The 56,834-nt window shown below is 39.0% G+C and carries 60 protein-coding genes (1 of these 60 running past the window's edge); 22 read left to right on the top strand and 38 right to left on the bottom strand.

The window, feature by feature from the left end; translation table 11 throughout:
* The 6 genes from WAO84_RS15615 to WAO84_RS15590 all read right to left on the bottom strand — a co-directional run.
* Positions 1-1,318, bottom strand: partial view of an OstA-like protein gene (locus tag WAO84_RS15615; protein ID WP_340066979.1) — the 5' portion only. 416 nt of this gene lie to the left of the window's left edge; the window shows 1,318 of its 1,734 coding nt (coding positions 1-1,318); it begins with the start codon at positions 1,316-1,318; its stop codon lies off the left edge, out of view.
* A 124-nt stretch (positions 1,319-1,442) separates the two neighbouring features.
* Positions 1,443-2,714: an adenylosuccinate synthase gene (locus WAO84_RS15610; protein ID WP_340066977.1), complete on the bottom strand. Its 1,272-nt coding sequence runs from the start codon at positions 2,712-2,714 to the stop codon at positions 1,443-1,445.
* 21 nt (positions 2,715-2,735) lie between these two features.
* A complete protein-coding gene (locus tag WAO84_RS15605) occupies positions 2,736-3,182 on the bottom strand; it encodes a Fur family transcriptional regulator (RefSeq protein WP_340066976.1) in 447 nt (148 codons plus the stop codon).
* A 40-nt stretch (positions 3,183-3,222) separates the two neighbouring features.
* The gene (locus WAO84_RS15600; RefSeq protein WP_340066975.1) at positions 3,223-5,427 is read right to left on the bottom strand and encodes a RelA/SpoT family protein; all 2,205 of its coding nucleotides are present in this window, start codon (positions 5,425-5,427) and stop codon (positions 3,223-3,225) included.
* Positions 5,428-5,468: 41 nt separating this feature from the next.
* Entirely contained in the window at positions 5,469-6,701 is a 1,233-nt protein-coding gene (locus WAO84_RS15595; RefSeq protein ID WP_340066974.1) for a M48 family metallopeptidase, read from the bottom strand.
* 23 nt (positions 6,702-6,724) lie between these two features.
* Positions 6,725-7,540 (bottom strand): TrmH family RNA methyltransferase, encoded by an 816-nt coding sequence (locus tag WAO84_RS15590; RefSeq protein ID WP_340066973.1) that lies wholly within the window; start codon positions 7,538-7,540, stop codon positions 6,725-6,727.
* 86 nt (positions 7,541-7,626) lie between these two features.
* Between WAO84_RS15590 and WAO84_RS15585 the strand changes: the two genes are divergently transcribed.
* Entirely contained in the window at positions 7,627-8,427 is an 801-nt protein-coding gene (locus WAO84_RS15585) for a DUF6503 family protein (RefSeq protein ID WP_340066972.1), read from the top strand.
* Between the two features lie 43 nt (positions 8,428-8,470).
* Here the strand turns inward: WAO84_RS15585 and WAO84_RS15580 are convergent, their stop codons facing one another.
* The 3 genes from WAO84_RS15580 to WAO84_RS15570 form a co-directional block, all read right to left on the bottom strand.
* On the bottom strand, positions 8,471-9,775 hold the full coding sequence (locus WAO84_RS15580) for an amidohydrolase family protein (RefSeq protein WP_340066970.1): 1,305 nt from the start codon (positions 9,773-9,775) through the stop codon (positions 8,471-8,473).
* Positions 9,776-9,787: 12 nt separating this feature from the next.
* Complete coding sequence (locus WAO84_RS15575; RefSeq protein WP_340066969.1) at positions 9,788-12,784, bottom strand: amidohydrolase family protein; 2,997 nt, start codon at positions 12,782-12,784, stop codon at positions 9,788-9,790.
* Positions 12,785-12,889: 105 nt separating this feature from the next.
* Entirely contained in the window at positions 12,890-13,957 is a 1,068-nt protein-coding gene (locus WAO84_RS15570; protein ID WP_340066967.1) for a DUF3810 domain-containing protein, read from the bottom strand.
* A 72-nt stretch (positions 13,958-14,029) separates the two neighbouring features.
* Here WAO84_RS15570 and WAO84_RS15565 point away from each other — a divergent pair, with 72 nt between their 5' ends.
* A complete protein-coding gene (locus WAO84_RS15565; protein ID WP_340066966.1) occupies positions 14,030-15,490 on the top strand; it encodes an aminoacyl-histidine dipeptidase in 1,461 nt (486 codons plus the stop codon).
* A 31-nt stretch (positions 15,491-15,521) separates the two neighbouring features.
* On the opposite strand, the gene WAO84_RS15560 is transcribed toward WAO84_RS15565, so the two are convergent.
* The 3 genes from WAO84_RS15560 to WAO84_RS15550 are packed head-to-tail and all read right to left on the bottom strand — an operon-like array spanning position 15,522 to position 18,238.
* On the bottom strand, positions 15,522-16,643 hold the full coding sequence (locus tag WAO84_RS15560; protein WP_340066964.1) for a peptidylprolyl isomerase: 1,122 nt from the start codon (positions 16,641-16,643) through the stop codon (positions 15,522-15,524).
* 24 nt (positions 16,644-16,667) lie between these two features.
* Entirely contained in the window at positions 16,668-17,222 is a 555-nt protein-coding gene (gene gldI / locus WAO84_RS15555; protein WP_340066963.1) for a gliding motility-associated peptidyl-prolyl isomerase GldI, read from the bottom strand.
* Entirely contained in the window at positions 17,219-18,238 is a 1,020-nt protein-coding gene (locus WAO84_RS15550; protein WP_340066962.1) for a DHH family phosphoesterase, read from the bottom strand. Before WAO84_RS15550 ends, gldI begins: the two co-directional genes overlap by 4 nt.
* Before the next feature lie 72 nt (positions 18,239-18,310).
* On the opposite strand from WAO84_RS15550, the gene WAO84_RS15545 reads away from it, so the two are divergent.
* Entirely contained in the window at positions 18,311-19,348 is a 1,038-nt protein-coding gene (locus WAO84_RS15545; protein WP_340066961.1) for an alkaline phosphatase D family protein, read from the top strand.
* A gap of 52 nt (positions 19,349-19,400) precedes the next feature.
* Positions 19,401-19,820 (top strand): nucleoside-diphosphate kinase, encoded by a 420-nt coding sequence (locus WAO84_RS15540; RefSeq protein WP_340066959.1) that lies wholly within the window; start codon positions 19,401-19,403, stop codon positions 19,818-19,820.
* A gap of 78 nt (positions 19,821-19,898) precedes the next feature.
* On the opposite strand, the gene WAO84_RS15535 is transcribed toward WAO84_RS15540, so the two are convergent.
* From WAO84_RS15535 to recF, 3 genes are read right to left on the bottom strand one after another with little or no spacing between them, the layout of a single operon-like run.
* Positions 19,899-20,195: a DciA family protein gene (locus WAO84_RS15535; protein ID WP_340066958.1), complete on the bottom strand. Its 297-nt coding sequence runs from the start codon at positions 20,193-20,195 to the stop codon at positions 19,899-19,901.
* Complete coding sequence (locus tag WAO84_RS15530) at positions 20,195-20,620, bottom strand: hypothetical protein (RefSeq protein WP_340066957.1); 426 nt, start codon at positions 20,618-20,620, stop codon at positions 20,195-20,197. The genes WAO84_RS15535 and WAO84_RS15530 overlap by 1 nt, the downstream gene beginning before the upstream one ends.
* Positions 20,617-21,696, bottom strand: a complete 1,080-nt coding sequence (gene recF, locus WAO84_RS15525; RefSeq protein WP_340066956.1) for a DNA replication/repair protein RecF — start codon at positions 21,694-21,696, stop codon at positions 20,617-20,619. The genes WAO84_RS15530 and recF overlap by 4 nt, the downstream gene beginning before the upstream one ends.
* Before the next feature lie 133 nt (positions 21,697-21,829).
* Between recF and WAO84_RS15520 the strand changes: the two genes are divergently transcribed.
* The 7 genes from WAO84_RS15520 (at position 21,830) to WAO84_RS15490 (ending at position 28,091) form a co-directional block, all read left to right on the top strand.
* The gene (locus tag WAO84_RS15520; protein ID WP_340066954.1) at positions 21,830-22,594 is read left to right on the top strand and encodes a tetratricopeptide repeat protein; all 765 of its coding nucleotides are present in this window, start codon (positions 21,830-21,832) and stop codon (positions 22,592-22,594) included.
* Positions 22,594-23,079 carry a 6,7-dimethyl-8-ribityllumazine synthase gene (gene ribH / locus WAO84_RS15515; protein ID WP_340066953.1) on the top strand — a complete coding sequence of 162 codons (486 nt, stop codon included), beginning with the start codon at positions 22,594-22,596 and terminating at the stop codon, positions 23,077-23,079. Before WAO84_RS15520 ends, ribH begins: the two co-directional genes overlap by 1 nt.
* A gap of 214 nt (positions 23,080-23,293) precedes the next feature.
* Positions 23,294-23,587 (top strand): hypothetical protein, encoded by a 294-nt coding sequence (locus tag WAO84_RS15510; protein ID WP_340066951.1) that lies wholly within the window; start codon positions 23,294-23,296, stop codon positions 23,585-23,587.
* Positions 23,587-25,455: a DNA mismatch repair endonuclease MutL gene (mutL, locus tag WAO84_RS15505; RefSeq protein WP_340066950.1), complete on the top strand. Its 1,869-nt coding sequence runs from the start codon at positions 23,587-23,589 to the stop codon at positions 25,453-25,455. Before WAO84_RS15510 ends, mutL begins: the two co-directional genes overlap by 1 nt.
* The gene (locus WAO84_RS15500; protein ID WP_340066949.1) at positions 25,456-26,181 is read left to right on the top strand and encodes a rhomboid family intramembrane serine protease; all 726 of its coding nucleotides are present in this window, start codon (positions 25,456-25,458) and stop codon (positions 26,179-26,181) included.
* Complete coding sequence (locus WAO84_RS15495) at positions 26,178-27,062, top strand: rhomboid family intramembrane serine protease (RefSeq protein ID WP_340066948.1); 885 nt, start codon at positions 26,178-26,180, stop codon at positions 27,060-27,062. Before WAO84_RS15500 ends, WAO84_RS15495 begins: the two co-directional genes overlap by 4 nt.
* A gap of 3 nt (positions 27,063-27,065) precedes the next feature.
* Positions 27,066-28,091 carry an endonuclease/exonuclease/phosphatase family protein gene (locus tag WAO84_RS15490; protein WP_340066947.1) on the top strand — a complete coding sequence of 342 codons (1,026 nt, stop codon included), beginning with the start codon at positions 27,066-27,068 and terminating at the stop codon, positions 28,089-28,091.
* On the opposite strand, the gene WAO84_RS15485 is transcribed toward WAO84_RS15490, so the two are convergent.
* The 12 genes from WAO84_RS15485 to WAO84_RS15430 form a co-directional block, all read right to left on the bottom strand.
* Positions 28,055-28,399 (bottom strand): DUF6122 family protein, encoded by a 345-nt coding sequence (locus WAO84_RS15485; protein ID WP_340066946.1) that lies wholly within the window; start codon positions 28,397-28,399, stop codon positions 28,055-28,057. The genes WAO84_RS15490 and WAO84_RS15485 overlap by 37 nt on opposite strands.
* Complete coding sequence (locus WAO84_RS15480) at positions 28,400-29,029, bottom strand: WbqC family protein (RefSeq protein WP_340066945.1); 630 nt, start codon at positions 29,027-29,029, stop codon at positions 28,400-28,402.
* Positions 29,030-29,032: 3 nt separating this feature from the next.
* Positions 29,033-30,589 carry a signal peptidase I gene (gene lepB, locus WAO84_RS15475; RefSeq protein WP_340066943.1) on the bottom strand — a complete coding sequence of 519 codons (1,557 nt, stop codon included), beginning with the start codon at positions 30,587-30,589 and terminating at the stop codon, positions 29,033-29,035.
* A gap of 71 nt (positions 30,590-30,660) precedes the next feature.
* Complete coding sequence (gene dapB / locus WAO84_RS15470) at positions 30,661-31,365, bottom strand: 4-hydroxy-tetrahydrodipicolinate reductase (RefSeq protein WP_340066942.1); 705 nt, start codon at positions 31,363-31,365, stop codon at positions 30,661-30,663.
* Between the two features lie 9 nt (positions 31,366-31,374).
* Positions 31,375-31,965 carry a DUF5683 domain-containing protein gene (locus WAO84_RS15465; protein ID WP_340066940.1) on the bottom strand — a complete coding sequence of 197 codons (591 nt, stop codon included), beginning with the start codon at positions 31,963-31,965 and terminating at the stop codon, positions 31,375-31,377.
* On the bottom strand, positions 31,965-32,867 hold the full coding sequence (locus WAO84_RS15460; RefSeq protein WP_340066939.1) for a ParB/RepB/Spo0J family partition protein: 903 nt from the start codon (positions 32,865-32,867) through the stop codon (positions 31,965-31,967). Before WAO84_RS15460 ends, WAO84_RS15465 begins: the two co-directional genes overlap by 1 nt.
* Positions 32,868-33,641 carry a ParA family protein gene (locus WAO84_RS15455; RefSeq protein WP_340066938.1) on the bottom strand — a complete coding sequence of 258 codons (774 nt, stop codon included), beginning with the start codon at positions 33,639-33,641 and terminating at the stop codon, positions 32,868-32,870. It lies immediately after the preceding gene.
* Between the two features lie 122 nt (positions 33,642-33,763).
* On the bottom strand, positions 33,764-34,645 hold the full coding sequence (locus WAO84_RS15450; RefSeq protein ID WP_340066937.1) for an SDR family oxidoreductase: 882 nt from the start codon (positions 34,643-34,645) through the stop codon (positions 33,764-33,766).
* A 52-nt stretch (positions 34,646-34,697) separates the two neighbouring features.
* Positions 34,698-36,347 carry an alpha-amylase family glycosyl hydrolase gene (locus tag WAO84_RS15445; protein WP_340066934.1) on the bottom strand — a complete coding sequence of 550 codons (1,650 nt, stop codon included), beginning with the start codon at positions 36,345-36,347 and terminating at the stop codon, positions 34,698-34,700.
* A gap of 92 nt (positions 36,348-36,439) precedes the next feature.
* Positions 36,440-37,216, bottom strand: a complete 777-nt coding sequence (locus tag WAO84_RS15440; protein WP_340066932.1) for a carboxypeptidase-like regulatory domain-containing protein — start codon at positions 37,214-37,216, stop codon at positions 36,440-36,442.
* An 86-nt stretch (positions 37,217-37,302) separates the two neighbouring features.
* On the bottom strand, positions 37,303-39,057 hold the full coding sequence (locus WAO84_RS15435) for a DEAD/DEAH box helicase (RefSeq protein ID WP_340066930.1): 1,755 nt from the start codon (positions 39,055-39,057) through the stop codon (positions 37,303-37,305).
* 158 nt (positions 39,058-39,215) lie between these two features.
* Complete coding sequence (locus tag WAO84_RS15430; protein WP_340066929.1) at positions 39,216-39,791, bottom strand: non-canonical purine NTP diphosphatase; 576 nt, start codon at positions 39,789-39,791, stop codon at positions 39,216-39,218.
* Positions 39,792-39,927: 136 nt separating this feature from the next.
* Between WAO84_RS15430 and WAO84_RS15425 the strand changes: the two genes are divergently transcribed.
* Positions 39,928-40,515, top strand: a complete 588-nt coding sequence (locus WAO84_RS15425; RefSeq protein WP_340066928.1) for an HD domain-containing protein — start codon at positions 39,928-39,930, stop codon at positions 40,513-40,515.
* Between the two features lie 4 nt (positions 40,516-40,519).
* Here WAO84_RS15425 and rlmH read toward each other — a convergent pair whose 3' ends face one another.
* The gene (gene rlmH, locus WAO84_RS15420) at positions 40,520-40,993 is read right to left on the bottom strand and encodes a 23S rRNA (pseudouridine(1915)-N(3))-methyltransferase RlmH (protein WP_340066926.1); all 474 of its coding nucleotides are present in this window, start codon (positions 40,991-40,993) and stop codon (positions 40,520-40,522) included.
* Between the two features lie 132 nt (positions 40,994-41,125).
* Here rlmH and nadC point away from each other — a divergent pair, with 132 nt between their 5' ends.
* The 4 genes from nadC (at position 41,126) to priA (ending at position 45,889) form a co-directional block, all read left to right on the top strand.
* Positions 41,126-41,983: a carboxylating nicotinate-nucleotide diphosphorylase gene (nadC, locus tag WAO84_RS15415; RefSeq protein ID WP_340066925.1), complete on the top strand. Its 858-nt coding sequence runs from the start codon at positions 41,126-41,128 to the stop codon at positions 41,981-41,983.
* 1 nt (position 41,984) lies between these two features.
* Complete coding sequence (locus tag WAO84_RS15410; RefSeq protein ID WP_340066923.1) at positions 41,985-42,905, top strand: YihY/virulence factor BrkB family protein; 921 nt, start codon at positions 41,985-41,987, stop codon at positions 42,903-42,905.
* Between the two features lie 41 nt (positions 42,906-42,946).
* Positions 42,947-43,363, top strand: coding sequence for a DUF2147 domain-containing protein (locus WAO84_RS15405; protein ID WP_340066920.1), 417 nt, complete (start codon positions 42,947-42,949; stop codon positions 43,361-43,363).
* A gap of 72 nt (positions 43,364-43,435) precedes the next feature.
* A complete protein-coding gene (gene priA, locus WAO84_RS15400) occupies positions 43,436-45,889 on the top strand; it encodes a replication restart helicase PriA (RefSeq protein WP_340066919.1) in 2,454 nt (817 codons plus the stop codon).
* Positions 45,890-45,892: 3 nt separating this feature from the next.
* Here the strand turns inward: priA and WAO84_RS15395 are convergent, their stop codons facing one another.
* Positions 45,893-46,585: a LytR/AlgR family response regulator transcription factor gene (locus WAO84_RS15395; protein ID WP_340066918.1), complete on the bottom strand. Its 693-nt coding sequence runs from the start codon at positions 46,583-46,585 to the stop codon at positions 45,893-45,895.
* A gap of 181 nt (positions 46,586-46,766) precedes the next feature.
* Here WAO84_RS15395 and rpsF point away from each other — a divergent pair, with 181 nt between their 5' ends.
* The 5 genes from rpsF (at position 46,767) to hisS (ending at position 49,881) form a co-directional block, all read left to right on the top strand.
* Positions 46,767-47,105 carry a 30S ribosomal protein S6 gene (rpsF, locus tag WAO84_RS15390; protein ID WP_340066917.1) on the top strand — a complete coding sequence of 113 codons (339 nt, stop codon included), beginning with the start codon at positions 46,767-46,769 and terminating at the stop codon, positions 47,103-47,105.
* 3 nt (positions 47,106-47,108) lie between these two features.
* Positions 47,109-47,408, top strand: coding sequence for a 30S ribosomal protein S18 (gene rpsR, locus WAO84_RS15385; RefSeq protein WP_340067031.1), 300 nt, complete (start codon positions 47,109-47,111; stop codon positions 47,406-47,408).
* A gap of 16 nt (positions 47,409-47,424) precedes the next feature.
* Positions 47,425-47,880, top strand: a complete 456-nt coding sequence (rplI, locus tag WAO84_RS15380) for a 50S ribosomal protein L9 (protein ID WP_340066916.1) — start codon at positions 47,425-47,427, stop codon at positions 47,878-47,880.
* An 85-nt stretch (positions 47,881-47,965) separates the two neighbouring features.
* A complete protein-coding gene (locus WAO84_RS15375) occupies positions 47,966-48,442 on the top strand; it encodes a DUF6495 family protein (protein ID WP_340066915.1) in 477 nt (158 codons plus the stop codon).
* 50 nt (positions 48,443-48,492) lie between these two features.
* On the top strand, positions 48,493-49,881 hold the full coding sequence (hisS, locus tag WAO84_RS15370; protein ID WP_340066914.1) for a histidine--tRNA ligase: 1,389 nt from the start codon (positions 48,493-48,495) through the stop codon (positions 49,879-49,881).
* A 63-nt stretch (positions 49,882-49,944) separates the two neighbouring features.
* Here hisS and WAO84_RS15365 read toward each other — a convergent pair whose 3' ends face one another.
* The 8 genes from WAO84_RS15365 to WAO84_RS15330 form a co-directional block, all read right to left on the bottom strand.
* Positions 49,945-50,388 (bottom strand): hypothetical protein, encoded by a 444-nt coding sequence (locus WAO84_RS15365; RefSeq protein WP_340066913.1) that lies wholly within the window; start codon positions 50,386-50,388, stop codon positions 49,945-49,947.
* Between the two features lie 60 nt (positions 50,389-50,448).
* Complete coding sequence (locus WAO84_RS15360; protein ID WP_340066912.1) at positions 50,449-50,916, bottom strand: FUSC family protein; 468 nt, start codon at positions 50,914-50,916, stop codon at positions 50,449-50,451.
* Positions 50,917-51,055: 139 nt separating this feature from the next.
* Positions 51,056-51,763 carry a hypothetical protein gene (locus WAO84_RS15355; RefSeq protein WP_340066911.1) on the bottom strand — a complete coding sequence of 236 codons (708 nt, stop codon included), beginning with the start codon at positions 51,761-51,763 and terminating at the stop codon, positions 51,056-51,058.
* A gap of 177 nt (positions 51,764-51,940) precedes the next feature.
* Entirely contained in the window at positions 51,941-52,654 is a 714-nt protein-coding gene (locus WAO84_RS15350) for a membrane or secreted protein (RefSeq protein ID WP_340066910.1), read from the bottom strand.
* Between the two features lie 318 nt (positions 52,655-52,972).
* Positions 52,973-53,953, bottom strand: coding sequence for a hypothetical protein (locus WAO84_RS15345; protein ID WP_340066908.1), 981 nt, complete (start codon positions 53,951-53,953; stop codon positions 52,973-52,975).
* Entirely contained in the window at positions 53,950-54,309 is a 360-nt protein-coding gene (locus tag WAO84_RS15340; RefSeq protein ID WP_340066907.1) for a DUF2147 domain-containing protein, read from the bottom strand. The genes WAO84_RS15345 and WAO84_RS15340 overlap by 4 nt, the downstream gene beginning before the upstream one ends.
* Positions 54,310-54,375: 66 nt before the next feature.
* Complete coding sequence (locus tag WAO84_RS15335) at positions 54,376-54,990, bottom strand: TetR/AcrR family transcriptional regulator (protein ID WP_340066906.1); 615 nt, start codon at positions 54,988-54,990, stop codon at positions 54,376-54,378.
* A gap of 141 nt (positions 54,991-55,131) precedes the next feature.
* Positions 55,132-55,710, bottom strand: a complete 579-nt coding sequence (locus WAO84_RS15330) for a type 1 glutamine amidotransferase family protein (RefSeq protein ID WP_340066905.1) — start codon at positions 55,708-55,710, stop codon at positions 55,132-55,134.
* Between the two features lie 59 nt (positions 55,711-55,769).
* Between WAO84_RS15330 and WAO84_RS15325 the strand changes: the two genes are divergently transcribed.
* Positions 55,770-55,952, top strand: coding sequence for a hypothetical protein (locus tag WAO84_RS15325; protein ID WP_340066904.1), 183 nt, complete (start codon positions 55,770-55,772; stop codon positions 55,950-55,952).
* A gap of 145 nt (positions 55,953-56,097) precedes the next feature.
* On the opposite strand, the gene WAO84_RS15320 is transcribed toward WAO84_RS15325, so the two are convergent.
* The gene (locus WAO84_RS15320) at positions 56,098-56,592 is read right to left on the bottom strand and encodes a hypothetical protein (protein ID WP_340066903.1); all 495 of its coding nucleotides are present in this window, start codon (positions 56,590-56,592) and stop codon (positions 56,098-56,100) included.
* Positions 56,593-56,834 lie beyond the last annotated feature (242 nt).

Below are 56,834 nucleotides of genomic sequence, written 5' to 3'. Positions count from 1 at the left end.
TCAATGCATTTTCTTCGAATTTGCCAAAGAGATCTTTCCCTTTTACCTGATTATACCCTGATTCACTCAAAGAATCTTTTTCTACTATAAACGCATTGTTAAGCACTTTGAGAGAGTCCAGTTTTTCAGTTTTTACGTTTGAGATTAGGTGAATACTGTCACCTGTCATCTGATTTCTTCCGGACCACAGTACGGGTCCTTTCATTTTTCGTTCTAAAAGGGGTAGCTCATCTCCCTGGGGGCCTAAAGGTTCACCTATGAGTTGTGTGAGCCCTGTTTTTTGGTTTACGTGTATGGAGTCGCATTTGCCACTCAGGTCTTTTTTAAAGAGTTTGGCATTGCGAAAACCTCTTATAATTCTATTATCGGGAGGGCCGGTTACCATAAGGGTATCTGCATGTATATATAAAGAGTCCTGTTCTACAAGATTAACAGCCAATGCTCTTTTGGTGATAAATACAGAATCTTTTTCTTTAAACACTTCTGCATAGTGACCTTTCACTATACCTTTATTTACTGTATCAATTACTTTAATATTATTAGTTGCCGAAGCAAAATTTTCAAACTTATTAAAATAAAGACTGTCGCCGTAAATGGTACGGTTGTTATAATCTATTCTGGAATTTTTTACAAAATAGCCATTTTCATCGGTGGTGTCGTAAAAACCGCGTTCGCAATAGGTTACGTATTCTTCGCCGGTAATGGTAGATGGCCCGTACATATAGGCATGCTTACTGGTAGTATAATAATCTAATCGGGTAGATTCCAGCGTATATTCAGGATTGGTAATAGTTACATCACTGAGGAACTGATATTTTTTGCGCTCTACAAAATAGCGGCCTTTGTCGCTGGTTAATACATTGGCCGAATCTTTTACGGTACCAAACGAATCATAATAGGCCTGTTGAATACTACGGTCAAAATAAAGCGTATCGGTTTCAAGCGTCATTTGTGCATTTTGGAGTATAACGGACTCACTGGCAACAGCCATTTTTATATTTCCGTCGTAAGCGAGTTTTTCGCTGGTTAGCTGTAAAGAATCTCCCTGGTTAAAGCGTACATTACCAAAGGCCCTTACTTTATTTTCTTTTTGATTGTAAATGGCCAGGTCACACCATAACTCCCCGCCCTGATGTTCAAATTGTACTTGCCGGTCTTCATCACGTGAGAAAATGGAAGCTCCCGGATATTTGGCTTCATCTTTATCAAAGTTCCCTCCGTAAACAACGGTAATTGTTTTCTTTTTTTCCTGAGCATATGCGCAAAAAGAAAATAAACTTATCAGTATAGTAACCAGTATGTAATAGGATAGTCTCAACCCTTTAGATTTTGGTTCAAAAATAAGATTTTTAACAGAAGCGGCCTTGCCGTTAAGAGGATTTTAATATACTAAGGTGGTGTACAAAATGTATTATAAAGCCTCTCGTGGGAGAGGCTTTTACTTATCGGTGTATGGTTTGTGTTCTGTCTGGCCCAACGGAGACTATTTTAATAGGCACCTCGAGCTCTTTTTCCAGAAATTTTATATAGCTGTTAAGGGCTTTGGGAAGTTGATCTGCCGATCGTAATCCGGTAAGGTCGGTGTCCCAGCCTGGCAGTTCGGTATAAACCGGGGTTACATTTTCGGCATCAATGGTAAATGGCAGGTGGGTAATGGTTTTTCCGTTGTATTTATAAGCGGTACATACTTTTAGGCTTTTAAGACCGCTCAGTACATCTGCTTTCATCATCATTAAACGGGTAACACCATTTACGCGAACGGCATATTTTAATGCCACAAGATCAAGCCAGCCACATCTTCTGGGTCTTCCGGTTGTGGCACCGAATTCGTTCCCCACTTTGGCCATGAGTTTTCCTGTTTCGTCAAAAAGCTCGGTGGGGAAGGGGCCACTGCCAACACGGGTTGTGTACGCTTTAAAAATACCCAGTACTTCTTTTATTCTGGTAGGGGCTACACCCAGGCCTGTACAGGCTCCCGCCGCTGTAGTATTGGAAGAGGTTACAAAAGGGTATGTGCCAAAGTCAATATCGAGAAGGGAACCCTGGGCACCTTCTGCAAGAATGGTTTTTCCGTCTTTTTGAGCCTGATAGAAAAATTCTTCACTATCAATGAAAGTCAGGGATTTAAGGGTTTCCACACCTTCACAAAACTCTGCTTCCAGTTCGGCAAGATCGTACTGAACGTCAACATCATAAAACTTTATCATGGCCTCATGCTTGTTCGCCAGTGCTCTGTAGCGCTCTTTCCAGTCATCCAGTTCCAGGTCACCCACGCGTATGCCGTTACGGCCGGTTTTATCCATGTATGCCGGGCCTATCCCTTTTAAGGTAGAACCTATTTTAGCTTTTCCTTTAGAAGCTTCTGAGGCCGCATCCAGTAATCGGTGTGTGGGTAATATAAGATGTGCTTTTCTTGATATAAACAGCTTTGAAGGGAGGTCGATGTTAAAACCGGAAAGATTATCGAGTTCTTTCTTAAAAATAACGGGGTCAATAACTACTCCGTTCCCAACAATGTTGATTGCATTTTTATGAAAAATTCCTGATGGAATGGTATGTAAAACGTGCTTTATTCCATCAAATTCGAGAGTGTGCCCTGCATTGGGCCCTCCCTGAAAACGGGCAATGATATCATAATCTTTTGTGAGAACATCAACAATTTTTCCTTTTCCTTCATCCCCCCATTGCAGCCCCAGTAGTAAATCTACAGCCATTATAATTAAGTACTTTGTAAGTTAGTGATTTGTTTCGTTTTTGGTTCCGTAAAAATAAAGTGAATGGTTGTGAATTTTAATATTGAAAACCTCTTCGATGGTTTTCTTTATGGTTTGTATCCTGGGGTCGCAGAACTCCATTACCTCGCCTGTATCTGTAAGAATAACATGATCGTGCTGCTTGTCAAAATACGATTTTTCGTAATGGGCCTGGTTTTGCCCGAACTGGTGCTTTCTTACCAGGTTGCATTCCAACAGAAGCTCTATGGTGTTATAGAGTGTGGCGCGACTCACTCTATAATTTTTATTTTTCATTTTAATGTATAGTGACTCAATGTCAAAATGATCGTCATTATCATAGATTTCCTGTAAAATAGCATACCTTTCCGGAGTTTTCCGGTGGCCGTTTTCTTCCAGAAAATTAGTGAAAACATTTTTTACGATTTCCTGATTCTTTTCGTTCGCCATATGTTGCCTTCCAAATATTGTACAAAGGTACAGTTAAAAATTAAATTCGGGTTACTTTATCAATACCGTTTAATTTACGGAGATTGTCTATGAGCTTTTTAAGAATGGTTTTATTTTTCACTTCAACGGTTATTTTTCCTGTAAACACTCCATCATTAGTATCAAAACTCAAATTTTTCATATTCACATGCATGTTTTGGGAGATAATTTTGGTGACATGGCTTACCAGTCCTATGTTATCAATACCGGTAAGATTAATGACTGCTGTAAACTCCTGTTGCGAGGAGTCTATCCACTTGGCAGACATAATGCGATACGCATAATTAGATTGTAATGAAATGGCATTAGGACAATCTTTTTTATGAACCTTGATCCCGTCATTAATAGTAACAAAACCAAATACATCGTCTCCGGGAATGGCGTTACAGCAATTGGAAAACTTATAATCTAGTTTTTCTTCTTCTTTGCCAAATACTAACAGGTCATACCGGGAGGTGATCTCTTCTTTATTAATATCTTCAGGAACAGGACTTTTACGCATTCTGTTTTTGAAGAAGTTGATAAAGGTATTGTTTCTGGCAGCGGCAAAATCTTTTAATTTCTGATTCTCAATGGTGCCGATACCTACTCTGTAAAAAAGATCGAGACTGGTTTTAAGCTTAAAATAAATTACCAGTTCGTTTACTATTCTTTCATTGAGAGTTATCTTGAGTTGTTTGAGTTTACGCCTAAGCAGCTCTTTACCTTCTTCTGCGATTTCCTTTTTCTCTTCCCGCAGGGAAGATTTGATCTTGGTGCGTGCACGTGCGGTAGTAGCATAATCTAACCAGTTGGCATTGGGTTTAGATTGCTCGGAAGTAATGATCTCTACCTGATCTCCACTTTTAAGAGGATAGCTTAGTGGTACCAGTTTGCTGTTTACTTTTGCACCTCTGGTACGCATGCCTACTTCGGTGTGAATATGGAAAGCAAAGTCAAGTGGAGTGGCTCCTTTAGGGAGAGATTTCAGGTCTCCGGTTGGAGTAAATACAAAGATCTCCTTAGCGTACAGGTTGAGTTTAAATTCCTCTACAAAATCTACTGCGCTTCCTTCAGAGTTTTCCAGAGCATCCTGTAAACGGTTGAGCCAGATATCGATCCCCATTTCCTGTTGCTCGCCGTGTTTGTATTTAAAATGAGCAGCATACCCTTTTTCGGCGATTTCATGCATTCGCTCACTGCGTATCTGTACTTCTACCCAACGTCCTTTAGGGCCCATAACGGTAATATGAAGTGCTTCATAACCGGTTGATTTCGGAGAGGATATCCAATCGCGAAGGCGTACGGGATTGGGTTTAAAATGGTCGGTTACTACCGAGTAAATTTTCCAGGCCAGGAATTTTTCATTTCGGCTATCAGATTTATAAATGATACGAATGGCAAATTTATCATACACCTCATCGTAGCTCACATTCTGCGCCTGCATTTTCCTTCTTATGGAGAAAATGGATTTGGTACGTCCCTTTATTTGGTAATTGAGCCCTTCTTTATCAAGAGTTTCTTCAATAACACTTGAGAAATCTTTTATATACCTCTGTTGGTCTTCTTTACTTTCTTCAATTTTGCTCAGAATATCGTTGTACACCTCTGGTTCGGTATATTTTAACCCGAGGTCTTCCAGTTCGGTCTTGATGTTGTATAAACCTATTCTATGAGCCATAGGCGCATAAATATACAAGGTCTCAGAGGCGATCTTTACCTGTTTGTGCTCAGGCATCGTTTCCATGGTTTGCATATTGTGAAGCCGGTCTGCTATTTTAATAATAATAACCCGTATGTCATCATTAAGGGTCAATAGCATTTTCCGAAAATTCTCTGCTTGCAATGAAACGTCCTTTTCAACACTTAAATGTGAAATTTTCGTTAGTCCGTCCACAATACGGGCTACGGTTTCACCAAAAAGCCTTTCGATATCCTCTAGGGTATATTCGGTATCTTCTACCACATCGTGTAAAAGTGCAGCAGCAATAGAGGTGGCATCCATACCGATTTCGGAGGCAACTGTTTTGGCTACGGCTATAGGGTGAAAAATATATGCCTCTCCGCTTTTTCTTCGTTGATCTTTATGGGCATCAACAGCCGTATCAAACGCTCTTCTTATCAGCTTTTTATCATCTTCGCTGAGCGTCTGATAGCTTATACGCAACAGTTCTTTATACTGCTTCGCAATGGCTTTGTTTTCCTCTTCCAGATCAATTAATGTCATAAATTAAAAGTAATGTAAACTTTCTTATTACACAACAAAATCTATGCCTTAAGCTGTTTTATACGTTGAATAAGTGACGGATGTGAATAATGCATAAAAACGTAGGCAGGATGCGGAGTAAGGTTACTCAGGCTGTGTTTTGAAAGCTTTTTAAGGGCACTGATTAAATGGGCAGCCTCATAGGTATCTTTGGCAAAAGCGTCGGCCTGATATTCAAATTTTCGGGAGAAGTAATTCATCAAAAGCCCTGTAACCTCAGAAATAGGGCTGTACAGAATACCAAAAGTAAGTAGTGCTGCATGAAACCCCGGAGTCTCTACACCAATAGCCAGCGATAGTTCCTGATAGTTAATAAAAACAGAAAGGATATAAAAAGTAACCCCGGTGAGTAAAAGAGAAACCAATAGATTGAACAAAATATGATTTTTTTTATAATGCCCTACCTCATGTGCAAGCACTGACACAATTTCAGGTGTTTCCAGATCATTGATAAGTGTGTCATACAAAGCTATTCGTTTTTGTTTTCCAAAACCGGAAAAATGTGCATTGGCTTTGGTGGATCTTTTTGACCCGTCGATAACAAAGATCTTATCCAGTTCAAAATTGTTCCGGGAAGCGTAGGCTTCAATAGCTGTTTTTAAAGAACCCTCTTCTAAAGGGGTTTGCTTGTTAAAGAGAGGCACGATCAACCTGCTGTAGAACATATTTGCCAGAATACTAAAGAGTGCCAACAATGCCCACGCATATAGCCAGAAGGAGGTTCCTGCCCACTCGTAGAATTTCATGATCAGTGCGAGCATTCCTCCTCCCAAAATAGCCATGAGTATCCATCCCTTTATCTTGTCAGCTATAAATGTTTTGCGCGTGGTGGTGTTAAAACCGTATTTGTTTTCAATTACAAAAGTATGATACCATGAAAAAGGAAGGGTAAGCAGGCTGCTTCCCATGATGAGTATTCCAAAAAACAATAAAGCAATAATAATAGGGTCAGGACTTATAGATCTGGCAAGGTTGTCAACATACCCAAACCCTCCGAAAATTAGGAACCCTAACATGAGAGCAAAGCTAACCCCTGAGCTTACCAGACCGAAACGGTACTGTTCCCGTTGGTACTGCTGTGACTTCCTGTATTCTTTTGCATCATACAGATCTTTCAGTTCTTCGGGTACGGGAGCATTAAAACGGCGCGCATTGAGATATCCCAGCCATTGATCTGCTATAAATTCAATAACCAGTATGGCGATCACTATATAAAAAAGAGTATCTGGGGTCATTTTAGTTTCTGGTTTAGATTAGGTTAAAGGTTTTTGTTTTTCAAAATGCGCTGCCTCTTTGCCTCAAAAACAGGAATGGCAGCCGCTACGGATACATTTATGGAATCTATTTTTCCCTGCATGGGAATAATAATATTGGTTTTTGCACTATTGATCCAGGAAGCACTTAAACCGGTTGCTTCTGTTCCCACAACGATAGCTGCAGAATTGGTAAAATCTACTGAATAATAGGGTATGGAAGCTGTAAGAGCCATAGCGTAAATAGCAATATTTTGCCTGTTTAAAAAGGCAATTATTTCTTCGGTGGTTCCTGTGGCAATAGGGACTGTAAATAACCCTCCAACGGAAGAGCGGATAATATTGGGGTTGTAGAGGTCTGTTTTAGGATTGGCAATAATTACTGCATCCAGCGCTGCTGCATCGGCTGTTCGTAACAGGGCGCCAATATTTCCCGGTTTTTCAGGAGCCTCGGCAACTAATACTAAAGTGTTTTTTTTAGACAGTTTCAGGTCTTGTAATTTATGATCCTTACTTTTAGCAATAGCAATAATACCTTCTGTAGATTCACGGTAAGCGAGTTTTCTGTAAATGTCTGGTGTGATCTTTACCAGCTTGGCCCCATTGCGTTGGGACAACCATTGATCGAGCATATGCGGAGTTATGAATTCTTCCCAAAAGAGAAGGGTATCCAGTTCATAACCAGCCTGTAAGGCGAGGGTAACCTCTCTTTTACCTTCTATGATGAAAAGCGCATGTTTTTTTCTTTCCCGGGACTTTTCACGTAAAGAGATAACTTTTTTTATAAGCGGGTTTTGTAAACTTTCTATTTCTTTGATCATACGGTAGAATTCGCAGTAAAAATACATTTATTCGTGTAATTATTTCGCAGGGATACCGACCAAGTACCTAAACTAAAAAACCGGGAATGAAAAAAATAAGTGTTTTAGGAATGATCCTTATAGGGCTGGCGTCCTGTCAGCCAAAAGCAAAACAGCCGGAAACAGTGGTAAGTGAAATAAAAACAGAGGCTCTGTCTGCGTACCCTGAGGCATTGGCAAAAGTGTTTACCAGGCATGGAGGCGTTGATACGTGGAAAGCTATGAAAACCCTTACGTTTGAGATCAAGAAGCCTAACGGAAATGAAAAACAAACCATTGATCTCCTGTCTCGTAATGACTTGGTTGAGACAGATCTGTACCGCATTGGTTTTGATGGCCGGGATTCATGGATACTGCAGGAAGAAGATTCTTTTAAAGGGAACGCCCGCTTTTATCATAACCTTATGTTCTACTTTTATGCCATGCCTTTTGTGTTGTCAGACTCAGGGGTCATATATGAGAAAACTGATGATCTGCAATACGAAGGAAAATCATATCCGGGATTCAAAATATCTTTTGAAGCGAATGTAGGAGATGCTCCTGATGACAATTATTTTGTGTATTACGATGCAGAAGACCATTCTATGCAATGGTTGGGTTATACGGTAACTTTTGGAAAAGGCGAAGCTAACAATAATGTGAAATTTATTCGATATGATGACTGGAAAGAGGTAAACGGACTCGTGGTACCTAATTCGATTACATGGTACAAAAATGAGGGGCACCACATAATAGAACCGGCCAGAACGATATCATTTGAGAATATAAACTTTTCTGAAGAACGTGTTTCTGCTTCTATTTTTGAGAAACCTGATGCTGCTGTCTATGTCTCAGAAGGTACAGAGTAAGCAGTGCTTTTATATAAAAAAGGCCGGTTTTACCGGCCTTTTTTTATTCTTGTCCGTACTTGCCGGAATAGCGTTTCCAAAGTTGGGTTTGATGTGTTTCAAGGCTTATTTCTCTCCCCTGAATAAAAGCATGTGATAGCTGGTTGGTACGCATATCCAAAGCATCTCCCTGTGATATGAACAGGGTAGCGTCTTTACCTACTTCCAGTGAACCAGCAAAACTATCAATGCCCAGTATTTTAGCGGCATTTAAGGTAATGAGTTTAAGGGCCTCTTCTTTTGGAAGTCCGTACGCCGCAAATGTTCCTGCGTAAAAGGGAAGGTTACGGGTATTCATACGTTCCATTTGTCCGCTCATTTCTATTCCGGTAACAATACCTTTATCCATGAGTAGTGAAGCTAGCATAAAAGGGTGTTTTACGTGATCGTCTTCTTTTGCCGGTAAGCGGTGTGGCCTGCTCAGGAGTACTGCTACATTTTCGCGAGACAGAAGATCGGTTACTTTGTGGGCCTCATCTCCTCCAATGATCACTATTTGTTCTATTCCGGTTTCTTTGGCAAAAAGAACTGCATCGGTAATTTGTTTTTGATCATTGGCCCGGATAAATACTTTCTGAGTACCGTTAAAAAGGCCTTCCATGGCTTCAAAAGGAATATTTTTGGGAGCTCTTTCGCCTTTTAGGTAAGCCTGGGCTTCTTTGGTGAATTGTTTAAGTTCGTCAACTTCCTGCTGATACTTTTCATTGGGTTTCATGCCGGGGTCTTCACCGGTCCACCAACGTCCTCTTCTAAAAGTTGCGGGCCAGGTTATATGAATGCCGTCATCTGTTTTTACTGCGGCATCTTCCCAGTTCCATGCGTCCAGTTGCACAATAGAAGAGGTCCCTGAGATGCGTCCGCCCCGGGGCGATATCTGAGCCATTAATATGCCGTTGGGCCGTACACTCTCTACTACTTTTGATTCGGCATTATAGGCAATTATACTTCGTACATGAGGAATAAGGCCTCCAATTTCAGAATCATCGTCTGAAGCTCGTACAGCGTCGATCTCAACCAGTCCCAAAGTAGTATTGGTACCTATAAATCCTGGATAAATATGTTGTCCGCCGGCATCAATAACGGTATTGAAATCTGAAGTATTGACCCCTGAATCGGAGCCAACGTATGTTATTTTACCATTTTCAAAGCCTACAGCACTGTTTTTTAAAACCTCGCCATTGCCTATATGCACGGTTGCACCGGTAATTACGATAGAAACGCTTTGTTTAGCAGCAGGGGTTTGCTGGGCATGACTGGTAAGGGGTATCAAACCGCAAACAACCAGAAATATATAATTGAAAATTTTCATTTTTTTTAATTTTTAAAGTGAGTCACAGTGCAGATGTCTTTTTTCCTTTTTCTCGGGTGTTCGGGTTTTCATACCTTTATTTTTGGCCCGTATCATCATATTCACAAGTGTATTGCGTTCTTCTTCGATCCTGGCAAGCTGATTATCTATTTGTGAAGAATCGTAGTAAATAACGCCTTCTATCATGGTTTTTTCAGCAACGGCATAAACAGACAGGGGGTGATCGCTCCACAATACCAGATCTGCATCTTTGCCGGTTTTTATACTCCCGGTCCTATCGTCCAGGTGAAGCATTTTTGCAGGATTAAGGGTGACAAATTTCCAGGCTTCTTCTTCAGGAACACCTCCATACTTAACGGCTTTGGCAGCTTCCTGGTTCAATCTTCTGGACATTTCGGCATCATCTGAGTTAATGGCTACGAGTACCCCTTCACGGTGCATGATAGCGGCATTGTAAGGAATGGCATCATTCACTTCGTATTTGTAAGCCCACCAGTCTGAAAAGGTGGAACCTGCCACACCATGAGCTGCCATTTTATCGGCTACTTTATACCCTTCGAGAATATGGGTAAATGTATTTACGTTAAAATTAAATTTTTCTGCCACTTTCATAAGCATATTGATCTCACTTTGTACATATGAGTGGCAGGAAATAAAGCGTTCTTTGTTTATAATCTCTGCGATGGTGTGTAGTTCTTCGTCATACCGGGGAGCTTTTGTTCTTGCTTTTTGTCGTGTGGAAAGGGCTTCATAGGCATCCCATTTTTCGTTGTATTCTTTTGCTCTTTGAAAATAGTCTATAAAAACCTGCTCAACACCCATACGGCTTTGCGGAAAACGGTTATAACTGGACCAGTTAGATTGTTTAACATTCTCTCCCAATGCAAATTTTATAAATCCGAGAGCATTATCTATAAGCATTTCATCAGCATTTTCTCCCCATTTTAGTTTTATAAGGGCCGATCTTCCACCGATAGGATTTGCAGAGCCGTGCAGGATCTGTATGGTGGTTACACCACCTGAAAGATTGCGATAAATATCGATATCATCGGGTTCTACCACATCTTCTATGGTAACTTCGGCAGTTGAATTGTGTCCGGCTTCGTTTATACTGGCGGCTGCAATATGAGAATGCTCATCAATAATTCCCGAAGTGAGATGCTTTCCGGAAGCATCTATGATACGGGCATCACTGGCCTCAAGATCTTTCCCGACAGCTTTTATCTTTCCGTTTACAACCCACACGTCTGCATTTTTAAGAATCCCTTCATTTTCATTGGTCCACACGGTGGCATTTTTGAAAAGGATATTTTGTTTTTCGGGCTTTTGGGAAAAACCGAAAGCTTTGTTTGGAAACGTAACCGGCATTACTTTGGGTACGGCAACGGCTTTTTCCTCATCACTCTTTTCGTTTTTCTCAGCGGCATCCTCTTTTCTTATAGCTTCCCAGGTAATTTCTTTTCCGTTGGTAAGGATGCCTTTTCCCAAAATTTTCTGGATATTGGTTACAGGTGCTGATAAACGAACAAAAGAAGCCTCTTTATCTGATGCCGGTGTAAAGAAAAGGTTAACCCATCCGTTGTTATAAGTGATCCCTGATTCAATCTTTACAGAGTCCTGCATTACTTTTACGGTGGGCTTTGAAAGTTTCCCGTTTATGGTAAGTTCATATGAGGTGCCTGCTACCGTAAGTTGATAGGTGCCTCTAATGTCTTTTACTGAAAAGTCATTGATTTGATGTTTTTGTCCCTGTACCCAGTTTTCATATAGAATGGTTTTTTCCTCAAAAATATCTCCCGAAGCGATAAGGAAATTAGCATTATATCCTACAGCCAGTTTCCCGAGTTGGTTTTCTCTTCCCATAAAAGCAGCCGGAATGGTAGTTAATGCGGCCAATGCTTGTTTTTTACTTAGACCGTATGCAATAGCCTTCTGCAAATGCGTATGAAAAGTGTTTAATTTTTTAAGACCGTCTGTAGTGAGTGCAAATTGTATATTACGCTCTTCCAGCAGTGCAGGATTGGAAGGCGCCTGGTTCCAGAATCGCATATCGGCCAGAGTAACTTTTGAAGCGTTATAAGGATCAGTAACATCATACGGCTTCGGGAAATTGATGGGTATGATATACCGTGCCCCGGTGTTTTCGATTTCCGTAATGCGTTCAAATTCGTCTCCGCCGCCTTTTATGATATAGTTAATTCCAAATTCATCACCTATCTTATCTGCCCGCAGGTTGTTGTATTTGCTTCCTGCATCAAATATTTGGGGGAGCTCGCGGTTTTTTAATACATTTTCAATGGCGAGATCTTTGGTGTTAGCATTGCCTTTTTCGTACCATGCGGCATCGTGATAGAACTGACGAAGCAGTGCCATAGCTCCCATGAGAGAAGTAGGGTATCTTTGGGGAGAAGTAACACTTTTTTTAAAAGAAAGGTGCTGTGCAGCGTTTTGGTCCAAAATTCTCTTTCCGTTATCTGCTTCGGTATTGAGAGCAACCAGAACGCTGGTACCTCTTATAATACCGTCGTGTATATGTGTATTCACTACACCAAAACCTGCTTTGAGAAATTCTTCAGCTTTCTTTTCGTTAAAACTAAATTTTTCAATGGCCTTTTTTTCGGGCATAATGTGGTCATTCCAATAATACCCTTCGCGGGTAGCATCGTATTGAACCGTGTTATTCCGGCTCCTTTTTTCAGAAGGCTTGGCTACCCCAAAATCAGTGTACAGGTCTATAAAAGAAGGGTATATATATTTACCCTTAAGGTCAATGACCACACAATTTTCTGGTAATGAAACATTAGCACCTACTGCTTCTATCGTATTCTTTTTGATAAGAAGGGTCGCATTATCAAGGGTTTCCCCGGGAGCGGTATATATTTTTGCGTTGATGAAGGCAGTATAATGATGATCTTCTGTTTTAACACCATCATTTTTAGGAAAATAATCCTGGGCGGCACCCAGGTAAAAGCACCATATTATGGTGAGAAAGGATAATTTTCTTTTCATTTCTTCTGGAAGGGTTAGTTAAAAAGTCCTAAAGTTAATAGAAAATCAAAACCCTGCGCAGGAATAAATGTTAATTGTGAATTGAATTGGTCATGGAAAACGTAGCTATAGCACATGCTTTTTATGGTAATTTATCAATAAGGCTACCACATAATTATAGCTTTTAATTCCGTCTTTTTGATTATTGGCTTTAAGAAATGTATTAAATGAACTTTTAAATGCAGGTTCTGCGGGATTTTCATATTTCTTCCAGAAACGGGCCACTTCAATATAATTCTTTATGATGCCGGGGTTAATAAGTGTATTCATTTCCCTGAATAAATTCTCATCACGGTGACGTAACTCTCCCAGGCAATACCGAAGACTGTACACATAACCGGAATATTGAAAATAAATATCCTGATTGTTCACTGCAGCCAGATATCCTATAAAATTGGCTTCATTTTCAGCCGAGTATCCAATTTGATGTGCCTGTTCATGACAACTTACCGTAGGATATTTATAACTAAATGCGAGGCTGTTTACCTGTGCTTCATTAGTAAAAGGGTTTAAATACCCGCCATATCCCATATATGTTAATGCTTTACTGTATAGAGAAGACTTTATACTTTTATGTTTGTATGAAAATCCCGGAATTTTGTTACCCAGAACAGCAAAACCATCCATCGTTTTATCGTAGATCTGCCTGTGCGTATAGGGGATGGTTACCATAAGTGTGTCATTATCCGTAATTTTAAGATGTAACTCATTGCTTTTTTCAATAAGACGCTTTGTAAAAGATACCAGATCTTCTGTTGTATAGTCTTCGCTAATGTTTAAAGTATTGCTTATGGGTAACCGGTAGTAGTTCATTCCCCAAAAGAGGTGAAATACAAAATATACGATAGATAATACTACAAATACTTCCCGGAAAAAGTTACGTGTTTCGAAGAAAAACATACGGCCCTTTAGAATAAGAAAACGTATAATAAGCAGAGCTGCAATGGTATAAAAGATATCACCCACCGAGAAGGGTATCCACCCAAACATAATTCTGAAAACACCTGATATCCAGGGATATATCCCGTTGCTGTAATAGGTTTCAATAAGATCCGGATATCTCGCAAGTATCTTTACCACAACTATTTGTGGCAAAATGGAAAGAGCGATCAGGGTTTTCATCCGCTTGGTCATTCGCCAAAAATAATTAAATAAATGGTATTGTAAGGTTCTATATGTACATTTGTAACGTTTAATACATGTAATATGAATAAAGAAATACGCTTGCTTGCGCCTGCAGAGATCTGGAGCAATTTTGCAGACCTGAATGCGGTGCCCAGGCCTTCAAAAAAAGAAGAGAGAGTCATCGAGTTTATAATGAATTTTGGTAAGAAACTTCAACTGGAAACCATTCGCGATACTGTTGGGAACGTGATTATACGAAAACCGGCAACACCCGGTATGGAAAATCGTAAAAAAGTAGTTTTACAATCACATTTGGATATGGTGCATCAAAAAAATGCAGATACTGAATTTGATTTCGAAAACCAGGGAATAGAAATGTATGTAGAAAAAGGATGGGTAAAAGCAAAAGGTACTACTCTGGGAGCCGATAACGGATTGGGAGTAGCTACCATTATGGCTGTTTTGGAAAGCAATGATCTTCCTCATCCCGCTATCGAAGCATTATTTACTATAGATGAGGAAACCGGTATGACAGGAGCCATGCACTTAGAAGGCGGTTTGCTGGAAGGTGAGATATTACTCAATCTGGACACGGAAGAAGATGATGAGATTGATATAGGTTGTGCAGGCGGGGTTGACATTACCGCTATTAGAACATATCGCGAAGAAGAGGTACCCGAGGGAACAATAGCCTATGCTATCACCGTAAAAGGACTTCGTGGCGGACACAGCGGTATGGATATTCATCTGGGACTGGGAAATGCCAATAAAATTATGAACCGGCTCTTGTTTGAAGGTTTCGAGCAGTTTGGCCTTCGCATTGCGCAAATAGACGGCGGAGGGCTGCGAAATGCCATACCCAGAGAAAGTTTTGCAGTAGTTGTGGTAGATACACCACAAAAAGATGCTTTTGTTTATGAATTTACAGAACTTGCCGAAATTATTAAGAAAGAACTGGCCTCTACCGAGCCTTCACTTGCAATTGAAGTAAAGGAAACAAATGCTCCGAAAGCGATCATGGAACTTGGTGTTCAGGAGGGGTTAACCAGAGCTTTATACGCTGCCTTAAATGGCGTATATGCTATGAGTGCGACAATGGATGGGTTGGTTGAAACTTCTAATAATATAGCCAGGGTATATGCAGATAGTGGAAAAATACAGGTTAGTTGTCTTACCCGCTCTTCAGTAGAATCGGCTAAGGCAGACCTGGCGAACAGTTTAAGAGCAGCCTTTGAACTGGCAGGGTTTGAGGTAACCTATAGTGGAGATTACCCGGGATGGACCCCCAATATCAAATCGCCTATTCTACAGGTACTCAAACAAAAGTACGTACAGTTGTTTGAGAGTGAACCTCGTGTAGTAGCGTGTCATGCCGGACTGGAATGTGGTATTTTAGGACAGCATTATCCTGAAATGGACATGATAAGTTTTGGGCCTAATATAAAAGGAGCACATTCTCCTGATGAGCGGGCAGAAATTGCATCGGTAGAGAAATTCTGGACTTTTACCAAAGCTATTTTGGAGAGCATACCTGAAAAATAAAAAAGAGCCCGATCGGGCTCTTTTTTATTTGTTATTTAGTACTTATAATTTCCAGTATCTCAATATCGAAGAAAAGATTGGCTGACGGAGGGATGGGGCCATAGCCACTGGGGCCGTAGCCCAGGTGTGATGGAATAAATATACGGACTTTATCACCTACCCGCATTTCAGAAAGCCCTTCTTTAAAACCGGCAACAAGAGGTGATTCCGGTCCATAAAGCATCTTTGCGGGCTCAAAGTTACCTCTGCGCATTTTAGCAAATTCCTGATACTTATTATACCTTTTCGCTACCTCTTCCCAACTGGTATCAAACAAAGTACCATCTTTTTCCAGGAACCCTGCATAATTTACAGCAACAAACTGACCATTTACAGGCTTTTCTCCTTCTCCCTTTTTAAAGTAATACATCTTTAAGCCACTGGGCAATTCTTTTGCCTGTTCTTTCTGGTTTTTCACTTCAGCGAGTAAATCGTCAATCGCTTTTTTAGCTTTTTCTTCTCTTTTGGCTACTCCGTCAAAATAAGATTTGAGTATTTCCGGAGCGTCAAAAGCCTTTGCATCCTTTCCATTCTGAATACAAACTACATTGTCAATAGTCACTTTTTCTATCGGTCTGTCTGCGTTCCCTGTTTCTACATTGGCTATAGAATCTACCACTTCCATACCTTTCACTACTTCACCAAACACTGTATGCCTTCCGTTAAGATGAGGAGTAGGAGCATGGGTAATAAAGAACTGACTTCCGTTGGTGTTGGGTCCGGCATTTGCCATAGAGAGTATTCCGGGTTTATCGTGAGTAAGGCTGTCAACTATTTCATCTTCAAACCGGTACCCGGGATTTCCCCTGCCATTACCGGCACGATCGCCTCCCTGAATCATGAAGTCTTTAATAACTCTGTGAAACGTGACACCGTTATAGTATTTCACTTTCTTGAGGCTATCTGCCACATAAGCATTGGTTCCTTCTGCAAGGGTTATAAAATTTGCTACAGTTACGGGCGTTTCTTTATAGGTCAGCTTTACAATAATATCTCCTTTGTTGGTCTGGATATCTGCAAAAACTCCTTCTCCCAATACTTTGTAGTCTTTGTTTCCGCAGCCCAAGACTATAAAAAGCAAGCCAATAAATGCTAAAAACTTGAGGTTTTTCATAATATTAGTAATAGTTAAATTAGTTTAGTTTATACTGTCTTTATAACGATCGATAATTTCATGTAATGTTACTGTAGAAATGAGCGGAAAATTAGTGCCTATTTTATTTTCGTCACCATGATATCCATATCCCATGGCAGAAGGTAATAAAAAAGTAACAGTTTCTCCTTCTTTCATAAGCTTTACACCCGTTCGCAATCCCGGAAAGAGTGCTTCTTTATCAATTTTAAACACAATTTCACCTATTTCCTGATGGGTGTATAAGGTGTCTTGGTTAAATGTTCTAATATCATAAGTTATTTTTACTATGTCGTTCTCTACAGGAGTATGGGTAGCTTCAGTTACCTGACTATTGTAATAGTACCAGTACCCGTTTGATGAATTATGATAGGTATGCTCCGGATGGGCATCCATGTATTTTTTGATGAGGTTTTCTTCAAATGCCAGTAATTGTTTATTGCGTTCTACAGATTCTTTAAAAAAGGTTCCGGATCTTGAAGAGACAGGATGTCTGGGTTCGGGTTCTTTACAGGAAACGAAACAAATGATCGTAAGAAGCAGGATAACCTTTTTTTTCATGAATTGTGTAATTTGGTTACATATTCAGGCAATATGCTTTTAAAATAGTCTGTAGTCTGTTTGATAGGGAGGTCACTTCGTCCTCCGGCTGCATTAACATGCCCCCCTCCGTTAAAATGCTTTCTGGCAAATTCATTCACATCAAAACTTCCTTTGGAGCGAAGAGAGATCTTTATATATCCTTCTTCTGCATTTTCAATGAAAATTACAGAGAAAACAATATTTTTAAGGGATAGGCCGTAGTTTACAAAGCCCTCGGTATCTCCTTTTTTAAATTGATGTTGTTCCAGTTCACGGCTGGAAAGCGTAATAAACACCGTTCTGTAATTCTCCAGAAATATAAGGTTGCTGAGCGCACACCCTAATAGTTGCAATTTATTAACAGAATTGGTATCATACACCTGATTGTGTATATAGGCATTACGTGCTCCTTTATCAATAAGCGTTGCAATGACCCGGTGTGTGGTGCTTGTGGTAGAAGGAAACCTGAAGGAACCGGTATCGGTCATAATACCCATGTAAAGGCAGGTAGCAATGTTCTCTTCTATTAATGGCAACGCCCCCCATTCTTCTAAAAAGTTAAATACCATTTCACAGGTAGAACTCATAGAGGTGTCAGAATACATAAATTTTGCATAGCTGTCTGGCTGCTGATGGTGATCTATCATCACAAAAGTTGCATCGCAGTTTTCAAGTACCGGTTTCATCTCTTCAATCCGCGAGAAAGAATTAAAATCTACGGTAAAGATATAATGGGCCTCTGTAAGAAGCTCTGTAGCTTTTTGTTTATTACTGTCAAATTTAACAATGGTTTCTTCACCCGGTACCCACTTCAAAAAATCAGGATAGTCGTTTGGGCTTACTACCGTCGCCTTATGTCCGGAATTGGTAAAGAAATGCCATAATGCCAGAGAAGAACCAACAGCATCCCCATCTGGATTTCTATGAGGAACAATAACTATTTTTCTGGGGGTTTCCAGCTCCTTTTTCAGGATGTCTGAATCATTCATTTTCATAGGCGGCTAAGATACAATTTTATAATATAGAATTAATGTAGGAATCGCTACATTTACCGAAAACTTAAAAGAATGAAGTATTTTTTATATGGAGCCCTCTATCTCCTGGTTTCATGCGGTTCCCAAAAGAAAGGAGAAATCAAAACCTCTGAAAAAACACCTAAAACCACAGCAGATTTTACCATCGCTTTTGGATCTTGCAATAAGGCTGAGGTACCTAACCTCTTATGGGATGATATTTTGTCGCAAAACCCGGATATTTGGATATGGGGAGGTGACAATGTGTATGCAGATACAGACAATATGCAAAAAATGAAAGCACATTACGATGCGCAAAAGGCAGTTGAAAATTACAAAAAACTTACTGAAACCGTAGCAATTCACGGTACCTGGGATGATCATGATTACGGACTGAATGATGGAGGTGTAGAATTTCATGCTAAAAAGGAAAGCCAAAAAGAACTTCTGGACTTTTTAGAAGTACCTGAAAATGATATTCGAAGAACCCGGGAAGGTGTATATTACCATAAAGATTTTAAGCATACAAACGGAAGCCTTCGGCTTATTGTATTGGATACCCGCTATTTTAGGACTCCCCTTACCGAGGATAACGAAACAAAAAAACGCTATAAACCCAATGCTTATGGGAAAGGGACCTTGCTGGGTAAGGCACAGTGGGAATGGTTAGAGCAAGTATTACAATCATCTAAAGCAGATTTCAATATCATTGTAAGTAGTGTACAAGTGCTTTCTCATGAGCATGGTTATGAAACCTGGGGTAATTTTCCACACGAAGTGGATAAGCTTATGAGGATTATTGAGAACAGTGACGCCAAAGGTGTAATAGCTCTGTCTGGGGACAGACATATATCTGATTTTTCAAAAATGCCTTTAAAAAAGAAAAAATATCCTTTTATCGATTTTACTTCCAGCGGGCTTACTCATGCGGCAACCAATAATAAAGGAGAACCTAACAAGTACCGTGTGGGGGCATTGGTTAACCAGATTTCGTATGGCTTATTGCGCTTTTATTATGAGAGTGGTGAAGTGGTTATGGAAATGCGGGGTGACAACGGAGTATTACAGCAGTCGTTAAAGCAGCACTATTAACCCTTGTTTTTATCAGTAAAAGCCTTACTTTTGCGCAAATTTTAAAAGACTAATGGCAACAAACAGAACATTTACCATGATCAAGCCGGATGCTGTTGAAAACGGACATATCGGTGCAATACTTGAAAAAATAACATCTGCCGGTTTCAAGATCGTAGCTATGAAATACACACAGTTAAGCAAAAGAGATGCAGAAGCGTTTTATGCAATTCATAAAGAACGCCCTTTCTTTGGTGAATTAGTGACCTTTATGACACGAGGCCCTATTGTGGCTGCTATTCTTGAGAAAGAAAATGCAGTAGAAGATTTTAGGACCCTGATAGGTGCTACCAACCCTGCTGAAGCTGCCGAAGGTACTATACGTAAATTATATGCTACCTCTATTGGTGAGAACGCAGTACATGGTTCGGATAGTGATGAGAATGCCGCTATTGAAGGTGCTTTTCATTTTTCGGGAAGAGAAATATATTAAAGTCAAGCTTTAGAAAAAGTATCAGGGAGCGTATTACGCTCCCTTTTTGTTTTCCATTTTCCTGAAAATAAAACGATTTTATAAAAAGACAATTTTCCTGATGAGATCCCTTCCCAGTTCTTCGTTTACCATTTTTATAATTTTTTCCTTTCCGTAACTCAACTCTTCCCTTAATACCGATGAGGTAAGTGTAACGTACAGCGTTTCATTTCTAAAAGTAAGGTCCTTTACATAATTGTGAACCGTATTGCCCATAAGTTGTTTCCACGCTTCTTTCACGTCAATTTGGTCCATGCCTTTTTGAAGGCCGTTTTCCTTAATGAAACTTTGAAGCGCTTCTCCAAGAGACATATGTTCGCTTTTTCTAATGGGCATTATGGAGTTATATTAATTTTTTCAAAACGTTGGTAATAGTAAGTAATACCGGCTGCATTTACAACTACCAGTTCTTTCTCGTTAAGTTTTATTATAGTTTCGGTCCATTTATCTAACAGGGTTTTATAATGAATCTGTAAACCGTTTTCAGCATCTGAGGTCAATTTAAAATTTTCAGTATCATCTGTAGTATAGAAGTTTCCGGTAAGTGTAGGCTGCATTTTTTTTCGATAGCCCACACTGTCATTTAGCAGTTCAAAATAATCTATATTCGTGTTCACGGTATATTCTTTTACAGAGCCGTCAGGGAGCTGAACTTTTTGGATCTCCCAGTAGCCTGATAACTCCCTGATGTGCTCCTTTGGGTTATTCCGGCATCCGGCAAGTATTATGCTTACCAATGCAATGACAAAGACTTTTTTCATAAGTGAAATATGGTATAGGTTTGATGTATTTTTTTTACTACTGCTTCCGTACGGTCTGCATGGGTGTCACTTATAAACAACTGCCCGTAATTTGAATCATCTACCAGTTTAATGATCTGCGCTACCCGGTTTTCATCAAGTTTATCAAAAATATCATCGAGCAAAAGGATAGGGGCAAATCCTGCTTTTTCTTTTACAAAATCAAACTGCGCAAGTTTTAAAGCAATAAGATACGATTTTTGTTGTCCCTGGCTGCCAAACTTTTTTATTGGATACCCGTTAATGGTAAAAAGAAGGTCGTCCTTGTGAATACCCTGACTGGTGTATTGCAGAGCCCTGTCTTTAGAGAGGGATTGTACTAAAAGTTCTGATAACGGAGCGGTCTTTAACTGACTTTCATATGACACCGAGACCGTTTCATGTTCGCCTGAAATAGCGCTGTAGCGTTCCTGAAAAACCGGTGCAAAACTCTCTAAAAATGCTTTTCTGGTATTATATATCTGGTTTCCCAGGGCATCCATCTGCTCATTATACACTCCAAGAGTAGTAGCATCAAAAGTATTATTTAAAGCAAAATACTTGAGAAGTGAATTGCGTTGCGATAGAACCTTATGGTAGCGCACCAGATCGTTTAGATACGCTTTGTCTGATTGTGAAATAACACTATCGATAAAACGCCTGCGGGTCTCACTGCCGTCAATAATCAGATCGCGATCGGCCGGTGAAACAATGACCACCGGAATAAAACCTACATGTTCAGATAACTTTTCATAAGCTTTCCCATTACGCTTTATTATTTTTTTCTGGCCTTTTTTCAGGCTGCATATAATGCGTTCTTCCTGTCCGGACCTTTCAAATGCCCCATCAATCACATAAAAAGGCTCTCCGTGTTTGATATTTTGTGAGGAAACAGGATTAAAGTAACTTTTCCCAAAAGAAAGAGTATAAATAGCATCCAGTATGTTTGTTTTCCCTACGCCGTTGTTTCCCACCAGACAGTTGATCTTCTTGTCAAAATCAAATGATTTTGAAGCAAAGCTTTTATAATTGACCAGTGAGAGTTTTTTTAAAAACATTACTTGAAAAAACAGATGAAACGGTTTATAGAAACTATATATGAAAATTATCGCAAATTATTGAAATTTATCAAAAGAATAGCCTTTTCCTTTTCAAATAATATTTTATTTTTGCGGGCACAAACAGACAACTATGGCAACGTATAAAAGAAGAGGTAATAAACCCGTCGGAAAGCAGGAAAGAGAGCAGCAGGAGCAAAAGGAAAGTACCACTGCTGAAGTATTTAGCACGCTAGACGAAAGCGCCTCTAAAACAGAAGAGTGGGTAGCCAGAAACCAAAAATATATTATTGGCTTCATTGCCGTTATAGCTGTTGGTGTACTAGGATATTTGGGATATAATGAATTTATAGTAAAACCTAAAGAAGTAGAGGCTTCCAATGAGCTGTACTTCGCACAGCAATATTTTGAAAAAGCACTTAATACGGCAGATAGTGATTCTCTTTACAACCTGGCACTTACCGGGGCAGAAGGCAAATACGGTTTGCTTGATATAATTGATATTTATGGAGGTACCGATGCTGCGAATCTGGCACATTACAGTGCAGGTATGGCTTATCTCAATACAGGAAAATATGATAAAGCTATTGAGCACCTTCAAGAGTTTTCTTCAGATGATGCTATGCTGGGCCCCATTGCAAAAGGCGGTATAGGAGATGCGTTTAATCAACTGAACCAGCCGGAAGAGGCCCTTAGTTATTACGAGCAGGCTTTTAAAAGAGGAACAAATGATTTCGTGATTCCCAGATATTTAATGAAAGCCGCCCTTACGGCTATGAGCCTTTCAGATTATAAAAAGGCACATACCTACTTCACCCGTATTAAAGAAGAGTTTCCTTCCAGCCCGCAGGCAAACGGTATAGATACCTATATCGGTAAAGTGGAAAACATGAAATAATGGCCACCGAAAACAAAAATCTCTCGGCATACGATAAATCTACCATTCCCAGTGCGCGCGGTTTGCGTTTTGGGATCGTGGTATCTGAATGGAACTCGAATATTACTGAAGCATTGTGTAAAGGTGCCATAGATACCTTAACAGATTGTGGAGCCGAAGCAAATACAATTATCCGGTGGGACGTTCCCGGAAGTTTTGAACTCGTTTTCGGGTGTAGAAAAATAATTGAGAAGCACCAACCAGATGCCGTTATTGCCATTGGAAGTGTAATACAGGGAGAAACCCGCCATTTTGACTTTGTTTGTGAGGCCGTTGCACAGGGTATTAAAGACGTAAATGTTACAGGAAAAGTACCTGTAATTTTCTGTGTACTAACCGATAATACGTTACAACAAGCCATTGATAGAAGTGGCGGAAAGCATGGTAACAAAGGTACCGAAGCAGCTATCGCAGCCATAAAAATGGCCGTTTTAGGCAAAAAATAACTCTGATAAGTGTATTACAAGGCTTCTGATTAGCTCGTGGCATTGTTTTTGATAATTTTTGCAAATAAAGAGATATAGTAAGCTTTGCTACAGGAAAACCTTTAAGTTCCTACCTCAAAAAACTACTTAATTACTGTTTTGTTAACATTTTTTAAGGCATGTAAAACGGCTATATCTGCTATTTTAAGTAATTTTGAATTAATATCAGAGCGTCATGAAACTTCCAACTCTTTTTAGACAACAAGGCAATAAAACGTTTAATTATACTCCTCGTTATTATAACGAAAGAAAAGAACGGTTGGAAAATCTCATGCAGAAAAAAGATATAAGGCAGGATGAGGACTATTTTAGAGGGTATCGTAAAAAGAGTTATCGAGAAGACTGGAAATCTGCCCGAAATTCAAAAGCAGATAAAGACAGCCGTATTCGTTTTTACGTCATATTGGCTTTCCTGCTTATGTTTGCTCTTGCCGCACTTAAATACATTAACTTAGACAAACTTTTTTAATGTCAGATATCATTCAGCTTTTACCCGACCATGTGGCAAACCAAATTGCCGCAGGAGAGGTAGTACAGCGGCCTGCGTCAGTTGTGAAAGAATTGCTTGAGAATGCCATAGATGCCAACGCTACCGCTATCAAACTTATCGTAAAAGATGGTGGAAAAACGCTGGTACAGGTAATTGATAATGGCTTGGGTATGAGTGTTACAGATGCCCGGCTTAGTTTTGAAAGGCATGCCACTTCCAAAATACGTTTGGCTGAAGATCTTTTTCAAATACATACCAAAGGGTTCAGAGGAGAAGCATTGGCTTCCATAGCGGCCATAGCCCATGTAGAAATGAATACCCGGCAACCAGATTCTCAGGATCTGGGTACACGCTTGCGAATAGAAGGCAGTAAAGTAATTGCTCAGGAACCGGTAGTAACACCGGTAGGCACCTCAGTTGCGGTAAAAAACCTTTTTTTTAACATCCCTGCTCGTAGAAATTTTTTAAAATCAGATACAGTAGAGTTGCGTCATATCATCGATGAATTTCAAAGAGTAGCCCTGGCACACCCTTCAACACATTTTGAAATGTACCATAACGGAAATGAGCTGTTTGATCTCCCTATTTCCAATTTGCGCCAACGTATTGTACATGTTTTCGGGAGTAAGACCAATGAAAAACTGGTGCCTGTAAATGAAGAAACCGAAGTGGTCACCATACAAGGCTTTATAGGAAAACCGCAATTTGCAAGAAAGAGCAGAGGTGAGCAATTTTTCTTTGTAAACAACCGCTTCATTAAAAGCCCGTATCTTCACCACGCACTCATGGCAGCTTATGAAGGGCTTATTAAAGACCAGAACTATCCGCCCTATTATTTATACCTGGAGGTAGATCCTAAATCAGTTGATATTAACATTCATCCTACAAAAACCGAGATTAAATTTGATGATGAGCATACTATTTATGCTATTTTAAAAGCTACGGTCAAACATAGCCTGGGGCAGTTTAACGTGACACCCGTACTTGATTTTGAAAGAGATGCCAACCTCGATACGCCTTATAGATACAAAGATAAAGAGGCCAGTGTACCTTCCATAGAGGTTGATAGGAATTTTAATCCTTTTGCAGAGGGTGAAGACCGTAAAGAAAGGCGCTCTTCCATACCCTCGGGAAGAAGTTTTAAAAAAGAGTCAGCAGGTAACTGGGAGAGTCTTTATGTAACCCTCAATACAGATACAGCAGGAGCATCCGGTTTTAGCTCAGTAGAATTTGAATCAGAAGAGGTCTCGGGAGACCTGTTTGATGAAAGTACTACATCGGTTCAAATAACACCCACCTTTCAGTTACATCGCAAATATATTATCACTACCATTAAATCGGGAATAGTAGCTATTGATCAAAATCGTGCGCATCAACGTGTATTGTATGAACAATACCTTAAAAATATAACTGTAAAAGAAGCCTTGAGCCAACAGTTGCTTTTTCCACTTACCGTATCGTTCTCCAAAACCGATATGACCTTGCTAAAAGAAGTAAAACAGAGCCTGGAATATACCGGTTTTGCTTTTTCAATAATAAATGAAGAATCTGTTGAAATAACAGGGATACCCACGAATATTAATGAAAGTGATGTATCTGTTATTCTGGAAGGGTTATTGACAGATCTAAAAAACGAAGTACCTGATGGTGGTTTTTCCCAGATAGATACCCTCGCTAAAACACTTAGCAAATCAATGGCCGTAAAAACAGGAGAGCTTTTAGAGCAGGCCTCTCAGGAGGCATTAGTAAACAATCTTTTTGCCTGTAAAGAACCGGGTTTGTCGCCTTTTAAAAAACCAGTTTATACAACCATTACCATAGATGAACTGGATAAAAAATTTATGTAGATGCTTAAATTAACAGATGCTGTAAAGCACATACTTATCATAAATATACTTTTTTTCATAGCCACTCAGATCTATGGAGAGTACATGTATCAATTATTCTCGCTTTGGTTTCCCAAAAATGAGAATTTTGCCTTATGGCAAATAGCTTCGCACATGTTTATGCACGGTGGTTTTATGCATATTCTTTTCAATATGTATGCTTTATGGGCCTTTGGTGCTCCGCTCGAACAAATGTGGGGGCGTAACAAGTTCCTTTTCTTTTATCTTTCGGCAGGATTAGGGGCAGCACTTATTCATACCGGGGTAAATTATTATTATTTTAATGAGGGCTATCAGCAACTTATAAATTCGGGAGTTTCAGACGCTGCTATTAATGAGTTTTTAAATACTCCTACCAGGTATATGCGGGCCGATCTCGTTTCTATGTATGAAGCGTATAATGTACCGGCAGTAGGAGCTTCGGGAGCCATATATGGTATATTGGTAGCATTTGCCATGATGTTTCCCAATTCAGAACTCTTTCTTATTTTTATACCGTTCCCTATCAAAGCTAAGTACTTTATACCGGTATTGATAGGTTTAGATCTGTTTTCCGGAGTAACAGGATATTCTATTTTCGGGTCCGGGATAGCGCATTTTGCGCATGTAGGGGGTGCCCTTTTTGGATTTATTATGATGTGGTACTGGAAAAAGAGCCAGTTTAAAAATAACCGTTGGGATCTATGAGTGTGAGAAATGATTTAAGATATCGGTTTGCAATGCTTTCGGTTGCCGAAAAGCTAATTTTCATCAACGCATTGGTGTATATACTAAGCGGGCTCATTGTGTTTTTGTTTAAACTCTCCAATTACACAGTATCACAATGGTTCCATCTGCCTACCAACTTTATGGAATTCCTGGTAAAACCGTGGACACTGATTACGTATTCTTTTTTTCACGGAGGATTCTTTCATGTGCTCTTCAATATGATTCTCCTGTATTTTTCCGGGAGGATCTTTTTAAATCTTTATGGTAACCGCAGGTTTTTAAATGTATATTTTTTAGGAGCTATGGCCGGCGGGCTGGTTTTCCTGATAAGTTATAACCTTTTCCCTGTTTTTCTGGAGACCAATACCTACCTTATAGGCGCTTCGGCCGCTGTTATGGCTGTGCTCATTTTTGTATGTACCTATATCCCCAACCAGGAAGTACGTATTATTTTCTTCAACGTAAAGCTATGGTACATAGGGGTGTTTTTTGTTCTGCTAGATCTCATCCAGATCCCCATAAGTAACCCGGGGGGGCACCTGGCCCATTTGGGAGGAGCTTTTTTGGGATATATTTATGCCAGAAAACTAGGTGAAGGTAAAGATATTGGTGCCTGGTTTGGTAATGCAGTAGCCTCATTTGGCAGGTGGTTTAAACCATCAAAAAAGAAACCCCTGCGCACCGTGCACAGAAAAAAAGTGAAAACAGAGGCACGCCCCTATGCAAATTCTCAGCAAAGGCGCTCCGAAGATATTCATCAACAAAAAATAGATGCTATTCTGGATAAGATAAGCAAGAGTGGTTATGAAAGTCTGTCTAAAGAAGAAAAAGACTATCTGTTTCAGGCAGGGAAAGATTAATACATGAAAAATCTGGGGTTTTTAAACAAAATTGTTTTTTTGGTTAACGTAGCGTTTGCCACACTATTACTTTTTTCATATGCCCTGCCTTTTGTATTTCCTAAAAGCTTTCCTTCCCTTTCGGTATTCAGTTTAACAGTTCCTATACTCATTCTCGTAAATATCCTGTTTTTAATATATTGGTTGCTGCGCCTTAAAAAGCAATTATTCCTGTCGCTGGTGATACTTGTGTTAGGGTACAACCACATACTTTCTTTTTACAGATTACCGGTGGGCAGCAGTGTTTCTGAGGAAAACCCCGGAGCTTTTTCAGTAATGAGTTATAATGTACGTTTGTTTAATCGTTATGAATGGATACCGGAGAAAGGTATAGATGGCAAAATACTGGATTTTCTCAGAAAAGAATCACCTGATGTTCTCTGTCTTCAGGAGTTTTATTATGAAAAGGAAGATATGTTCTCCCAATATACCTATCGTTATATCAGGTACAAAACAAAGAACCAGAAAACCGGACAGGCTATTTTTTCTAAGTTTCCTATTGTAAACAGAGGCTCTCTGGAGTTTCCCAATACAGGCAATAATGCTATTTTTGCCGACATCGTTAATAAAGATGACACCATTCGCGTTTACAACCTGCATCTCGAGTCGTTGCGTATTAACCCTGAAAAAGAAGTTACACAGGAAGAGTCCGAACGTATGTTCAAGAGAATGGGTCTTTCCTTCACCATACAACAAAATCAAGCAGAGTTATTTAAAAAGCACAACGCACAATGCCCTTTTCCTAAAATTGTATGTGGAGATTTTAACAATACTCAGTATTCCAATATTTATCGGCAGGTGCGCGGCGACATGAAAGATACTTTTGAGGAGGCCGGTAAGGGTTTTGGGCGTACATTTAATTTTAAATACTTTCCAGTTCGTATTGATTTTATTCTGGCAGATCCTGAAATAGATGTGCTCACACATACTACTTTTTCGCAGGTGTATTCTGATCATTTTCCCATTGCGGCCACATTGGTCTCACCATAAAAAAGCATGAGGCAGTCTGCGGTATCTGCTAAAATATGAATAAGAAGCGCCAATCCTAAAATACGTGTTTTTTTAAAAGCGAAAAGCAGAGCATAAATACATATGGCTTCATACGAGTGTAGTGGGTGGTAATTAATACTACATCTATTGGGGTCAAACACGGGAGAAGCCAGTATGTGATCTATATCAATAACAATTCCTGCTAAAAGTACCAAAGCTGTTTTGAAGAAACGATCTCTGAAAAAAAGAAAGCTTATTAAAAACGGAAAAGCAAAATGTAAGCCGTAATGAATAATGCTGCGTATCATTTACAAACACTTTTGGCGCTCTAAATAGAGTACTGTCTGAGGCCCTTCATTAAAAAGAAGGTCTAATATGCTCAGGTTTTCAAGAAAACCGTGTTTTGTCTCAAAGACCTGTGTATAAGGATCAAAGTCTTTGGGTTGTGTGCTTTTGGCATCAATAAGGTGCCTCAGATCTGTGAGCCCTGCAGACGTCACTGTATTTTCATACGCAGTGGTGGTTTGATAAGAAAAATCGAGATCAAGGCAGGAACAGATGAGACGAATACTCTCTTTGGTAAGATCCATCAAAAAAAGATGTTCCTTTTGAAAAAAGGGAGCCAGCTCATCTTCATAAAATTCAAAAAACGGGGACGTACGGTAGGCAGTTTGAAGGGTTTTCCAGTGTTGTTTCTGCCAGTGAAAGTTGTTTTCTATTTGTACTTTCTTGTGTTTTTGGTGTCCGGTGGCATTTTTAGCGTGTTTTACAGGCACAGTAAGTGCCTGCTTACCGTTTGGACCATATATATAGGTACGGTTCCGATAGGTTTGTTTTTGATAATTATCACATACTTCAAGAACCACCTGCCTGGCCTGAACCATAGCTACAAAGTGAGCTATGGAGGGGAAATAAGAGGGATGAAGCAAAACTTTCAAAAGCTACGCTTTTTTACGTTTCTTGCGAAAGAAATCAAAAATAAACCAGGCAATGAGTACTATAATGAAATACTTAAAATAGGATACAGGTTTCCCACTGCCTCCCACGGTGGTAAACAGTCTCTCAAACCGTATTTTATTGCCAATTCCCTGTGCAAAGCTATCCCAGCTAAACCAAATAAATACAGGCTTACCCACTACGTGGTCAAAAGGCACAAACCCCCAGAAACGGCTATCTTCAGAGTTGTGCCGATTATCACCCATCATCCAGTAATAATCTTGTTTAAAGGTATAGGAAGTAGCTTTTTCACCATTAATCCGTATCTCATTGCCATTTACTTCCAGTGAGTTCCCTTCATATTCTTCTATGATCCTGCGGTACAAAGGTAAAACGCGTGTATTTATGGTAACCGTCTTACCGGCTTCAGGGATATAAACAGGGCCAAAATTGTCATTGTTCCACGGAAATTCGGGAGAATGAGGGAAAATAGCTTTGTCATACTCTCCTTCGGGAACAATATCTCTTTGAAGTTTAGATACTTTGGGATTCTTCTCAAGCCTCTCGGCGGCTTCTTCGGTAAGAGACCTGAAATAATACGTATTTGAAGAAGTGGGGCCGGCATCACCTGGCCGTACACCAAATCGTGTGTACAAATAATTGGCATTAAAACGGGATCCGTCGGTTTCTGCAAAATATGAGAATTGAAGTTTGGCACGGTCAGGAAGTTCAGACTTTTTTCCGTTTATATATACATAGCCATCTCTTAACTCCAGAGAGTCTCCTGCTATCCCTACGCATCTTTTTACATAATTAGATCTTTTATCGACAGGTTTTTGGACATGAATCCCGGAGCGGTCCCTAAAAAAACGCACGGTGTCTGTAGGCCAGTTAAACACAACGATGTCATTTCGTTTAACTTTTTGAAAACCGGGAATCCTCATATAAGGGAGTTGAGGTTTGCTGAGATACGACCGGGTACCTATTAAAGGAATAGAGTCATGTACCATGGGAAGGGCCACCGGCGTCATTGGTGGACGTGCACCGTAATGAAACTTGCTTACAAAAAGGAAATCACCTACCAGAAGGGTTTTTTCAAGGGATGGGGTAGGGATTACATAGGGCTGCATAACATAATTATGTACCAGAGTTGCTGCTACTACAGCAAAAATGATAGCCCCTGTCCACCCGCTAACTGATTTCAGGATCGCCTGATTGTCTTTTCCAAGATACTTGGTAGAAGAAGCGTAATTTACGTATATCAGGAACAGGAATACGGTAACGTAGGCATAAAACGTGTACCGTTTTTTGCGATAGCCAAATACGTGCAGCCATTCATATATCAGTACCACTGATATTATATTTCCAATAACGGGAACAAAGAGAAGAATAACCCACCACCAGGGCCTTTCAATAATTTTGAGGAGGATCACTATGTTGTAGAAGGGTATAAAGGCTTCCCAAAGCTGCCGTCCTGCTTTCACATATCCTCTCCAGAATATAACACCGTGTATAATTCCGGTTACAGCAATGAGATACACAAAAAACTTAACTAATTCCATATTTTATGATTATCTTTTTTTAACAAGTTATAAGTTTAAAACTAAACCATTCGTTACGCCCGCCTGGGTTTTTAACCAAGATTTAACACATCTTTCATAGTATATACCCCTTTTTTGCCAAACAACCATTCTGCTGCTACTACCGCACCCAAAGCAAAGCCTTCTCTGTTATGGGCCATGTGCTTTATCTCTATAGTATCTACGGTACTTTCGTAAGTAACCGTATGAGTACCGGGTACTTCCGGAATTCTTTGGGCACTTATGGGTATTTCATTTTGGGCGGGATCTTGCAATTTCCAGTTTGTATAGTTTGGAGAATGCTTTATAATACTTTCTGCAAGTGTAATAGCGGTACCGCTGGGTGCATCCAGCTTCTGGGTATGATGTATTTCTTCGAGATGTACCCTGTACTGTTCTAATTGTGCCATTATTCGGGCAAGGTAATTGTTAAGTTCAAAAAAAACATTCACACCAAGACTAAAATTGGAAGCGTAAATAAAGGCGCCTCCCATTTTTTTACACAAGGCTACTGCCTGTTCATACTTATCCAGCCATCCGGTAGTACCGGAAATGACGGGGGTATTTTGTTTAAAGCATTGAGTAATATTCTCAAAAGCGGCATCGGGTAAACTGAAATCTATAGCAACATCTATCGCTTCGAGACTGAAGTCTTTCGTTTCTTTATTAACGATGAGTGCAATTTCATGGCCCCTTTTTATAGCTATTTGTTCGATGGCCTTTCCCATTTTTCCGTATCCTAAAAGAGCTATTTTCATAAGCGAAATTTAAAAGGTATATGATACTGAAAAACCAAATCCTGACCTGAAATTAACCCCGTCCTGGTAAATAACGGGTTTGAAGGTAAGGTTTTCATCTACGTTAAACTGTTGCAGGTGTGCATCTACATTGGCATCAATAATATTTAAAATATAAAGTCCAACGGTAACCATTAGGGATAATTCACGATTTCGTTGAAACACCTCCTGTGCATCCTGCAGTGCCTGATCGGAAAGATCCGGTCCGGAACCATCCCCGTTTATATCAAAGAACTCATCGTCTTCAAATCCTCCCAACCTACGTTTAAAAGCATCGCGATACCGGTTGTATTCATTGGTATTATCAATGTAAAAATACACACCGGTACCAATAGCTGCATATACCAGGGGTATTTTCCAGTAGCTTCTGTTGTACGCCTGTCCCAGACCCGGTAATATGGCAGAGTAAAAAGCTGCTTTACTGGGGGCCAGAGGATTTATTTTTCGGGATTTGAAAAGAATACTGTCATTAATAATAAGCGTGTCTTTCTGCTTTTTTTGAGCAGTCAGGGAAAAAACACAGAAAAAAAGGAAGAGAACAAAAATTTGTTTGCGGACCACTACTCAAAAAGTTTTTTAATCCGTATGAAGTCTTCTTTGGAGTGAAAAGGAATAATTAGTTTTCCTTTACCGTTCCTGCCTGCCCTGATCTCTACTTTCGTATCAAAATAACGGTTAATATCATCAAGACTTTGGGTGATATACTCCGGTGTACCGGGAGTGTTTTTTGAAGATTCGGCGGTTGCTCCCTGTGAGTTTTCCTGAAGCATTTTTACTCTTTTCTCAGTATCTCTTACAGATAGGCCCTGCGAGATAACCTGTTCGTAAAGTGCCAGTTGCTCATCACGATTTTCAATATTTATAAGAGCTCTGCCGTGCCCCATGCTCACAAAGCCATCTCTCATACCGGTTTGAACAATAGGGTCTAGCTTTAATAACCGTAAATAATTGGCTATGGTTGAGCGTTTTTTTCCCACACGCTCACTGAGCTGTTCTTGTGTGAGTTGTATTTCATCTATAAGCCGTTGGTAAGACAAGGCAATTTCTATGGGATCCAGGTCTTGTCTCTGAATATTTTCTACCAGTGCCATTTCCAGAGATTCCTGGTCATTGGCAATTCGAATATACGCAGGGATGGTTTTTAGCCCTACTAATTTTGAAGCTCTGAACCTACGTTCTCCCGATACTAGCTGATACGTGTTAAAGTCTATCTTCCGGACGGTAATAGGCTGGATTACTCCCAACTCTTTAATGGAAGAAGCCAGTTCATGAAGGGTTTCTTCATTGAAATTGGTCCTGGGCTGAAACGGATTTACTTCTATAGCTTCAATTTCCAGTTCTACAATGTTCCCTACTACTTTATCTGCATTCTTATCACTCACCGATTGAATATCGTTATCGGGATCTTTGAGTAATGCAGATAATCCTCTTCCTAATGCCTGTTTCCTGGTTGCCTTCGCCATTTATACTTTTTCCTTGTTTTTCTTTATGATCTCATGAGCCAAATTTAAATAATTTGCGGCTCCTTTACTGGTTGCATCGTAATTAATAATGGTTTCCCCAAAACTAGGGGCTTCACTTAAACGTACATTGCGTTGAATAATAGTTTCAAATACCATATCACTAAAATGCTTCTGTACTTCTTCTACCACCTGGTTAGAGAGTCGTAAGCGGGCGTCATACATAGTAAGCAGCAACCCTTCTATATCAAGATCAGGATTGTGGATTTTTTGCACACTTTTTATAGTGTTCAGCAATTTCCCGAGTCCTTCCAGTGCAAAATATTCACATTGTATGGGTATAATTACAGAATCGGCAGCTGTTAGTGCATTTAAAGTAAGGAGTCCTAATGAAGGTGCACAATCTATAAGAATATAGTCATATACTGTTTTTAGTTCCTCAATAGCGGTTTTCAACATATATTCTCTCCTGTCCTTATCTACCAGCTCAATTTCAATAGCTACAAGGTCAATATGTGCCGGAATGATATCCACATTGGGCGAATCACTTTTTTGAATGGCATCTTTGGCACTCAGGGTATGTTCTAATAGCTGATATGTGCCGGACTCCACATTTTCAACATCTATACCTAAACCTGAAGTAGCATTGGCCTGGGGGTCTGCATCTATGAGGAGTACTTTTTTCTCAAGTACTCCCAGGGAAGCGGCAAGATTGATTGTGGTGGTAGTTTTACCAACTCCGCCTTTTTGATTAGCAATAGCAATAATTTTGCCCATTATTCATTTGAGATTTAGAGAGGTAAAAATACAATTATTTGCGGGTTTTGAAAATGAATTTTGTCAACAGTTTTGGCTTTTGAGCGATGTTTACTACACCAGGGCGCACTTACCTGGTGGCACTATTTCTTATTTTTGCTTTTTATCATGGCTTCTAACATATCCCACATAGGCTCCGGCACGGCTTCCAGTAAATTAAATTGTCCTGCTCCTTTTAGCCACTCTCCGCCATCTATGGTTATTACTTCGCCGTTAATGTAAGCGGCAAAGTCAGATACGAGGTATGCGGCAAGATTGGCAAGTTCCTGGTGGTCTCCCACGCGTTTAAGAGGGACTTTTTTGGCCAGATCAAATTTCTCTTTAAGATCTCCGGGAAGTAATCGGTCCCATGCTCCTTTTGTAGGAAAAGGTCCCGGAGCAATAGCGTTGGAACGAATGTTGTATTTTGCCCATTCTACTGCCAGGCTACGGGTCATGGCCAGTACGCCTGCTTTTGCTGTGGCAGAGGGTACTACATAAGCAGAACCGGTCCATGCGTAAGTGGTTACAATATTAAGGATCACTGCATTTTGGGTTTTGTGATCTATCCAGTGTTTTCCAAAAGCCAGGGTGCAATTTTTAGAACCTTTTAATACAATATCTATAATGGTATCAAAAGCATTGGCTGAAAGCCTTTCTGTAGGAGAGATGAAGTTCCCGGCTGCATTGTTAAGAAGGATATCAACTTTACCATACGCATCAAGTGTATGTGCGAGCATGGTTTCTACCTGATCGTAGTGCCGTACATCACATTGAAGAGGAAGGCATTTTCCTCCGGTAAGGGTTTCGAGCTCTTTGGCGGTTTCGGTAAGGCGTTCCAGGTTTCTGGAAGTAATGGCTACTTCGGCACCCAGTTCCAGAAAGTATCGGGTCATAGCTTTACCAAGGCCGCTGCCTCCTCCAGTAATTACAATGGTTTTTCCTTTTAGGGCATCATCTCTAAGCATTTTGGCTGAATAATTCATAAAAGTTTGTTATAAGATTAAATCCGGTTTTACACTTCCGGAAATTGTGATTTTATATTTTCTCAAGTAACACAATTGAGAAAGATGAATTTATTTTTACTATACTATTTTGAACTACGGTTTCCTGACCGGAGTAAGCATCTCTAACCTTTGTGCCGTCTTTAAAACCATGATTAATATTAATTTCTTTGAGACCCTCGGGCGCATCGAGTACAATAATAACACGATCTGTTCCGGTTTCATGATCCAGAGATCGTTGAAAAATATAAGGGTCCAGGGCAAGTGTTTGATGTCTGCCACCCCCTATGGCGGGATGGTTTTTTCTGAATTGTCCTAATTTTTGGTAGTGATGGAGTATTTTTTGGGTTTCCAGGTCGTTAACTATGGATTCCCAGTTCATAAATGACCTGAGGTTGGCGTCTCCTGTGGCGCCTTCAATTTGGAGCGGACGTGCGGTCTCATCTCCGTAATACAGTTGCGAGGCGCCGGGAGCAAGTAAAAGTTTGTTGGCTGCTTCTATGGCTTTTTTGCGATCTTGGTCAAACGGACTCCCGTCATCATGAGATGAAAGGTAGTTAAGAACATACTTTCCGGGCATCTCTTTGTATAAAAGAGAATCATATTTCCGGAAGAGGGAATCATAGGGTTTAACAGCATCTTCTTTAAACTCAAAATTAATAAGGCTGTTAAAGCCATTTTCAAAATAGTTTTCTTTCTTATCTCCAAAATCGTAGGTCACGGTGTTGGATATTTTGTAGCCATATACTTCGCCTACCATGAAGAACTCATGGTTATCGAGTACTTTTTCAGGATGTGCCTGTTTCCATTGGGAAAATGCTATCTGAGCCTCTTTTTTAAGGTCTTTCCATACAAAGGCTTCGGTATGTTTAACGGTATCTACCCGAAAACCATCTACTCCCAGTTCTCTTATATAATCCGTCAGCCATTTAATGATATAATATCGTGGTGCCTTAGGGTATCCGGTGCGGTCAAAAAAGTCATTCAACTCTGCCAGTTCCTGGTCCAGTCTGCCTTCTTTTTCCCATTTGTTTATTAGTTGTTGTGGTAAATTTACAGAACGATCACTATCGGTACGAATATCGGGCAGATTAGCTACAAGAGTACAGGCTGTTGTAGATTCATAGCTGTCATAGGTACAGACAGGCTGTGTTCTTACCCAGGCTTCGGGAAATACGGGGTCTTCTTTAGTAACGGGACCGGTATGATTGATCACTACATCCAGTAAAATACGAATGTTGTGTGCATGTGCGGTTTGCACCAGCGCTCTCAGGTCTTCCATGGTTCCAAAATTGGGGTCTAAAGCGGTCCAGTCTTTGGTCCAGTAACCGTGATAAGCATAGGTATTACCGGTGCCTTCGTCTGTGGCACCGTGAATTTGTTCAACCACCGGGGTAAACCAGATGGCCTGGACACCTAATTTTGAAAAATAGCCTTCTTTTATTTTTCGGGTAATGCCTGCGAGGTCGCCTCCCATAAAATTTCTGAGATGCCCTGTTTTTTGCGTTCGCCCCAGTGTGAGGTCATTTTCCGGATTTTGATTGTAAAAACGATCGGTCAAGAGGAAATAAATATTTGCCGCTTCCCATAAAAATGGAGTAGTACTTCTGGTCCCGGAATCCTGGGATATGATAAATTGATTGTACAAAAGGCTGAAACAACAAAGAAAAAGTATATTTCGCATGATGGAAGATTCAAAAAGTATAAATCTAAACAAATAATGGGAACCTCTGAATTTTCTTCTTGAAAAAGAAAGGTATTAAAAAAATAATAATCCTAATTACTTCGGTTCAGGACCTTGAATTCTTCATAGCAACCACTAATGGCATCTAAAATCTGAAGGTCATTGGCATTGCGGATAAAGTCTTTTGAGTAGTTACAACTTCGCAGTATTTCTTCGATATCTTCTTTATCTACCTGTATTAACTCTGTCAATGTTTCTCTATCAAATTTAGAGGCCAGAAGATTACGAATTTCATCGTCCTGCTTCATTTGCCGTAATTTTCGCATTTGCCTGGGCTTTTTCCCAAATATTTTATTCAAGGTAGTGGCAGGGTCAAAAATAGCTCCCAATACTTTAGAAAACCCGCTGGGGCTTCCCGCTTCATACCCTCTGGAAAGCCCTGATATACTGTAACGATAACCGGTATTTATCGGAATATTTTTAGCATCTATTTCAAGATATCCTGTTAACTGATAAGGCCGTACCACTACTTCCTCAAGAGCAAAAGCAAGTTCGGTAAGCCCGATTCGGGTACCTTCAAATTTTAGAATATCATTGGTAACCCGAACTTTAATAGATTTAAAACCTATAAAAGAGAAATAAAGGGTATCGTTTACAGCTGCAGGAATGGTAAATTCACCTTCTGTATTGGTAATGGTACCTACTACCTTGTTTAAATTAACCACATGAACATTATCCATAGGTAAGTCATTGGCAGCGTTCACTACAATACCCAAAACATTGGATGTTTCCTGTTCTGAAGGCGTTGTTTCCTGTGAAAATACGGTACCATAAAGCAGAAGGCCCAGAAGGAGTACTACTTTTTTCATAGTTGAATTTACCGGTTAAAAGTACTAAACAAAAAAGGAAAAAAATACAGGTGCCTTATTTTTATACAAAAATTAACAGGGGTTTTTTAGTATTTCGACTTGTTTTTCTTTCTACCGGGTTTTGTGTCAGCAGGTTTATATGCTCCGTCATAAAACGGTCTGTTCTTTTTACCTTTTGAATTAAAGCTTTTTGATTTTTTGCGTTTGCCACTACTACTTTTTCTACCTCCTCCGGAGGGTTGTCCTGAAATTTCCACGTTAATAAACCTTCCTTCCAGTTTGAAGTCGGTAAACAATTCGAGAATAGACTTGGTATGTTTGGCATCTGTATTAAAGAAGGAAAAGCTTTCTTTTACATCTACTTTAAACACGTCATCACGCTCGAGGCCAATAACATCTCTAAGGAAATCTTTAAGTGATCTCCAGTCATAGCCATCCCTTTCACCCACGTTTATGAAATAACGGGTTTGTCCTTCATCAGAGTAGTCGCTTGCAGGGCTTTTGTCTCCTCTGGCATTTACGGCATTGAGATCTTTCGCATTTTTATAATAGTTAAAAAAGCGACCAAATTCTACCGAAACCATTTTCTGTATAAGTTCTTCACGGTCCAGTCCTTCCAGTACATCGTAAATGGCAGGCAGGTAATGGGTTATTTCCGGATCTATTTCAGTGTTTTTGATCTTACTGGCAAGATGATATAGCTGTATCTCACAGATCTCTATACCGCTGGGTATTTTTTTGGCTATAAAATCTTTCTTGATGATCTTCTCAATAGACTTAATACGCCTGAGTTCGCTTTTTGGAACGATTACCATCGAGATCCCTGATTTACCGGCTCTTCCGGTACGCCCGCTACGGTGGGTGTACGTTTCAATATCGTCTGGGAGCTGGTAGTTAATAACATGTGTAATGTCATCAACATCAATTCCTCTGGCGGCTACATCAGTGGCTACGAGCATTTGTATTTGACGTGTTCTGAAAGCCTTCATCACCATATCCCGTTGATTCTGACTCAGGTCTCCGTGTAATGCCGCTGCATTATATCCGTCTTCTATGAGTTTTTCGGCAACGTTTTGAGTGTCTCTTTTTGTGCGGCAAAATATTACTGAGAAAATATCGGGATTGGCATCGGCCAGTCTTTTTAGTGCCATATAGCGATCCCTGCCGTTTACCAGATAATATTCGTGCTGTACATTTACCGATCCCGAATTTTTAGTCCCTACGGTAATTTCAATAGGGCTTTTCATGAATTTACGGGCTATAGAAGCCACTTCACGAGGCATGGTAGCCGAAAAAAGCCAGGTATTCTTGGCATCAGGAGTATGTGAAAGTATGGAGGTAATATCTTCATAAAAGCCCATATTAAGCATTTCATCTGCTTCATCAAGCACACAGTATTGGATCTCGGTAATATCTACCATTTTCCGGTTGATCATGTCCTGCATTCTTCCGGGAGTGGCCACTACTATATGGGCACCCCGTTTTATTTCACGCGCCTGCTCCTGTATGCTGGCACCGCCATATATAGCTACAATTCTAAGGCCTTTTATATGTTTGGCATAATTTTTTAATTCGCTTGTAATTTGCAGGCAAAGTTCCCGGGTAGGTGAAAGGATCAACCCCTGGGTTTTTTTATTTTCTGATAGTATTTTTTGGAGCATGGGAAAACCGAAAGCTGCCGTTTTACCGGTTCCGGTCTGAGCTAGAGATACGATATCTGTATCTTTGGCAAGAAGTACCGGGATGGTTTTTTCCTGTACTTCAGAAGGTGTAACAAACCCCATATCATCAATGGCTCTCAACAATGGTTCGTTAAGCCCTAATTGTTCAAATGTATTCATATGTTTAAAATAAGGCGCAAAGGTACTCTTATTTAACTGATTATAAGCTGCTTTTTATAATTATTTTTAAAACGGATGATATCTGACTATGAGCATTTTAACAAGAAGTGTGTGCCAATTAATACCTGAATCTGTGTTATTTACAAAGAGGCTTTTGTTTAAAGTGTATGCAGGTATTCAATGAGTTTCTGCAATGCTCTGGCCCGGTGACTTATTTTATTTTTTTCTTCAAGAGGTAGCTCAGCAAAGGTATTACGGTACTCCCGGGGTACAAAAACAGGATCATATCCGAACCCTTTATCTCCTTTTTTTTCGTTGTGTATGCTGCCCTCTACCACTCCTTCAAACACTTTTTCATGCTCTCCCATACTAAGGGCAATTACAGTTCTAAAACGCGCATTTCTGTTAAGGTGCTCCTTCATTTCATACAGTAACTTTTCTATGTTGGCTTCGGTGTTTTTTTGTTCTCCGGCATATCGCGCAGAATATACCCCCGGAGCACCTTGTAATACTTCAACTTCCAGGCCGGTATCATCGGCAAAACAGTCATATCCGTAGTTTTTTTTAATATAGGTTGCTTTTAGCAGAGCGTTCCCCTCCAGGGTTGCTGCTGTTTCAGCAATATCTTCTTTACATCCTATATCATCCAGGCTTAAGACCTTAATTCCTGTTGGAAGTAAAGGGATTACTTCTTTTATTTTGTTTTTGTTATGGGTAGCAAAGACCAGTTCCATTGCATTGTGTAATTTATTTTTGAAGGGCAAAGTTACATTTTCATTGCATGATACAGAAGCTATCTGAAATGTATTCACTATTTTTAAGAAAGTTATCTTTTCACACATGCTATCTCAGGAATTGTATATTTCTCTTATGAATAATCACACTGATGATTTATCCTTGGCAAATAACTGTTGGGGAGAATTATACGTGTCTTATACAGGGGCCGACAGGCATTATCATACTTTAAAACACCTGGCATATATGTATGAGTTGTTACAAAGAGTACAAATTTTTATTGACGATTGGGATGTGTTGCTCTGCGCACTTTTTTATCATGATATTGTATATAAACCGGGTCGCAGGGATAACGAAGAAAAAAGTGCACGTATAGCGGCTTTGCACATGAAGACGCTTCTTTTTACAGATCTGCAGATAACCAGATGCCGAAAACACATTTTGGCTACCAAAACCCATAAACCTTGTGAGGATGAGGATACAAATTATTTGATCGATGCAGATCTTTCTATTTTAGGGGCGGTACCGGAAGCTTATCAGGAATATTGTCTGCAGGTTCGCGAGGAATATCAAAAGTTCCCTGATTTTATTTATAAACGGGGACGCAAAAAAGTGTTGACCACCTTTTTGAATTTACCAAAGATCTTTCATACATCGTGGTTTTATGATCGTTTTGAAACCCAGGCACGTGAAAATATAGCTGAAGAACTTGCGAGATTGTAAAATGCTACCGATGGTGATAAGGCTCGTTACGCAGGATGGTAAATGCCCGGTAAAGTTGTTCGGTAAAGAAAAGCCGTATCATTTGATGGGAGAAGGTCATTTTTGAAAGTGAAATACGCGTGGGAAACTTTTCATAAACCGCTTTAGAGAAACCATAGGGGCCACCTATAACAAAGACCAGATTGCGTGTACCTGCGTTCATTTTTTTTTGTAAAAATCCTGCAAATTCTTCAGATGTGTAGTTTTTCCCCTTTTCGTCCAGAAGCACTACCACATCAGCTCCCCGGGTTTTATCCAGAATAAGCGATCCTTCTTTTTCTTTTTGCTGGTTTTCACTCATGTTTTTGGCATTTTTTAGATCGGGAATACATTCAATTTCAAATCGTGTATAGAAACACAATCTTTTTTTGTACTCTTCTATCAGGTTTTTAAAGTTTGGGTCATCTGTCTTGCCTAATACCATTAGTTTTATCTGCATGCTCAAAAATATAAATTAGGGTAGTGGTCAGCGTTCTTTTTTACAAAATTACAGGTTTATTAGTATGGGAAAATGAAGCAATGTAATTTTAATTTGAAACCTATTCTTTATTTTAGCATCAAATTGCACGAAATGATATCAGAGCCCTGGTTCCGCGAAGAACTTATACGTATTATTCAAAATGCCATACGGGAAGATGTGGGTGAAGGCGACCACAGTTCGTTAGCCTGTGTGCCGGCTTCCGCAAAAGGAAAAGCACGTCTTTTGGTTAAAGACTCCGGAAACATTGCTGGGGTGGCCTTTGCAGAAATGATTTTCAAACATGTTGATCCATCACTTTCTCTGGAAATATTTCGCAAAGATGGCGACCCTGTGAGTTATGGGGATGAGGTATTTTACGTTTCGGGCAGTTCCCGTTCTATTTTAAAAGCCGAGCGACTGGTATTAAATGCAATGCAGCGTATGAGCGCTATTGCTACTAAAACTGCTTATTTTGTAAAACTTTTGGAGGGTACAGATACTAAAATACTGGACACCCGAAAAACAACTCCGGGTATCCGGGCTTTGGAAAAATGGGCCGTAAAGATAGGGGGCGGTGAAAATCATCGTTTTGCTTTGTACGATATGATCATGTTAAAAGATAATCATATTGATTTTGCCGGAGGTATCACTCAGGCCATTCATAAAACGCAGGCGTATTTACGCGAAATCAATAAAGACCTTAAAATTATTGTAGAAGCAAGAGATCTGGAAGAGGTACAGGAAATTTTATCGAATGAGGGAGTGTACCGTATATTACTGGATAATTTTAATTACGAAGATACAAGAAAAGCTGTTACTTTAATTGGAGATCGCTGTTTTACAGAATCCTCCGGAGGGATCAATGAACAAACGCTTAGAGAATATGCAAAGTGTGGGGTAGATTTTATTTCTTCGGGAGCACTTACCCATTCGGTACATAACATGGACCTTAGTTTAAAAGCGGTTTAATATGTCGCAGGAGATAGAAGAGAAGCTCGAAAAAATTCCTGTAATTAACTGGATAGTAAGATTTTTAAAAAGCATAAAACTAAAAGCACTTGAGGGGTTATCATTGTACGACCTTATGGAAATGTATGCTATTGGGATCATAAAAGGGGCACTTACTTATAGGGCAGGTGCTATTTCTTTCAGTTTCTTCATGGCAATTTTTCCTTTTCTCCTCTTTATCCTTAACCTGGTGCCTTTTGTGCCAATAGAAGAGTTTCAAAATGACTTTCTGGCTTTTATAGATAGTCTGTTGCCTCCGCGAACTTCTGATTTTTTTGACACTGTTTTTGAAGATATTGCCAAAAACAGGAGAGGCGGACTTTTATCTTCTGTTTTTGTGCTTTCTATTTTTTTAATGGCCAATGGTATAAATGCTATTTTTGGTGCCTTTGAGAACTCCTATCATATCACGATTACCCGAAATGTGATACGTCAGTACTTTATGGCTGTCGGCATAGCAATTATTATGGCTTTTTTACTGCTTATTACCGTTGTTGGATTTATATATTTTGAGATATACATACTGGAAGCTCTTAAAGAAGAAGGCTATCTGGAGAATCTCGAATTGTCAGTATCAGTAGCTCAATATGTGTTTTTCATATTCATGATCTACATTTCTACAGCCCTGCTTTATTATTTTGGTACTACTACCGGTAAAGAATCGCGTTTTTTCTCCCCGGGAGCCATGCTTACCACTTTACTCATTATTGTCACTACATTTCTTTTTGGTATTTACATTGAGAATTTTTCACAGTACAATGAATTATACGGGTCTATTGGAGCTTTATTAATACTTATGCTGTACATATGGATCAACAGTAATATTCTGTTGCTGGGCTTTGAATTAAATGTGAGCCTGCACAGGTTGAAAAGAAAAAAATAAAGTATATTTCAAAAAAAGGATTGATTATGCGTAGCAAAAAAATGTTTTTTACTTGGGTTTTAGGTCTTCTGAGTTTGGTAGTTTCTGCTCAGGATATTTTCGGAAAATGGAAAACCATTGATGATGAGACCGGAGAAGAAAAATCCATCGTTGAGATCTATGAGGAAGAAGGTAAGGTGTATGGTAAGATCGTGGAAATACTTCGCAAAGACCGGCAGAATAAGAAGTGTGACCGCTGTCCGGGTACCAAAAAAAATAAACCCATTTTGGGAATGATCATTGTAGAGGCTCTTGAAAAAAACGGTACTTCTTATTCAGGAGGCACTATACTTGACCCCACTAAGGGAAAAGAGTATCGTTGTAAGATATGGGTAGAAGAAGAGAACCCTGATGTTCTTAATGTACGCGGATATGTAGCCATGTTTTACAGAACACAACAATGGAGAAAAGTAAAATAGCGGTAGTATCCGGTTATTTATTTTTAAGATAATATGGTTTTTCTGCATACAGGAGAAAACTAAATTTGCGGGATGAGCTTTTTTGCAGATGTTATTCTACCCATACCGGTAGAACGTCTTTTTACATATCGGCTTACTGAGGAAGAAGCAGCTCTTCTCAAGCCGGGTATGCGCGTTTCAGTACCTTTTGGAAAATCGAAAATATACACAGCTCTGGTGGCACGTGTGCATACCACCCCTCCGGAAATATACAAAGCAAAGAATATTGATCGTGTATTAGATGAGTATCCATTAGTAAATGCAGTTCAGTTACAGCATTGGTCATGGCTGGCCAATTATTATTTGTGTAGTATAGGAGATGTATTTCGGGCAGCCGTTCCGGGTGCTTTTTTGTTAGAAAGTGAAACCATTATTACAAGAGGCGTACTTTTTAACGATGATACCGCCACACTGAAAGATGATGAATGGTTAGTACATGAAGCCTTGCAGCAGCAGTCTGTTTTACACATAAGGGAGATTGGCGCTATTACTGACCGAAAAAATGTAATGCCCTTGCTTCAAAGGCTTATGCAGAAAAAAATAGTGGCCCTTAAAGAAGAAGTGTACGAACAGTACCGTCCCAAGATGGTAAAGTATGTAAAGCTACATGATCAATATAACCGGGAAGAAGCGCTTCATGAATTACTTGATAATTTAACCAGGGCCCATAAGCAGCGGCAGGTAGTGCTTACTCTTTTCTCAATAATGGCCTCTTCTAAAAAACCAATTAAACTTAAGCAGCTTGCCGAAGAAAGTGGGGTTTCCGTACAGGTGATCAACGCATTGGGTGAAAAGGGAGTCCTGGAGTTTTATGAAATCCAGACAGACCGGGTTACATTTGAGGAAAAAGAAGCACGTATTTCCAGAACATTAAACGAGTATCAGGAAACTGCTTTAGATCAAATACAACAGTGCTTTAAAGACAAAGATGTAGTCTTGTTACACGGAGTCACTTCTTCGGGAAAAACAGAAGTATATGTAAAGCTTATAGAAAAGGTAGTGGCTTCAGGGAAACAAGTACTTTATTTATTACCTGAAATAGCACTTACCACTCAGCTTATTTCTCGATTACGGGCCTATTTTGGGAATACCATTAGTGTGTATCATTCCAAATATTCCATTTATGAACGGGTTGAAGTCTGGAACAATGTACTAGGTAATAGATCTAAGGCAAGAATTATACTGGGTGCCCGCTCATCAGTATTTTTACCGTTTAGTAATCTGGGCCTGGTAATTGTTGATGAAGAACACGAAACTTCTTTCAGGCAATACGATCCTGCGCCGCGATATCATGCGAGAGATGCAGCTATTGTACTGGCATCCTTTCACAAGGCTAAAACGCTTTTGGGCTCTGCTACTCCCGCATTAGAAACGTATTACAATACACTTCAGGAAAAGTATGGCCTGGTCAATCTTACCCGACGCTATGGGAATGTTTTGCTTCCTGAAATGGAGCTGATAGATATTAAAGAGAAGTACCGAAAAAAACAAATGAAGGGCCATTTTTCAGACCGACTCATCGAAGCTATTACTGAAACTTTGGGAGAGGGCGAACAGGTTATTTTGTTCCAAAACCGGAGAGGTTTTGCACCTGTGGTAGAATGTAATTTGTGTGGTCACTCTCCTCAATGTCCCAATTGTGATGTAAGTCTGGTTTTTCATCAACATAAAAACCAATTGCGTTGTCATTATTGCGGGTATCATATGGCCAACCAACTGGCCTGCCAGGCCTGTGGTAGTGCAGATGTCACAACTAAAGGTTTTGGTACTGAACAGGTAGTACATGAGTTACAAGAACTTTTTCCAAAAGCAGCTATAGCACGTATGGATGCCGATACTACCCGCGGTAAGTATAGTTATGAAAAGATCATTACCAGTTTTGAACAACAGGAAACCGACATTCTGGTAGGGACTCAAATGTTAACTAAAGGACTGGATTTCAGGAATGTATCCTTGGTAGGGGTCATGAATGCCGATCAATTATTGCACTATCCGGATTTTCGGGCTTTTGAGAGAAGCTTTCACCTTATTCAACAGGTAGCAGGCAGGGCAGGGCGCACCCTTAAAAGAGGTAAGGTGCTTATTCAAACCTATAATCCCTATCACCAGATATTACAACAGGCATCTGTGAATGATTATGAAGGTATGTTTAAGGATGAGCTTAATCACAGAAGGCAATTTAAATATCCTCCTTTTTTCCGTCTTATAAAAATTACTTTCAGGCATAAAGATTTTAACAAAGTTAATCAGGGGGCATCCTGGTATGCGAAATCCCTGAGAAATACCTTTGGAGAATATGTATTGGGGCCAGAGTTTCCTTCAGTAAGCAGAATACGTAATGAATATATTAAAAACCTTTTAATTAAAGTGCCTCAAAAACAGTCACTTTCACAAACAAAAGGAGTCATAAAAAGGATAGATAAAAGCTTTCATGCAGTTTCTGAATACCGAAGCATAAAAGTCATTTACAATGTAGATGCCTATTAACCTTTAGGCATTGTTTAACGCTTCGGTGAGTTCAGCTTTTTTATTACGGCTCAAAGGTATGAGCTTGCCATTCACTTCTACATTCTTGCTGTTAAACTTTTGTACCTTATCGAGGTTAACAATATAGGATTTATGTATTCGAAGAAAACGATCGCTGGGTAATTCTTTCTCAAAGGATTTCATGGTAGAAAGGATTACGATATTGGCAGAATCAGTCACCAGTTTGATATAATCCCCCAGTGCTTCTACCCAGTTAATCTCACTGAGTAATACTTTGCGCTTTTTAAGGTTGCTTTTTACAAAAATATGTTCCTCGTCTTCTTTAGAAGCATTTTTAAGCTGGTATTTCTCAATGGCTCTTTTAACTGCAGCTTCAAAGCGTTCGTTTGTTATGGGCTTATGCAGATAATCGGTTACATCATAATCGAAAGCCTTAAGGGCATAATCTGCTTTACCGGTTACCAGAATAATTTGTGGAGGAGAGTCCAGAGACTCTATAAGGTCAAAGCCACTTACTACAGGCATTTCAACATCGAGAAAAATAAGATCGATCTTCTCATTCTTTAGCCCGTTTTTTGCTTCAATACCATTGCTGTACTCAGCGACAAGGTTAAGTGAAGGGTGGTTTTTAATTAACCTTGCTACCGCCATACGCTGTAAGTTTGAGTCGTCAACAATTATACAATTTAACCTCATAGATTTCTTGGAAATAAACGCATTATTTATTTAACACAATTTTAATGAAAAAATTGTTAAAGGGCAATATTTGTTAATAAAAAGGGGGGTTTTTCTCGATGTTAGAAGCTGTATGTCAGTTTTATTTTGGTAATCGCTAAAAAAACCGTATTTTTGCACCCTTAAATTTAAAAAGTAATATATGAACCATTATGAAACTGTTTTCATTTTGAATCCCGTTTTATCTGATGTACAGATAGAGGAAACAGTTAAGAAGTTCGAAGATTTCTTAGTTTCCCGGGGGGCAGAATTTGTATCAAAAGAAGATTGGGGTCTTAAAAAACTAGCGTATCCCATTCAAAATAAAAAAAGTGGTTTTTACCACCTTTTTGAATTCAAAGTAGCCGGAGAGGCTATTTCTCCATTTGAGACCGAGTTCAGGAGAGATGAACGTATAATGCGTTATTTAACAGTAAAGTTAGATAAACATGCAGTTGCCTGGGCAGAGAGAAGAAGAGATAAAATGAAACAAAAAGCTTAAGAAATCATGTCATCAATAGAACAACAGGCAAAAGGAAAAAAAGACGGAGAGATCAGGTATCTTACTCCTCTTAATATAGAAACTGCAAAAACCAAAAAGTATTGCCGCTTTAAGAAGTCGGGTATCAAGTATATTGATTATAAAGACCCTGATTTTTTACTCAAGTTTGTAAATGAGCAAGGCAAAATACTTCCCAGAAGATTAACCGGTACTTCACTTAAGTATCAGCGAAAAGTATCAGTAGCCATTAAAAGGTCCCGTCACCTGGCCTTGATGCCATATGTAGCTGATTTGTTAAAATAATAAGGAGGGAAACATTATGGAACTGATTTTAAAGAAAGACGTTGAGAATCTAGGATTCAAAGACGATATTGTAATGGTTAAGAATGGATATGGCCGTAACTATCTTATTCCTCAGGGTTTTGCTGTAATGGCTACTCCTTCAGCTAAAAAGGTACTGGCCGAAAATCTTAAGCAAAGAGCCTTTAAAGAGAAAAAGATAGTAGATGATGCTAAGAAGCTGGCCAATGGAATTAAAGCGCTTGAACTGAAAATCACAGTAAAAGCCGGTGCAGGAGGTAAGCTTTTTGGATCTGTTAATAATGCAAATATCTCCGAGGCTTTTGAAAAAGAAGGCTTTACTGTAGATAAGAAATACATTAGTGTAACCGGGGGAACAGTTAAAAGAACCGGAAAATATAATGCTACTATCAGGCTTCATCGTGAAGTGATCGTTGAAATGCCTTTTGAAGTAGCCGGAGAAGCAGCTAAGTAATTTAGCACGCTTTTTATTTGTATAAAAAAGGACTGCCTCAAGGCAGTCCTTTTTCCATTTGAAAAATGATTTGCTGTTAAACGATATGAAGTACGCACGACTTACAAAAGAGCAATTTGAAGAGTTACATCAGGAGTTTATAAATTTTCTGGCAACACAATCAATTACAGCGGCAGAGTGGGAGGACCTTAAAAAGCAACAGCCTGAGATCGTAGAACAGGAATTGGATATATTTAGTGATCTAATATGGGAGGGGGTACTAGGTAAAGTATCTTATCTGGATCATATAGCTCCCCATAGCATGCAGTTGTTTTTTTTCGACAAAGAACAAATTCATCTTATAGCCGTAAAAGTTGATGAAAGCGTAACTAATTTTATGACCTATGAAGGGTTACGATGGCTGGAGGAGCATATTATGGATGAAACGGTAAGCCTTTATACGGCATCTAAATCTTATTCTGACGACCGATTTACCGATATTTTTTTATTTATCAAACAAGGGGCCGTGATAAGTGATGGAACACTGTACAGGTCTTTACAACAGTTTATGAAAACCTCATGAAATAAGAATTTAATTAAGATATTTGCACCATACATAAAAGCGTTGATTTCATGGCACAAAAACCGGGAATACCTAAGGGAACCAGGGACTTTTCTCCCACCGAAGTGGCGAGACGTAATTACATCATAAATACTATACGTTCTCATTTTAAAACTTTTGGTTTTCAACCCATTGAAACGCCTTCCTTTGAGAATACCGATACGTTGATGGGAAAATACGGCGATGAAGGTGATCGGCTTATATTCAAAATACTTAATTCAGGCGATTATCTTTCCAAAGTGAGCGATACGGTTTATAAAGAGAAAGATGCCAAAACGCTTACCTCCCATATCTCAGAAAAAGCCCTCAGATACGACCTCACGGTTCCCTTTGCCCGTTATGTAGTGATGCATCAGAACGCTATAGACTTTCCTTTTAAAAGATTCCAGATACAACCGGTTTGGCGTGCAGATCGTCCTCAGAAAGGACGCTTTAGAGAATTTTATCAATGTGATGCCGATGTGGTTGGTTCCCGTTCGTTATTACAGGAAGTAGAGTTCGTTCAATTGTATGATGCCGTATTTACATCATTGAAGATACCGGGAGTTACTATCAAGATCAACCACAGAAAAATACTGGCAGGGATAGCCGAAGTAATTGGAGCCGAAGACAAGCTTACCGATTTTACTGTGGCCCTTGACAAACTGGACAAAATAGGAGCAGAAGGCGTAAGAAATGAAATGAAAAACAAAGGTATTTCTGATGCAGCTTTGGATAAACTACATCCTCTTTTTCACTTTGGGGGTAATAACCGTGAGAAGTTACAGCAGTTAAAAACCATGCTGGCCGGATCTCAATCGGGGTTCCAGGGCATACAGGAACTGGAATTTTTGCTGGATACTCTTGAAAAACTACAACTTACAAGTACTCGTACCGAAGTAGATGTTACTCTGGCGAGAGGCCTTAATTATTATACAGGCTCTATTTTTGAGGTAACCGCTCCAGAGGAAGTTAGTATAGGTTCTATTGGCGGTGGCGGACGTTATGATGACCTTACGGGAATATTTGGTTTAAAAGATATAAGTGGAGTAGGGATTTCTTTTGGATTGGATCGTATTTATATGGTGTTGGAAACCTTAAACCTCTTCCCGGATTTTTTGAGCCGTTCTCTGGATGTGTTTTTTATTAATTTTGGCACCGAAGAAGCCCTGGAGTCTTTAATACTTATTAAGACATTACGCATAGCAGGAATAAAAGCAGAAATATATCCCGATGCTGCTAAGATGAAAAAACAAATGAGTTATGCTAATAAGAGGCATGTGCCTTTTGTAGTATTGATAGGGGAAGAGGAACTTAAAGAAAACAAACTGGTATTAAAAGAAATGGAAACAGGAGATCAACAAAAAATAGATTTCGACCAGTTACTGCCTTTTCTCAGGGAGCGTGTACTACGGTCTTAAAAGGAGTAAGAGGTGCACTAGCATATACTTGTTTTTTAGTTAATTCTAACAGAAACAGAGACTTTATTCCGTTGTGTATAGGTCGGGAGTAACCGAGATCGTAGTAACCAGGTACCCGTCTTTGTCGTAATAAACATAATCCATAGTAATTTTATTCTCTCGGTAAGGGGCTAGTTCAGGACTGTTTTTTATATTTTCTATAATACCGGGTTTTATATATTTGGCAACTGTATCGAGATTTACTTCCGGTTTGGCAACATTTTTCAGTGTATAATGATAGGCAAACCGGCTTTTACTTACTACAGTAGCACTATCTAACCGGGTAAATTCATCTATAATCATGGGGAGTTGTTCATTAAGCTCAGAAGCGGCTTCTTTCATTTGAGCCTCAAAATCAGGACGGGATAAAAAGTACTGTATTCCCAAATAAGCAACAACAAAGCTTATTAGCCCTGCTACAATAGAAACGATCCTGGTTTTTTTAGAGTTTTCTTTCTGCAAAGTCATTGTTTTTATGGTTTTGTATGGTAGGGGGTACTTCTTATATGGTTTAGAGTTTACATGTGTTTACAGATATATTAGTACACGTTGTTCTTTTTCAGCCTTGAGGTCCTGTGTTTTTCCAATAAACAATCCTGCCAGTAGCCCTAAAATACTACCCAATAACATACCGTACACTAACCCCCAGGGTGTATGTACCAAAACCCCAAAAGTAAGTCCTAATCCGGAACCTAGAGCAACACCCAGCCCGTTTCCTAAAGCACGATAATGTCCCTTAGGTATCAGCATTAGCTCATGAATAAGGAAGTGTTTGAAATATTCTATCATTTTGCTGTATTCTTTTTTAGAAACACCCCGTTGTAACTGTATCTGTATATTTTCTAATTGATTGTGAAGGGCTTCTTTTTTTTGCTCTGACAAATTTTTTGTTTCTATTTCAGAAAGGAGCGAAAGAAGCTTTTGGTAGTTTTCTTTTCTTGTTGCATCTTCGGTATGTAAGATCAATTGTTCCAGCAAAGCTTTTATCGTATCCATATCTATCTTACCAGCTTATTTTACCTTAATCTGTGATTATACGTCTGTAAAGAATAAAAATTTTTATGTTATCAAAGATACGTAATTATTAAAATTCCTGTTCTCACATACAGAGAGATCACAATGAAGTAAAAGGCTTTTATTTACAGTTATTTAATTGTCCTTCAACCTGGTTGTACATATCAATTAAACTTTTATTGATGTGATTCTCCATACGCCAGTCCATGAGTATTTTTTCTCTTTTTTCCCTGGTCTCAATATCTCCTTTAAGAATACTCTCAAACCATCGCTCTCTGCGTATGTTTGATTTTGCAAACAAACCGTAGTACATTTCTATAATCTTGATACAATCAAAGCTTATGAATTTTAAATGTTCTGTGCTTTTCATAGCTTCCCAGGCCACTTCATATTGAGGTATGAGTATCAATTGAGAGTTGAGATCCATTTCTATGGAAATGTTATATGTAAACTCTTTATTTTTGGCTTTAGCCGAATCAATTATTGAAAAAACGCTACCATACTTTTTTTGAAGTACTCTCATGGTATCAGGGTGTATCTGCAATTCTCTGCGGTCATCTTCCATATGCAGACTTAATGTTTCAAACGCTGCATAGTAGTATCGGGAAATACTGTCCCAGGAGACTATTAATTGCTGATTGTCTTCAAGTTCGGTAAGTACATCTTCAAAAGCCTCGTTTTTTCTCTCAATTTGCTGCTGGTGGGTATAATAATTGTTGAAGTAAATACCAAGATATACGCCGATCATCGTAGCGACCAGGGTAATCGTCCAGTCATTATTCAGAAATTTACGTAAACCGGTTGTGAATGGTTTGGAAAAAGAAGCCATGAATATTAATAAAAGAACCTTTTCTTTTGTTTTTACTATTAGGGTTTGTTAAAAACAAACTATTTAGATGCTCTAATTTAGGTAAAAACTATCATTTTTTGCGATCTTTTGATAAAGACGACTAAGGTTTAACATAATAATTTGATATTTTAACGCGTAACCGTTCATGTAAGTGGGTTAGTACTCCCGCCGGCTCCATATCTCATAAATAGGGTTTCCTTTACTTGATTTCCCAGAATGATGCCAGTTCCCTTTTACCAAACTGTAGTCAAAATGCAAGCTGAGTCCTACTCTGGCAATATCTCTGGAGAAGAATTCTATGTTCTCGGTGTATTTACCGTTTCGGGTAGTATAGGTGCCTCCGCCAGTACCCATAAATTGTTTGGTTTCTGTATTATAGGCGATCCATTGAAAACGGGTGCCAGATAAAATTTTCATGGTTTTTCTTGGTCGGTTAGTGTCCCTTGTCTGCGTTTTACCGTCACGTACTCTGCCGGACATTAGCCACGCCCCCCGTAATTCGCCGGGGGCACCTGAATCTATTCTACGCCACCGCATGGTATCTCCTGCAATACCCATTATAGTATCGTGGTTATAGATTTTGAAACGTATTTCTGAACCTACGCGCTCAGGATTATCTGTATCAAATTCAATTTTTTCGGTCATGGTATTTCCTTCCAGTTTCCACGATCCTCCGTTTGTTTTAATAAAAGCTCCCGTTTTTGAATGAAACCAGGTAGATACCTGATATTTTTCTGAAAAAATAACTACGTTCCTTATCGGTTCACCATCCTGAGAAGTGGTAAACGCTTCCCAGGCACCAACAAAGCTTTGCGCATTACTTCCCAATGATAGAAAAGTAAAGATGAATACAAAATATATTTTTCTCATGGCTATATGGCTAATATTTGAACAAGATGTAAAGGTAATTTCTCTAAGATAGTATTTATAATGTAAAGCCAGGTAGTTTTGCGCCTGTTAATTTAGTAACTGATTTGTGGCAACCTTAGGAACACGCAGAATATTGTTCTTCAACTTCCGATATAGTAGGCTTTTCCAGAAGGTCTGATAATACTATCTGTTCACCATTTATATCGATAAACCAGATACGGGTAAGATGATCACCGATTTTATGCTCCGGAAAATTACCCGGATGGTAATGATTACCCCTTAAGGTACGGTAATTGTATTTTGGATCTGCTATTTTAATTAATTCAGATTGGAGAGATCTTCACTTGTTTCCTTTGCAATCTGGATCTCGTACCGTTTTTTTATTTCTTCATAATTACCATAAAAAAACGGACAGGAGGAAATGCAGCGGCTACAGTTTTTGGAGAAATGCGGAGCACATTTTTCCCGGTCTATAAACTGAGGGTACCCGTCATCTAATATTTTAGTTTTTTCATAAATGGCATTACCGGGACAGGAGCGTACACATTTATTGCATATTTCACAGAAATCCCGTATCCAAAGGTGTTCATTATCTTCGAGCGTTACCAGTGGGAGGTTATCGATATTTACAAAAACAGCTGCCAGACGTAAGGAGGGTCCGAACTCGGGTGTAATAAGCAGGCCATTTTTCCCAACGGCTCCCATACCTGCTACTTCAGCAACAGGCGTAGTCATAATGTCACCTCCCATTGCGGGAGACGCCTGGCAACTAAAACCACGGGCACGCAGAAATGCTGCTATTTTGTTTACGGCTGTTCCCAGTCCTGCATAGGTACGCATGATTTCTTTGGTGGCAGGTTCGGAAGGATTATTTTTCATGTCTTCCCGTCGCATTTCCATGGTCAGAATAATGGCATTATCATAAAGTATCCTGAAATCTTTAAAGATAAAATCGGGATGCACTTTTGTATAACTCAGTTTGGAAATGCCTAATTCGGAAGCATAGGCTTCCAGTTCTTTAAGAGTGGCTGTATCGATCTTTTTTACAGTGGTTTTGGGATTGTGGGCCACACCTCGTGCACTGCTACGCATACCGGTAAAGATTTCTTTTAGATAAGGACCTACATGTTTTACGGCCTTTATTTTATCTCTCATGCTACCATACTGCATCAGCAATGCAGGAATAATAACGGCCTTACGGGATGTTTTGCTGCTGTGAACAGGCTGGTCCTCTTTTTTCATCCAGGTTGAGGCACTTAGAAAAAAAGGAGTTTTGCGGAAAATTTTATAGAGTTTCATCTGGTTTCTATTCTGGTGAAGTACATGGTTTTGGTAAAGAAAAGTTTTTTACCCACTATTTTTAGTTTAGAACGGTCTATCATGGTAATAGTGGCCTGAATGATCATATTCTTTTTTGGACTGAATATTTTTCCTTTCCAGTGATTTTCTTCGGGATCATACACAAAGTTTTTTAAGATATTCTTCTCCAGGTGTTCAGCATTGTCTGATTCAACAACTTTCCCAAAAAATGCTTCTTTTTTTCCGGAGATAACAATGGTTGAATTATCCATCTCCTCAGCAAACCATTTACCTTCAATAGCATCAGATTGTGCAGAAAGAGATGCGGAAAGCCCCGAGAGTATAGCAATAATCAAAATTTTAAATTCTTTTTTTTAAAATATTTGATTTAATCATTTGTTTAATTAATAAATAAATTTTTTTCATGACTGTAACATATTTAGAATCCAGTTAGGAATAAGTTTTTTACGCTCCTGCATATATTGCCTGAACTGAGTATCATCCATAGGCATAGCTGTTTTAAGGAGTGGTGCCGATACAAATGGAAAAGCAACCAGTGCAGACAAATTCATCAATATGTGAACAGGATTTAAATCTGTACGCTGCTCTGCAAAAGCTTCCTGAAACTGTTTGATAAAAACAGAATGGCGAATACGATGCGCTATTCCCAGTTGTTTTGCATATTTTTCCGGATGGGCACGCAGTTCCATAATTATAAAGGTGGGTACATCGGGGTTATCCAGTAAAAAATCAATGTAGTGATCTACAAAAAGCTGTAGTTTTTCTTCCAAGCTGGTCTCTGTAGTATTCAAAAGGGTATCAAGGCCTGAGAAGAAGTCATTTATGGTTTTTAGCATAACCAGTTCAAACAGTCTTTGTTTGCTTCGAAAGTAGTAATTTAATAATGCTACATTGATACCTGCTTCTTCTGCAATATCCCTGGTTTTAGTAGCGGCAAAACCTTTTTGCTGAAAGAGTTTGTGCGCTGCCTGTTTTATTTTTTCTTCGGTATCTGTCGGGGAAGTTGTTATTTTCATAATAGATATCTTTAAAACAAAATTACTTTAATCTTTTGATTTAAACAAGTGTTTAATTTAAAAGATATTTTAAACATCATTTGTTGAGAAATGTGTGTTTTAAAAGGGCCGGTTCTTTTAAAAAAATCGTAGAACAGGATGTTACTCATTCCAAACCCCGTTTTTAAACAATTGAAACCATTTTTCTGTGGTATCATCGTCATACAATTTAATAATCCTGAAAATTTCTCTGGCAAATTCAATGGGAGCGATGCCATTTGCGGTAACTATGTTTTTGTCGGATACTGCCAGTGCGTTTTTATAATGCGTATCTCCAGTATATTCCGGCGCCATTTTTTTCAAATAATTCAGGTCATTACTGGTGTGCTCTACATTGTTTAGCCACCCTAACTGTGCCAAATGGGTAGTAGCAGCGCAGATAGCGGCTATTGGTTTCCCATTTTCAAACAGAGTTTTGGTAATTTTTTCAATCTCTGTATTCTGACCTTTTTCCCAGGCGGTACCTCCGGGAAGGACGAGTAGGTCTATATCTTCATACCTCACTTCGTGAAGTGATATATGCGGTTTAATATGTAATCCTCCCATAGATGTTATGACATTTGTGTTCTTGGAGAAGTAAACCAGGTCAAAACGCGTACTCTTGTGTATTTCCGGAGTAAGATATGCAATCTCCCAGTCTGAGAATCCGTCAAATAGAAATACAAATAGTTTTTCTTTCATGATTATTAACTTTAATAGATTTTTTTTGATCTTCGGTGTATCTAAGTTTTTTAAATAGAATGAAAATCATTCAACCAATTACTAAATGTTTTATTTCATTTGTAGCCTTACCCAAAACGCAGTTTGTTATGGTAAGGATTTGGGGGTTAATAAAAAAATTAACAATTACGGTTTTCCCGCAACAAAATCAAATCGGTAATTATTATTTTGGAGTTTTAGAAATTAAAGAACTTTCTAATTAATTTTTGAGTTTATTGTTATAGGACTGTAGGCTTCTCTGTTTTAGTAAAATTAAATCTATTTTTTGAACTTAAATTACTATCCTAATTTTGGGGGAATGATCAATTCGTATAAGGGAAGCCTTTACTTTTGTTTCTTCCTACAATTTCAAAAATTTTCTAATATCTTTTTATATTTCCATTGTAGATATTCTAGGCTTGGTAGACCAGCTTTTTTACGTATGGAATTATACTCTTTTGCGTTTAGCTCATTAAAATTATATGTGCCATAAATTTGTTCTTTATCATTATATATTTGATATTGATCTATCATTTCACAATATATTGAGGGCAGACATTTACCTTCTTCAACAAATGAATTTATCCGTGGAATAAAATAATTAAGTCTAATTGAATCTCTGGTGTGCAAGAGTAAAACATCTATGTTTACAGCTGGGTTTTTATCTATAGTGTGATTTCCAATTATATGTTCGTTAGGGAAAATATTTCTTGAAAAAATATCTATTAAGAATTTTTCAACTTCTAAATTAACAGAGTCGATTAATTTGATTCTGATTTCTTCTGATGTATTCCTACGAACTTCTTGATCTAAATACTTTAATTTCAATATTTTTTCTCTTAGAAGTGTATCAATTTTATCCAAGTATTTTTTTCTATATTTATAATATCTTTTTTTTGAAATATTAGATTCCTTAAAAACCTTATTAAGAATCGGATATGTTTTTACATCAAAAGTCTTTATGTCGAAGCCATAATTCGCAATTAAATTCTTAACTTTTTTTGTCGAAATATTTTTTTTTGAAAGATGACTTACTTTTAAATTGAAGCCTTACCCTTTTTAGGACAATGCTAAATTCATAAAAATATCTTTATCGTTGACCGTTT

The organism is Ascidiimonas aurantiaca (assembly GCF_037646345.1).
Taxonomy (GTDB): domain Bacteria; phylum Bacteroidota; class Bacteroidia; order Flavobacteriales; family Flavobacteriaceae; genus Ascidiimonas; species Ascidiimonas aurantiaca.
This window is presented reverse-complemented; position numbering and strand designations above follow the sequence as displayed.

Excerpts from the sequence above, each read along its gene's own strand:
- WAO84_RS15580 (WP_340066970.1), bottom strand. The coding sequence starts at position 9,775 with ATGAAAATTTTCAATTATATATTTCTGGTTGTTTGCGGTTTGATACCC.
- WAO84_RS15575 (WP_340066969.1), bottom strand. The coding sequence starts at position 12,784 with ATGAAAAGAAAATTATCCTTTCTCACCATAATATGGTGCTTTTACCTG.
- WAO84_RS15325 (WP_340066904.1), top strand. The coding sequence starts at position 55,770 with ATGAAAATCATTCAACCAATTACTAAATGTTTTATTTCATTTGTAGCC.
- WAO84_RS15430 (WP_340066929.1), bottom strand. The coding sequence starts at position 39,791 with ATGGAACTGGTCTTTGCTACCCATAACAAAAACAAAATAAAAGAAGTA.
- WAO84_RS15375 (WP_340066915.1), top strand. The coding sequence starts at position 47,966 with ATGAAGTACGCACGACTTACAAAAGAGCAATTTGAAGAGTTACATCAG.
- WAO84_RS15510 (WP_340066951.1), top strand. The coding sequence starts at position 23,294 with ATGAAACTTCCAACTCTTTTTAGACAACAAGGCAATAAAACGTTTAAT.
- WAO84_RS15360 (WP_340066912.1), bottom strand. The coding sequence starts at position 50,916 with ATGGATACGATAAAAGCTTTGCTGGAACAATTGATCTTACATACCGAA.
- WAO84_RS15450 (WP_340066937.1), bottom strand. The coding sequence starts at position 34,645 with ATGAATTATTCAGCCAAAATGCTTAGAGATGATGCCCTAAAAGGAAAA.
- lepB (WP_340066943.1), bottom strand. The coding sequence starts at position 30,589 with ATGGAATTAGTTAAGTTTTTTGTGTATCTCATTGCTGTAACCGGAATT.
- WAO84_RS15490 (WP_340066947.1), top strand. The coding sequence starts at position 27,066 with ATGAAAAATCTGGGGTTTTTAAACAAAATTGTTTTTTTGGTTAACGTA.
- WAO84_RS15335 (WP_340066906.1), bottom strand. The coding sequence starts at position 54,990 with ATGAAAATAACAACTTCCCCGACAGATACCGAAGAAAAAATAAAACAG.
- WAO84_RS15425 (WP_340066928.1), top strand. The coding sequence starts at position 39,928 with ATGAATAATCACACTGATGATTTATCCTTGGCAAATAACTGTTGGGGA.
- WAO84_RS15560 (WP_340066964.1), bottom strand. The coding sequence starts at position 16,643 with ATGAAAAACCTCAAGTTTTTAGCATTTATTGGCTTGCTTTTTATAGTC.
- WAO84_RS15530 (WP_340066957.1), bottom strand. The coding sequence starts at position 20,620 with ATGAAAAAAGTCTTTGTCATTGCATTGGTAAGCATAATACTTGCCGGA.
- WAO84_RS15545 (WP_340066961.1), top strand. The coding sequence starts at position 18,311 with ATGAAGTATTTTTTATATGGAGCCCTCTATCTCCTGGTTTCATGCGGT.
- mutL (WP_340066950.1), top strand. The coding sequence starts at position 23,587 with ATGTCAGATATCATTCAGCTTTTACCCGACCATGTGGCAAACCAAATT.
- rpsF (WP_340066917.1), top strand. The coding sequence starts at position 46,767 with ATGAACCATTATGAAACTGTTTTCATTTTGAATCCCGTTTTATCTGAT.
- WAO84_RS15590 (WP_340066973.1), bottom strand. The coding sequence starts at position 7,540 with ATGATCAAAGAAATAGAAAGTTTACAAAACCCGCTTATAAAAAAAGTT.
- hisS (WP_340066914.1), top strand. The coding sequence starts at position 48,493 with ATGGCACAAAAACCGGGAATACCTAAGGGAACCAGGGACTTTTCTCCC.
- WAO84_RS15485 (WP_340066946.1), bottom strand. The coding sequence starts at position 28,399 with ATGATACGCAGCATTATTCATTACGGCTTACATTTTGCTTTTCCGTTT.
- WAO84_RS15500 (WP_340066949.1), top strand. The coding sequence starts at position 25,456 with ATGCTTAAATTAACAGATGCTGTAAAGCACATACTTATCATAAATATA.
- WAO84_RS15330 (WP_340066905.1), bottom strand. The coding sequence starts at position 55,710 with ATGAAAGAAAAACTATTTGTATTTCTATTTGACGGATTCTCAGACTGG.
- gldI (WP_340066963.1), bottom strand. The coding sequence starts at position 17,222 with ATGAAAAAAAAGGTTATCCTGCTTCTTACGATCATTTGTTTCGTTTCC.
- ribH (WP_340066953.1), top strand. The coding sequence starts at position 22,594 with ATGGCCACCGAAAACAAAAATCTCTCGGCATACGATAAATCTACCATT.
- WAO84_RS15585 (WP_340066972.1), top strand. The coding sequence starts at position 7,627 with ATGAAAAAAATAAGTGTTTTAGGAATGATCCTTATAGGGCTGGCGTCC.
- rlmH (WP_340066926.1), bottom strand. The coding sequence starts at position 40,993 with ATGCAGATAAAACTAATGGTATTAGGCAAGACAGATGACCCAAACTTT.
- WAO84_RS15570 (WP_340066967.1), bottom strand. The coding sequence starts at position 13,957 with ATGACCAAGCGGATGAAAACCCTGATCGCTCTTTCCATTTTGCCACAA.
- WAO84_RS15610 (WP_340066977.1), bottom strand. The coding sequence starts at position 2,714 with ATGGCTGTAGATTTACTACTGGGGCTGCAATGGGGGGATGAAGGAAAA.
- priA (WP_340066919.1), top strand. The coding sequence starts at position 43,436 with ATGAGCTTTTTTGCAGATGTTATTCTACCCATACCGGTAGAACGTCTT.
- WAO84_RS15565 (WP_340066966.1), top strand. The coding sequence starts at position 14,030 with ATGAATAAAGAAATACGCTTGCTTGCGCCTGCAGAGATCTGGAGCAAT.
- recF (WP_340066956.1), bottom strand. The coding sequence starts at position 21,696 with ATGTTTTTAAAAAAACTCTCACTGGTCAATTATAAAAGCTTTGCTTCA.
- WAO84_RS15550 (WP_340066962.1), bottom strand. The coding sequence starts at position 18,238 with ATGAAAATGAATGATTCAGACATCCTGAAAAAGGAGCTGGAAACCCCC.
- WAO84_RS15460 (WP_340066939.1), bottom strand. The coding sequence starts at position 32,867 with ATGGCGAAGGCAACCAGGAAACAGGCATTAGGAAGAGGATTATCTGCA.
- rplI (WP_340066916.1), top strand. The coding sequence starts at position 47,425 with ATGGAACTGATTTTAAAGAAAGACGTTGAGAATCTAGGATTCAAAGAC.
- WAO84_RS15350 (WP_340066910.1), bottom strand. The coding sequence starts at position 52,654 with ATGAGAAAAATATATTTTGTATTCATCTTTACTTTTCTATCATTGGGA.
- WAO84_RS15605 (WP_340066976.1), bottom strand. The coding sequence starts at position 3,182 with ATGGCGAACGAAAAGAATCAGGAAATCGTAAAAAATGTTTTCACTAAT.
- WAO84_RS15395 (WP_340066918.1), bottom strand. The coding sequence starts at position 46,585 with ATGAGGTTAAATTGTATAATTGTTGACGACTCAAACTTACAGCGTATG.
- WAO84_RS15600 (WP_340066975.1), bottom strand. The coding sequence starts at position 5,427 with ATGACATTAATTGATCTGGAAGAGGAAAACAAAGCCATTGCGAAGCAG.
- WAO84_RS15595 (WP_340066974.1), bottom strand. The coding sequence starts at position 6,701 with ATGACCCCAGATACTCTTTTTTATATAGTGATCGCCATACTGGTTATT.
- WAO84_RS15520 (WP_340066954.1), top strand. The coding sequence starts at position 21,830 with ATGGCAACGTATAAAAGAAGAGGTAATAAACCCGTCGGAAAGCAGGAA.
- WAO84_RS15440 (WP_340066932.1), bottom strand. The coding sequence starts at position 37,216 with ATGAAAAAAGTAGTACTCCTTCTGGGCCTTCTGCTTTATGGTACCGTA.
- WAO84_RS15410 (WP_340066923.1), top strand. The coding sequence starts at position 41,985 with ATGTCGCAGGAGATAGAAGAGAAGCTCGAAAAAATTCCTGTAATTAAC.
- WAO84_RS15455 (WP_340066938.1), bottom strand. The coding sequence starts at position 33,641 with ATGGGCAAAATTATTGCTATTGCTAATCAAAAAGGCGGAGTTGGTAAA.
- WAO84_RS15495 (WP_340066948.1), top strand. The coding sequence starts at position 26,178 with ATGAGTGTGAGAAATGATTTAAGATATCGGTTTGCAATGCTTTCGGTT.
- WAO84_RS15355 (WP_340066911.1), bottom strand. The coding sequence starts at position 51,763 with ATGGCTTCTTTTTCCAAACCATTCACAACCGGTTTACGTAAATTTCTG.
- WAO84_RS15345 (WP_340066908.1), bottom strand. The coding sequence starts at position 53,953 with ATGAAACTCTATAAAATTTTCCGCAAAACTCCTTTTTTTCTAAGTGCC.
- WAO84_RS15405 (WP_340066920.1), top strand. The coding sequence starts at position 42,947 with ATGTTTTTTACTTGGGTTTTAGGTCTTCTGAGTTTGGTAGTTTCTGCT.
- WAO84_RS15540 (WP_340066959.1), top strand. The coding sequence starts at position 19,401 with ATGGCAACAAACAGAACATTTACCATGATCAAGCCGGATGCTGTTGAA.
- WAO84_RS15445 (WP_340066934.1), bottom strand. The coding sequence starts at position 36,347 with ATGCGAAATATACTTTTTCTTTGTTGTTTCAGCCTTTTGTACAATCAA.
- WAO84_RS15435 (WP_340066930.1), bottom strand. The coding sequence starts at position 39,057 with ATGAATACATTTGAACAATTAGGGCTTAACGAACCATTGTTGAGAGCC.
- WAO84_RS15365 (WP_340066913.1), bottom strand. The coding sequence starts at position 50,388 with ATGACTTTGCAGAAAGAAAACTCTAAAAAAACCAGGATCGTTTCTATT.
- nadC (WP_340066925.1), top strand. The coding sequence starts at position 41,126 with ATGATATCAGAGCCCTGGTTCCGCGAAGAACTTATACGTATTATTCAA.
- WAO84_RS15535 (WP_340066958.1), bottom strand. The coding sequence starts at position 20,195 with ATGCCCATTAGAAAAAGCGAACATATGTCTCTTGGAGAAGCGCTTCAA.
- dapB (WP_340066942.1), bottom strand. The coding sequence starts at position 31,365 with ATGAAAATAGCTCTTTTAGGATACGGAAAAATGGGAAAGGCCATCGAA.